44 protein-coding genes and 3 tRNA genes are annotated in these 54,800 nt (G+C 43.6%); 28 read left to right on the forward strand and 19 right to left on the reverse strand.

Going from position 1 to position 54,800, the window contains the following annotated elements; genetic code table 11:
- Nucleotides 1-842: glycoside hydrolase family 11 protein (locus BUB28_RS14820; RefSeq protein ID WP_175547866.1), on the reverse strand; the 842-nt coding region annotated here is incomplete at its 3' end.
- Nucleotides 843-1,689: 847 nt separating this feature from the next.
- Between BUB28_RS14820 and BUB28_RS14830 the strand changes: the two genes are divergently transcribed.
- Nucleotides 1,690-3,108: a GGDEF domain-containing protein gene (locus BUB28_RS14830; protein ID WP_072952313.1), complete on the forward strand. Its 1,419-nt coding sequence runs from the start codon at nucleotides 1,690-1,692 to the stop codon at nucleotides 3,106-3,108.
- Between the two features lie 108 nt (nucleotides 3,109-3,216).
- Nucleotides 3,217-3,441: a hypothetical protein gene (locus BUB28_RS14835; protein WP_072952314.1), complete on the forward strand. Its 225-nt coding sequence runs from the start codon at nucleotides 3,217-3,219 to the stop codon at nucleotides 3,439-3,441.
- A gap of 152 nt (nucleotides 3,442-3,593) precedes the next feature.
- Here BUB28_RS14835 and BUB28_RS14840 read toward each other — a convergent pair whose 3' ends face one another.
- The gene (locus BUB28_RS14840; RefSeq protein ID WP_072952315.1) at nucleotides 3,594-5,786 is read right to left on the reverse strand and encodes a hypothetical protein; all 2,193 of its coding nucleotides are present in this window, start codon (nucleotides 5,784-5,786) and stop codon (nucleotides 3,594-3,596) included.
- The gene (locus BUB28_RS14845; RefSeq protein WP_072952316.1) at nucleotides 5,773-6,327 is read right to left on the reverse strand and encodes an RNA polymerase sigma factor; all 555 of its coding nucleotides are present in this window, start codon (nucleotides 6,325-6,327) and stop codon (nucleotides 5,773-5,775) included. Before BUB28_RS14845 ends, BUB28_RS14840 begins: the two co-directional genes overlap by 14 nt.
- A 514-nt stretch (nucleotides 6,328-6,841) precedes the next feature.
- Here BUB28_RS14845 and BUB28_RS14850 point away from each other — a divergent pair.
- The 6 genes from BUB28_RS14850 (at nucleotide 6,842) to BUB28_RS17150 (ending at nucleotide 11,551) form a co-directional block, all read left to right on the forward strand.
- Nucleotides 6,842-8,446, forward strand: a complete 1,605-nt coding sequence (locus tag BUB28_RS14850; RefSeq protein ID WP_072952317.1) for a glycoside hydrolase family 11 protein — start codon at nucleotides 6,842-6,844, stop codon at nucleotides 8,444-8,446.
- 332 nt (nucleotides 8,447-8,778) lie between these two features.
- Nucleotides 8,779-9,576 (forward strand): alpha/beta hydrolase, encoded by a 798-nt coding sequence (locus BUB28_RS17465; RefSeq protein WP_278291443.1) that lies wholly within the window; start codon nucleotides 8,779-8,781, stop codon nucleotides 9,574-9,576.
- A gap of 380 nt (nucleotides 9,577-9,956) precedes the next feature.
- Nucleotides 9,957-10,742 carry a hypothetical protein gene (locus BUB28_RS14860; protein WP_207647116.1) on the forward strand — a complete coding sequence of 262 codons (786 nt, stop codon included), beginning with the start codon at nucleotides 9,957-9,959 and terminating at the stop codon, nucleotides 10,740-10,742.
- A gap of 29 nt (nucleotides 10,743-10,771) precedes the next feature.
- Nucleotides 10,772-10,897: a hypothetical protein gene (locus BUB28_RS17540; protein WP_278291425.1), complete on the forward strand. Its 126-nt coding sequence runs from the start codon at nucleotides 10,772-10,774 to the stop codon at nucleotides 10,895-10,897.
- Nucleotides 10,898-10,947: 50 nt separating this feature from the next.
- Nucleotides 10,948-11,391, forward strand: coding sequence for a hypothetical protein (locus tag BUB28_RS14865; RefSeq protein WP_072952320.1), 444 nt, complete (start codon nucleotides 10,948-10,950; stop codon nucleotides 11,389-11,391).
- 22 nt (nucleotides 11,392-11,413) lie between these two features.
- Entirely contained in the window at nucleotides 11,414-11,551 is a 138-nt protein-coding gene (locus BUB28_RS17150) for a hypothetical protein (RefSeq protein WP_175547867.1), read from the forward strand.
- 79 nt (nucleotides 11,552-11,630) lie between these two features.
- Here BUB28_RS17150 and BUB28_RS14870 read toward each other — a convergent pair whose 3' ends face one another.
- Entirely contained in the window at nucleotides 11,631-12,185 is a 555-nt protein-coding gene (locus tag BUB28_RS14870) for a hypothetical protein (RefSeq protein WP_072952321.1), read from the reverse strand.
- Between the two features lie 24 nt (nucleotides 12,186-12,209).
- Between BUB28_RS14870 and BUB28_RS16865 the strand changes: the two genes are divergently transcribed.
- Nucleotides 12,210-12,431 carry an SH3 domain-containing protein gene (locus BUB28_RS16865; RefSeq protein ID WP_139277571.1) on the forward strand — a complete coding sequence of 74 codons (222 nt, stop codon included), beginning with the start codon at nucleotides 12,210-12,212 and terminating at the stop codon, nucleotides 12,429-12,431.
- A gap of 71 nt (nucleotides 12,432-12,502) precedes the next feature.
- Here BUB28_RS16865 and BUB28_RS17155 read toward each other — a convergent pair whose 3' ends face one another.
- The 4 genes from BUB28_RS17155 to BUB28_RS14885 all read right to left on the reverse strand — a co-directional run bounded on the left by BUB28_RS17155 (nucleotide 12,503) and on the right by BUB28_RS14885 (nucleotide 17,844).
- The gene (locus BUB28_RS17155) at nucleotides 12,503-12,706 is read right to left on the reverse strand and encodes a dockerin type I domain-containing protein (protein WP_175547868.1); all 204 of its coding nucleotides are present in this window, start codon (nucleotides 12,704-12,706) and stop codon (nucleotides 12,503-12,505) included.
- 322 nt (nucleotides 12,707-13,028) lie between these two features.
- The gene (locus BUB28_RS14875; RefSeq protein ID WP_072952322.1) at nucleotides 13,029-15,359 is read right to left on the reverse strand and encodes a leucine-rich repeat protein; all 2,331 of its coding nucleotides are present in this window, start codon (nucleotides 15,357-15,359) and stop codon (nucleotides 13,029-13,031) included.
- Nucleotides 15,360-15,932: 573 nt separating this feature from the next.
- Nucleotides 15,933-16,008: transfer RNA gene (locus tag BUB28_RS14880), tRNA-Gln, on the reverse strand.
- A 201-nt stretch (nucleotides 16,009-16,209) separates the two neighbouring features.
- Nucleotides 16,210-17,844 carry a vWA domain-containing protein gene (locus BUB28_RS14885; protein ID WP_072952323.1) on the reverse strand — a complete coding sequence of 545 codons (1,635 nt, stop codon included), beginning with the start codon at nucleotides 17,842-17,844 and terminating at the stop codon, nucleotides 16,210-16,212.
- Nucleotides 17,845-18,255: 411 nt separating this feature from the next.
- On the opposite strand from BUB28_RS14885, the gene BUB28_RS14890 reads away from it, so the two are divergent.
- The 11 genes from BUB28_RS14890 to BUB28_RS14940 all read left to right on the forward strand — a co-directional run bounded on the left by BUB28_RS14890 (nucleotide 18,256) and on the right by BUB28_RS14940 (nucleotide 29,211).
- A complete protein-coding gene (locus BUB28_RS14890) occupies nucleotides 18,256-20,616 on the forward strand; it encodes an ATP-dependent helicase (protein ID WP_072952324.1) in 2,361 nt (786 codons plus the stop codon).
- 29 nt (nucleotides 20,617-20,645) lie between these two features.
- Entirely contained in the window at nucleotides 20,646-22,073 is a 1,428-nt protein-coding gene (pyk, locus tag BUB28_RS14895; protein WP_072952325.1) for a pyruvate kinase, read from the forward strand.
- Nucleotides 22,074-22,075: 2 nt separating this feature from the next.
- On the forward strand, nucleotides 22,076-22,957 hold the full coding sequence (locus tag BUB28_RS14900) for a hypothetical protein (RefSeq protein WP_072952326.1): 882 nt from the start codon (nucleotides 22,076-22,078) through the stop codon (nucleotides 22,955-22,957).
- Between the two features lie 211 nt (nucleotides 22,958-23,168).
- Nucleotides 23,169-23,942, forward strand: a complete 774-nt coding sequence (locus BUB28_RS17160) for a hypothetical protein (RefSeq protein WP_207647117.1) — start codon at nucleotides 23,169-23,171, stop codon at nucleotides 23,940-23,942.
- 386 nt (nucleotides 23,943-24,328) lie between these two features.
- Complete coding sequence (locus BUB28_RS17310; RefSeq protein ID WP_207647118.1) at nucleotides 24,329-24,985, forward strand: hypothetical protein; 657 nt, start codon at nucleotides 24,329-24,331, stop codon at nucleotides 24,983-24,985.
- The gene (locus BUB28_RS14915) at nucleotides 24,966-25,475 is read left to right on the forward strand and encodes a GNAT family N-acetyltransferase (protein WP_072952329.1); all 510 of its coding nucleotides are present in this window, start codon (nucleotides 24,966-24,968) and stop codon (nucleotides 25,473-25,475) included. Before BUB28_RS17310 ends, BUB28_RS14915 begins: the two co-directional genes overlap by 20 nt.
- Before the next feature lie 27 nt (nucleotides 25,476-25,502).
- Entirely contained in the window at nucleotides 25,503-25,805 is a 303-nt protein-coding gene (locus BUB28_RS14920) for a Dabb family protein (RefSeq protein ID WP_072952330.1), read from the forward strand.
- A gap of 62 nt (nucleotides 25,806-25,867) precedes the next feature.
- Nucleotides 25,868-26,611 carry an SDR family NAD(P)-dependent oxidoreductase gene (locus BUB28_RS14925; RefSeq protein WP_072952331.1) on the forward strand — a complete coding sequence of 248 codons (744 nt, stop codon included), beginning with the start codon at nucleotides 25,868-25,870 and terminating at the stop codon, nucleotides 26,609-26,611.
- A 71-nt stretch (nucleotides 26,612-26,682) separates the two neighbouring features.
- Nucleotides 26,683-27,024: a DUF6508 domain-containing protein gene (locus BUB28_RS14930; RefSeq protein ID WP_072952332.1), complete on the forward strand. Its 342-nt coding sequence runs from the start codon at nucleotides 26,683-26,685 to the stop codon at nucleotides 27,022-27,024.
- The gene (locus BUB28_RS14935; RefSeq protein ID WP_072952333.1) at nucleotides 27,021-27,947 is read left to right on the forward strand and encodes a DUF4268 domain-containing protein; all 927 of its coding nucleotides are present in this window, start codon (nucleotides 27,021-27,023) and stop codon (nucleotides 27,945-27,947) included. Before BUB28_RS14930 ends, BUB28_RS14935 begins: the two co-directional genes overlap by 4 nt.
- 10 nt (nucleotides 27,948-27,957) lie before the next feature.
- Entirely contained in the window at nucleotides 27,958-29,211 is a 1,254-nt protein-coding gene (locus BUB28_RS14940; protein ID WP_072952334.1) for a bifunctional folylpolyglutamate synthase/dihydrofolate synthase, read from the forward strand.
- Nucleotides 29,212-29,263: 52 nt separating this feature from the next.
- Here BUB28_RS14940 and BUB28_RS14945 read toward each other — a convergent pair whose 3' ends face one another.
- The 7 genes from BUB28_RS14945 to BUB28_RS14975 form a co-directional block, all read right to left on the reverse strand.
- Nucleotides 29,264-30,913 (reverse strand): ABC transporter substrate-binding protein, encoded by a 1,650-nt coding sequence (locus BUB28_RS14945; RefSeq protein WP_242940007.1) that lies wholly within the window; start codon nucleotides 30,911-30,913, stop codon nucleotides 29,264-29,266.
- A gap of 97 nt (nucleotides 30,914-31,010) precedes the next feature.
- Complete coding sequence (locus tag BUB28_RS14950; protein ID WP_072952335.1) at nucleotides 31,011-32,069, reverse strand: M15 family metallopeptidase; 1,059 nt, start codon at nucleotides 32,067-32,069, stop codon at nucleotides 31,011-31,013.
- Between the two features lie 276 nt (nucleotides 32,070-32,345).
- Nucleotides 32,346-33,137: a helix-turn-helix domain-containing protein gene (locus BUB28_RS14955; protein WP_072952336.1), complete on the reverse strand. Its 792-nt coding sequence runs from the start codon at nucleotides 33,135-33,137 to the stop codon at nucleotides 32,346-32,348.
- Between the two features lie 316 nt (nucleotides 33,138-33,453).
- Complete coding sequence (gene scfB / locus BUB28_RS14960; RefSeq protein WP_072952337.1) at nucleotides 33,454-34,821, reverse strand: thioether cross-link-forming SCIFF peptide maturase; 1,368 nt, start codon at nucleotides 34,819-34,821, stop codon at nucleotides 33,454-33,456.
- A 70-nt stretch (nucleotides 34,822-34,891) separates the two neighbouring features.
- Entirely contained in the window at nucleotides 34,892-35,029 is a 138-nt protein-coding gene (gene scfA / locus BUB28_RS14965) for a six-cysteine ranthipeptide SCIFF (RefSeq protein ID WP_019679123.1), read from the reverse strand.
- A 110-nt stretch (nucleotides 35,030-35,139) separates the two neighbouring features.
- Nucleotides 35,140-36,087 (reverse strand): dockerin type I domain-containing protein, encoded by a 948-nt coding sequence (locus BUB28_RS14970; protein ID WP_072952338.1) that lies wholly within the window; start codon nucleotides 36,085-36,087, stop codon nucleotides 35,140-35,142.
- 14 nt (nucleotides 36,088-36,101) lie between these two features.
- Nucleotides 36,102-38,027, reverse strand: coding sequence for an ABC-F family ATP-binding cassette domain-containing protein (locus BUB28_RS14975; RefSeq protein WP_072952339.1), 1,926 nt, complete (start codon nucleotides 38,025-38,027; stop codon nucleotides 36,102-36,104).
- 798 nt (nucleotides 38,028-38,825) lie between these two features.
- Between BUB28_RS14975 and BUB28_RS14980 the strand changes: the two genes are divergently transcribed.
- The 3 genes from BUB28_RS14980 to BUB28_RS14990 all read left to right on the forward strand — a co-directional run bounded on the left by BUB28_RS14980 (nucleotide 38,826) and on the right by BUB28_RS14990 (nucleotide 42,904).
- Nucleotides 38,826-41,066 (forward strand): substrate-binding domain-containing protein, encoded by a 2,241-nt coding sequence (locus BUB28_RS14980; RefSeq protein ID WP_072952340.1) that lies wholly within the window; start codon nucleotides 38,826-38,828, stop codon nucleotides 41,064-41,066.
- Nucleotides 41,056-41,403: a TerY-C metal binding domain-containing protein gene (locus tag BUB28_RS14985; protein WP_072952341.1), complete on the forward strand. Its 348-nt coding sequence runs from the start codon at nucleotides 41,056-41,058 to the stop codon at nucleotides 41,401-41,403. The genes BUB28_RS14980 and BUB28_RS14985 overlap by 11 nt, the downstream gene beginning before the upstream one ends.
- A gap of 394 nt (nucleotides 41,404-41,797) precedes the next feature.
- Nucleotides 41,798-42,904 (forward strand): cation diffusion facilitator family transporter, encoded by a 1,107-nt coding sequence (locus BUB28_RS14990; RefSeq protein WP_072952342.1) that lies wholly within the window; start codon nucleotides 41,798-41,800, stop codon nucleotides 42,902-42,904.
- 261 nt (nucleotides 42,905-43,165) lie between these two features.
- Here BUB28_RS14990 and BUB28_RS14995 read toward each other — a convergent pair whose 3' ends face one another.
- Entirely contained in the window at nucleotides 43,166-45,517 is a 2,352-nt protein-coding gene (locus tag BUB28_RS14995) for a glycoside hydrolase family 9 protein (protein ID WP_175547869.1), read from the reverse strand.
- 253 nt (nucleotides 45,518-45,770) lie between these two features.
- Between BUB28_RS14995 and BUB28_RS15000 the strand changes: the two genes are divergently transcribed.
- The 3 genes from BUB28_RS15000 (at nucleotide 45,771) to BUB28_RS15010 (ending at nucleotide 49,044) form a co-directional block, all read left to right on the forward strand.
- Nucleotides 45,771-47,231 carry a sugar transferase gene (locus BUB28_RS15000; RefSeq protein WP_175547870.1) on the forward strand — a complete coding sequence of 487 codons (1,461 nt, stop codon included), beginning with the start codon at nucleotides 45,771-45,773 and terminating at the stop codon, nucleotides 47,229-47,231.
- Between the two features lie 108 nt (nucleotides 47,232-47,339).
- Nucleotides 47,340-47,612 (forward strand): hypothetical protein, encoded by a 273-nt coding sequence (locus BUB28_RS15005; RefSeq protein WP_072952343.1) that lies wholly within the window; start codon nucleotides 47,340-47,342, stop codon nucleotides 47,610-47,612.
- A 436-nt stretch (nucleotides 47,613-48,048) separates the two neighbouring features.
- On the forward strand, nucleotides 48,049-49,044 hold the full coding sequence (locus BUB28_RS15010) for an alpha/beta fold hydrolase (protein WP_175547871.1): 996 nt from the start codon (nucleotides 48,049-48,051) through the stop codon (nucleotides 49,042-49,044).
- A gap of 602 nt (nucleotides 49,045-49,646) precedes the next feature.
- On the opposite strand, the gene BUB28_RS15015 is transcribed toward BUB28_RS15010, so the two are convergent.
- Nucleotides 49,647-49,722: transfer RNA gene (locus tag BUB28_RS15015), tRNA-Thr, on the reverse strand.
- A 186-nt stretch (nucleotides 49,723-49,908) separates the two neighbouring features.
- Between BUB28_RS15015 and BUB28_RS15020 the strand changes: the two genes are divergently transcribed.
- Nucleotides 49,909-49,993: transfer RNA gene (locus tag BUB28_RS15020), tRNA-Leu, on the forward strand.
- 147 nt (nucleotides 49,994-50,140) lie between these two features.
- Here the strand turns inward: BUB28_RS15020 and BUB28_RS15025 are convergent.
- A complete protein-coding gene (locus tag BUB28_RS15025) occupies nucleotides 50,141-51,055 on the reverse strand; it encodes a GNAT family N-acetyltransferase (protein WP_072952345.1) in 915 nt (304 codons plus the stop codon).
- 12 nt (nucleotides 51,056-51,067) lie between these two features.
- On the reverse strand, nucleotides 51,068-52,162 hold the full coding sequence (locus tag BUB28_RS15030; protein WP_072952346.1) for a DegT/DnrJ/EryC1/StrS family aminotransferase: 1,095 nt from the start codon (nucleotides 52,160-52,162) through the stop codon (nucleotides 51,068-51,070).
- A 752-nt stretch (nucleotides 52,163-52,914) separates the two neighbouring features.
- Between BUB28_RS15030 and BUB28_RS15035 the strand changes: the two genes are divergently transcribed.
- Nucleotides 52,915-54,800 (forward strand): glycoside hydrolase family 9 protein (locus tag BUB28_RS15035; protein ID WP_175547872.1); only part of this gene is annotated, 1,886 nt, incomplete at its 3' end.

Genomic DNA, 54,800 nt, shown 5'->3' on the forward strand with positions numbered 1-54,800 from the left:
TTGTTCCAGTCGTTGTTCTGCTGCTGACCGCCCCAATTGTTCCAGTCATTGTTCTGCTGCTGGTTGTTGTTATTCTGACCCCAGTCATTGCTCTGCTGCTGGCCGCCACCGCCGCCTGCACCTTCAGTAACTGTTACGCTCTTAACGTTAGCCTGACCGTTTGATCTGTAGCCTTCGATGTTAAGAGATACTTCATAAAGTGTACCTGACATATCGAGACCTGCTTTTTCCCATGCCTCGAAGTGCTTGGAAACGTCGATAGTACCCTTCATGTAGTTTGTCTGGTTATTTGCAGAACCGCTTGTAGTTCTGATGCTCCAATACTGTGGGAATGTAGCTGTACCATCGAGAGAAGGCTGATTGTAACGCATTGTCTTTGCAATTTCATATGTATTGCCGTTAAGAGTTACGTTACCCTTTCTCTCACCGTCATTTCCGGGTGGTCTCCAGTCGCCCCAACCTTCTACGATATAGTACTCCATGAGAGGATTTCTTGTCCATCCGTAAACGCACATATAAGAATTTCCTCTTGGTGTGTACTCAACATCGTATGTAAGAACGATATTTCCGAAAGCCTTGTAGTTCTTCTTCTGGCTGTCGTAATTCTTACCCATACGTGCAAGGAAGTTTTCAATATTGCTCCATGAGCAAGTAAATGAACCTGCACCGGGATTCATTGAAACCTGACCCTGACCGTTCTGATTCCACATTTCGTAGTCGTATCCGCCGATATTGCCTCTTGTCTGCTGGTCAGCAGCTGAAGCTACAGCAGGAATACTTGCTGCGATCATCATTGCAGATGCGCCTGCGCTTATGATCTTCTTGATCTTATTAAGCTTCATTCTTAATCACTCCTTTGTTTTTTTACAAAAATATAAGTAATTTCAGAATTAAGTAATTTCCCTTGATAGGTGCTTTCTTTATGTCATAATTATATATTCCCGGCAATACAATTTACAAGTCATTTTTTGCCCTTATAGTTCAAACTAATCAAAAATTGCTATTGGTGATGTATATTCTCAAGGCTAAAAACCGCCCGAAACAACGTATCTACTTACAATAGTTAACCAAAAGGAGCTGTTTTACAAGATGTAAAAAAATACTTAAAAAAAACAAAACACAATCAATTTTTTATCCGTTAACATAGAAATTTTACCATAACTATGTTCATCTGCCTTGATTTCAGTAGTATAATGCACCGTGCAGTTTACATAAAATTTTCCGCAAAGTATTATTTTTTTCATACGTTTCTTTTTTGGCTTCAGATGCTTCTCCTCATTTGCTGCGAAACACATTCGCATAATATACAAATCAGCAGTTAAAAATTCGTTAAAAACGTCAACTGTCATTTTGCACATTAAATCCATTTATGATAGTTATTTTTGAGTAGGTTTAAACATATTTTAGAATATGAGCTTTCAAAAAGCTGTTTTGAATGTGAAATATATACCTTTTTAATGCAGTTTCTTCAAGTTGACATTTTATTTTTAATGTGTTATAATAACAAATAACAAAAATACTATACATATAAATCGTTTTTTATATACTTTGCCATTAGATATATATAAATTACTATAGGGTCATAAATAATCGCAATTATTTGCCGGTCATAGCAATTATTGGTTAGACATAAATACCTGCTGCTCTTATAATATTATATAAGCTGTTGCAGCTTCAGGGGGGACATTTATGAATTCAGACTTTCATGCTTTTTCTGAACACATAAAAGCAATGGCGAGCGTTTTTTCCGTTGAGGTATTCCCCGACGGAAGCTACGGAAATATACGCCTTGTGACAGGAAATAATATTTTTTTCCAGACTACAAAGGACAATCAGTCAAAAATCGGCGACGAGGGGATATACAATACGGATTTCATCCCAAATCAGCCATATTACCATTATATCCCTAAGGATAAGAATTTCGAGGAATTCTGCTACAACAGCGCTATCCTCGGCAAGACGCTTCATACTTACATTCGTCCCGAAAGAATGCCTATCTGGATACATCTGACAGCTATACCGCTTCAGTCTGACAAACCAAATATCGGCTACTGCGCTTATGTGCAGAGCTTTTCGGAGATGCCGGATTACGAGCTGATGACCAATATCGCTCCCGATATCGCTTCAAATGTTCTCGAAATATGTATGAAGCTCCGCGGTGCAAACAACTTTACCGCAGCTATAAATGATATCATTTCTGATATCCGTAATATCTGCAACGCCGAACACTGCTGCATACTTTCTACGGATTTCAACCAGCGAAAATGCTCGGTGCTTTGTGAGGCTCTCAGTGAGAAAACCGAGCTTCCCCTTATGAAAAGCTTAATTGATGACGACTTTTTCGCTGTTGTCGATACATGGCACGAGACTATCGCAGGAAGTACCTGCGCTTTTGTAAAGGATAAGCAGGACTGGGAAAATCTAAGAAACAGAAATCCTGTATGGTACAAGTCAATAAAATCCTCGGGTATAGATAATATTATATTGTTCCCGTTGAGATACCGCAATCAGATACTCGGCTTCATATGGGCAACTAACTTTGACGTTGAAAACGCTTTGAAGATCAAGGAGACACTTGAGCTAACCACTTACTTCCTTTCCTCAGAGCTTGCCAGCCACCAGCTCTTCAATCGTCTGGAGGTGCTCAGCTCTCAGGACGTTCTTACGGGCGTTATGAACAGAAATGCTATGAACAACCGCATAGACAGCTTCATTGCAAACAATGCAAAGTCAGAGGAGTCCGTAGGCATAGTTTTTGCCGACCTCAACGGTCTTAAACATGTCAACGACAACGACGGACACTTCGCAGGCGATCTGCTGCTGAAAGACGCAGCCCTCAGCTTGCAGAAGCATTTTCCCGAGTATGAAATATACCGCGCAGGCGGTGACGAGTTCATGGTGCTTGCACTCGAACCCGATAAAGATACTTTTATAAAGAAGGTGGAACGCTTTAAATCCGATACCGCCGCCCCTGATACGGTCTGCTTTGCCACAGGCTGGAGCTACGGTACATTAGGAGCTATCAGAAAAGCCTTGCAGACTGCGGACAGCAATATGTACGCCGACAAGGAAGAATTCTATAAAAAACACCCCGAAAGAAAAAGATAAAAACGCATTTAATAAATTCAAAAACACTGTATTGATCGAAAACATTATCACAACCAGATCCAGAACTAAATCAATTTTTATAATTTTACATAATAAGGAGAAATGACAATGTGTATTGAAATGTTCGGAAATCTTCATTATCCATATGACCAGAAAACACCTGAAATAGTAGATTGGGGAATAGATGAAAAATCTGCAAGGGGAATGCAGAATTCTGCTGCGCCGGGGAATAAGGAACCGAAAAAACTGATCCGCGAGGACGAAAAACAGCTTCTTGCTGAGTGCCTTGTGACTTTAAAAAGAGTAGAGAGAATAATCCACGAATTATACTAATCATCACACCAACTAATACCATTTTCTTTTCCGATCAATACTACAGCTTTTGAAGATTTATTTATAATGGAAAACAGAAACACCCGACTTCTTGGCGAAAGTCGGGTGTTTCTTTTCATTCCCCATACGCAATAACGAAATAAGGGTGGATATCAATATTTGCCGTTAAGGAGTCCCCTCTGGATTTCAAGGGCATCTTCTACGGTAACGCCGCTGCCCGGCTTGTATACATCAGCATTAAGCCTTGCCGCAGGCGACATAGGGTATTTGTTAGGATTTGCCATTGACTGCATTATTGTAACTGCATCAGAAAGATCAACTCCGCTGTCACAGTTTGCATCGCCGCTGATAACAGCAGGTGCAGCCTGAGCCTCGGCTTCCTTAGCTTCCTTAGCTGCCTTGAGCTCGTTACGGTATTCCTTCATAAATCCGAGGTAATCCTCATGGTCTTCATAAGGAATAGGATTTTTTTCCGCTGTAATGTCGAAAGATGCATATACGCCTACCTGATATATGCTTACATCGCAGATATCACCGCATACACCGTTGTGGTTGAGATCAAGCTGGGTCTCAAAGAAATCCCATACATTTTCGGGAATGTATGACTCCTCTCTCGATACGCCGTGCTTATAGTCGTAAAGGTACATATCGGATATGAGTACGTCCTTATAATCAACGACGCCATCACCTGTTGCATCGGGTATCTCTATTTCCTTTGCTACAACAGCGTTACAGTAATCATTGAGGTACAGGTAAAGCTCGCTTTCATCAAGAGTCATCTTTTCATCTACGGGACAGAGATTATCATAGAAACCGCTGACCATTTCACCGAAATGCTGCTTGCCGGAACCAGGAAGTATACTCTTGTAATAATCATCGTCGAAGTATTTATCCTCGGGTTTGCCGTCTCTTTCGATCAGATACCGTATAGCATACATTTCCATGTCGTTGAGCTTCATTACATTTGTGAAGCAGTCATAATCCGCCTCGCATATTGCCCACTGCTCATCAGTGATATCTGTCACGAAATCAGGATCTCTCAGTGCAAGAAGTCCCTCGGGATCCGTATCTATCGGGAGAAGACTGTCTATCCATGCATGGTTCCTTTCAATTTTGTCCTTGTTCCATTTCTGATCCAAGAAGCATTTATAGATAAATATGTCGTCAAATGTAATATTGCCGTCGGCATTGATATCGAGGTTTATATCGCCGTTTTCCACGCAGCTGCATAAAATACCGTATGAACCTTTAAGATCGTTCATAAAGGTCCTGAGATAGCTGAGGAAAATATCAGAGAATTTAAACTCAGCATTTTCATAGCCTATGATAGTCTGCTCGTCTGCTCGTCTTACAAGGTCTTCAAACTCCTCGGGAGTATATGCGCCCTTGTCGAAGTTCTCGGAATTGAGCTCGTCATACGCCTCCTGATCGGCACTGCCGTATATAGGCTCGCCCTGCTCGTAGGAGATCAAATCAAAATCAGCATAGTATGACGGGTCAAGATGCTCCTTCCTTACCATGTTTTTATTAATGAAGTATTTCAGAGGAAGCTCACAGTCGCTGTGCTCTATCTTGCCGTTTCCGTCATAATCAGCATTTGCAAGGATATTTTCCTCCTCAGCCTGCGGAAGCTCATTCTTGTAATAATAAGCCAGAATATCATAGCAGTCCTTTATGGTGAATTTTCCGTCCATATCTATGTCGATATCAATATTTCCGTTATCGAATTCCGAAAAGATACTGAACTCATCATAGCTGATATTTCCGCTTATACTTTCATTTTCAGCTGCAACAGGCATTGCTGTGGCTGTATTTGCCATCATAACAAGTGAGGCAGCGAATGGCATTAGTTTTTTCATGTAAGTACTCCTTTCAGGATAATAAACAGAGGTCGTAACGATTGCTGCCGGATTTTCGGTCGTCTGAGCTTTGAGTGTTGTTATCGCAGCAGCTACACTATTGTTTTTTGTCGTGTGAACAGAGGTCGAGGCAGTCGTGATCACAGCACTGCCTGTTCCCGATGGTTTAACGGTTTCTGTAGAAATACCGCTCTTTGTACCTGTAACAGCTGTTGTTCCATTGACTTTTTTATTATCTGAGGAAGTCGTAGTTATAACGTTATTGCTATCTGATGCCGAGGTCGTTTCGCTTATTGTCACGATATTTTTGTCCGAGAAATCATTGTCGTCCATTCTGCGGCAGAAAACTGCGATCGCAGCCGCCGCGCACACAGACAATGCAGCCACAGCACTTCTTTTTAGTATCATGCTCCTTCGCCTGTCTCTGGCGATCATCTCATCGCGCCTTCTCAGCACGGTCTCAGTAACATCATCATAGTCCCGCATACGTTATCCCCTCCTTCTCCAGCTCTGACCTGAGAGCTTTTTTCGCCTGATACAACAGATTTGTTATCTGCCGATTGTTCTTATGCATTATGAGTGCAGTTTCGGAGTTTGAAAAGCCTTCGATATAGACAAGACATATGACCTGACGGTATTCGTATTTAAGCTTCTGTATAAGCTTGTGAACGATTATCTTGCGCTCCTCCGTCAGATAATTATCCTCTATATCAACGTTGTCGGAAATACCATAACATTCATCAACAGACACTGCCTTGACCTTTTTATTCTTCCTGAGATAGTCTATGGCAAGATTTCTTGCAATAGAGTAAAGCCATGTCCTGAAAGAGCTCTTTCCAGAATATTTAGGCTTTTTGTAGGCAAGCTTGAAGAAGGTCTCCTCCATAAGCTCCTCAGCTTCAAAAAGGTCGTTGGTGAAGCTGTTCAGAAAAACTGTAAGCCCGTCCTTGTATTCATGGACGAGTTCACCCATAGCCGAATCATCACCGGCAAGATAACGGTCGTAGCTACTTGAACCATTATCCATAAAACAAGGCTCCTTTCCGGAAATTTTTGCCTTCACTATATTAGACGGAATTTCTTTCCGATTATCTTAGTGAAAAATAAATTTATGCCCCCAAAATTTTTCAGCCGTCAGAATCACACTTGAAAAGTTATATCCATTTGCAGGAGCCCGAGGTCAGGCTCCCCTACTAATCACTAAATTATACCCCCTATTGCTTTAGAATTCAACAGCCTTATTGTAAACAATGGCACAATATGATTTTTTATGCTTTTTAATTATTTTTGGTAAAAATATGCGCTAAATTATATTTTAAGTTAAACGGTTAAAAACAGCTTAAACTACATTATTTAAACGAAAAACCGCAAAAAACGAAATTATATTTTCGCAATTAATGGTCAGTTATTATTTTAACAGCAATTTTTGGCTTGTATTACAGAATGTCGAAATACTATAATTATGTACAGATAGACATATGAGCTCGTATGAATTCTGAGGGATAACTTAATCTAAAAAAGACTCAGAAGGAGTGAGCGAAGTGAATTTAAAGAAACTCAAAAAGATCATCAGCGCTGGTGCGTCCACAATGATGATCGCAGCCGCTATCCCTGCTGTAGCTTCAGCTGCTGACCAGCAGACAAGAGGCAATATCGGCGGATACGACTACGAAATGTGGAACCAGAACGGTCAGGGTCAGGTTTCAATGAATCCGGGTGCAGGTTCTTTCACCTGTTCATGGAGCAACATTGAAAACTTCCTTGCACGTATGGGTAAGAATTACGACAGCCAGAAGAAAAACTACAAGGCTTTTGGCAACATCGTTCTTACTTATGATGTAGAATACACACCAAGAGGAAACTCTTATATGTGTGTATACGGCTGGACCAGAAACCCTCTCATGGAATATTATATCGTTGAAGGCTGGGGCGACTGGAGACCACCCGGAAATGACGGTGAGAGAAAGGGTAACGTAACTCTTAACGGCAATACATATGAAATTGCAAAGACAATGCGTTACAATCAGCCTTCTCTCGACGGTACAGCTACATTCCCACAGTACTGGAGTATCAGAACAACAAGCGGTTCAGCTAACAACCAGACAAACTACATGAAGGGCACTATCGACGTATCAAAGCACTTCGAAGCTTGGGAAAAAGCAGGTCTTGATATGTCAGGTACTCTCTACGAGGTATCCCTTAACATCGAAGGCTACAGATCAAACGGTCAGGCTAATGTTAAGAGCGTAACAGTTACTGAAGGTGCAGGCGGCGGCCAGCAGCAGAGCAGTGACTGGGGACAGAATAACAACCAGCAGCAGAACAATGACTGGAACCAGGGTGCTCAGAACAACGACTGGAACAACTGGGGACAGAATAACGACTGGGGCAACCAGAACGGCGGCTTCGATTTTGGAAATATGGGCGGCTTTGACTGGAACAACCAGGGCCAGCAGAACAACGATTGGAACAGCTGGGGTCAGAACAATGACTGGGGCAACCAGAACGGCGGCTTCGATTTCGGAAATATGGGCGGCTTTGACTGGAACAACCAGGGGCAGCAGAATAATGACTGGAACAGCTGGGGTCAGAATAACGACTGGAATAACCAGAACAACGGCGGTTGGGACTGGAACAATCAGAACAACAACACATGGAATGGCGTTGTAAACAACGATTGGAACCAGAACAACGATTGGAATAGTTGGGGCGGTCAGCAGCAGAATAATGACTGGAACAACTGGGGACAGAATAACGACTGGAACAACCAGAATAACTGGAACCAGAACAACGACTGGAATAACTGGAACAACAACCAGAATAACAATACATGGGACTGGAACAACCAGAACAACAACACCTGGAACGGCGTTGTAAACAACGCTGGAACAACCAGAACTGGGACTGGAATAATCAGAATCAGAATAACTGGAACCAGAACAATGACTGGAACAATTGGGGCGGTCAGCAGCAGAACAATGACTGGAACAATTGGGGCGGTCAGCAGCAGAATAATGACTGGAACAACTGGGGCGGTCAGCAGCAGAATAACGACTGGAACAACGGCGGCTTTGACTGGAACAACCAGAACAACGGCGGTTGGGACTGGAATAACCAGAACAACAACACATGGAACGGCGTTGTAAATAACGACTGGAACAACCAGCAGCAGAATAACGGCTGGGACTGGGGCAACCAGAACGGCGGTTTTGACTTTGGAAACATGGGCGGCTTCGATTGGAACAATCAGGGTCAGCAGAATGGCGGCTTTGACTGGAACAATCAGAACAACGGCGGTTTCGACTGGAACAACGGCGGCTTCGATTGGAACAATCAGGGTCAGCAGAACGGCGGTCAGCAGAATATCGACTGGAACGGTATGGCAGGCGGCTTCAACGACACAAACAGCAATATCGGCACAGACGCAGGCAACGGCGGCAACGCTACTTCAGGTCTGAACGCTAAGATCAGACAGGATATGCCTACTACTGTACCCGGCGGCGTTGAGAAGAGCGGTCAGTGCAAGGTCGAGAAGAAGACATACAACTGTAAGTTCACAGGCGGACAGAAGAGCTGTAACGTTATTCTTCCTCCTAACTACAGCCCAAGCAAGCAGTACCCTGTAATGTACGTTCTCCACGGCATCGGCGGTGACGAGAACTCAATGGTAAGCGGTATGGGCGTTCAGGAGCTTATGGCAGGTCTTGTATCTTCAGGCAAGGCTGAGGAAATGATCATCGTTCTCCCAAGCCAGTACACAAGCAAGAACGGCAACGGCGGCGGCGGTTTCGGAATCAATCAGGAGACCTGCGCTGCATACGACAACTTCCTCTATGATATCTCTGACAGCCTTATCCCTTATATCGAGGCTAACTACCCTGTAAAGACAGGCAGAGAAAACAGAGCTATCACAGGTTTCTCAATGGGAGGCAGAGAGGCTATCTATATCGGTCTCATGCGTCCTGACCTCTTCGGCTACGTAGGCGGTGCTTGCCCTGCTCCCGGTATCACACCAGGCAGCGATATGTTCATGACTCACCCCGGTTGTATGCAGGAGAGCGAGATGAAGTTCAGAAACGTTGGTCCTGAGCCGGCTGTATTCATGATCACAGGCGGTACTAACGACTCTGTTGTTGGTACATTCCCTAAGCAGTACAGCGATATACTCACAAGAAACGGCGTTGAGCACGTTTATCAGTCTATCCCCGGCGGCGGACACGGCGCAGATTCTGTTAAGCCTCATCTCTACACATTTATGAGATACGCATTCAAATAATAACAACTCAATAAAAATGTCCTTTCAAAAAATTCAGTTCAAAATAAAAAAACATGAAATAAAATACAAAGCAAAGGTTATTATATTTCCTAAGAAACTGCCGCTCATATCTGAGCGGCAGTTTTTACGTAAATATTAAAAAATTATTATGCAATTGTGAAAAAATCCCTTGACAACGGTAAATATATATGTTAAAATGTAAATACATTTTAAAATACAGGGGGCACTGACATGGCAACCAACAAGCACTTAGTTATTAAACAAAAAAATATATCGACTATCTGCACCCTGTCTGTAACTTCATATGTTAAAACAGCGTATTTCAAAGGGTAATTCTGTCCTGTGAAATGCGCTTTTTTATTAAAAAACAAGGAGGATTTATGATGAAAAAACAAGTTTTAAAAAAGACCATGGCAGCTGCTCTTGCACTCACACTGGTCGGAGGTGTATCCACAGCTATCGGCGGTAAGGATATATTCCCGCCTGCTATCGTAGCTAAGGCAGATGGCGAACCTGAGCCAGCTCCAATAGAGGGTGAAGAGGCAGTAGAAATCGCTAAGGGTTCATTCTTCAATAACCTGGATAATCTTTACTTCGGCGACGAAGCAGTTTATGTAAAGGATTATTCTAACGAAGCAGTTCCTGTTGCTGTAGAAGGACATAAGGGTGCAGCAAGTATAACTATATCTTCCGAACTTAACTGTGTCAAGCTTATAGACGAAGAAGATTATGAGTATGCTGAGTATATGTATATAGACCCAACATTCGCTGATACTAAGGAAGTATGCACAGACGCAAGCGAGGCTAACAGCTTCAGAATCCTTGGCAGCGGTACAGAAGCAGACCCATTCTATGCAGCTCCTGTAAAGAACGCTCCTCAGACTATCTCAGTTGACAGCAAGCAGACTGCAACAAAGGACGGCGTTAATTATACTCGTTTTGTATTTGTAAAGAAGCTCAGCGAGCTCGAAGGCAAGAACAAGGCTGTTTTCACAGCTACACTCGGTGAAGATGTAAAAACTGCTGAAACTTCTACATATTATACAAGTTTGATATCAAACGGCACTATCTACACTCCTTTCGATGAGGAGAGTGTATTTGTGATCGTTACTATCTCAAGCGCAAAGGATCTTACCGATCTTGAATGCACAGTCAACTTTGAATAATTGATTTTTGATTTATGGAGGAATTTACAATGGAAAAATATACAACTCCTGAACTGGAGATAATCAAATTTGACGCTGAGGACGTTATCACAACTTCTTTCGGTAACGGCGGCGAGTCCGGCGATATGGGCGGCAGCAGCGATATCACATTCTAATTAAAAGGGGCGGCAGATAAACTGCCGCCTTTTCACGGAAAGGACTAAATATGAAGCATAAATTCTCCGCCGTTGTTCTTGCCTGCCTTATGCTATGCGGCTGCAAGGAAAGCGGCAGCGGTAAATCGGATACTGCGGAAACGACTTCACAGACTGCGGCAACAACCGCAGAAGTCACTGAAAAAGCTACTGAAGCTGCTACAACAACGAATACAAAGTCGGAAAGCTCCGCCAAAACTACTACTGCGGCTAAGAGTACGGAGCCATCGGGAACTTCCAAGACCACGACCGAAAAGCAGTCCGAAAAGGTAACAACTACCGCAGCAGAGTCTGTTCTCGATTTTGATACGGAAGCAACAGAAGCTCCTGCAAACGAAAGCGACAAGACCGAACCTGCAACTACAAAGGCTGCCGCAGACAAGTCAAACGTCAAGAACGGCAATGAATTGCAGGACGACGGGCTGGAATGGTCTCCGCTTACTCCTATCAACTGAAAATAATTGAAATGGTGATACAATGAAACAGAAATACACTTCTCCCGAAATCGAAATAATAGGATTTGACACGGAAGATGTCATTACTACATCATTCGGAAACGGCGGCGGAGAAATGCCCGATGACGGACTGAACTGGTCCCCTCTTACGCCTATCTGACAAATGTGCGATATTTCAAAATAAAAATGCCGGAATCGTAATGATTCCGGCATTTTTTATTGCAAATCATACCAACTAATTAACTGAGGGAGAAAAAGCTTTTATAATTCGGATTGATGAATTTATAATAGTTATCTGTGTCTGCAAATTTTACTGCAACAGCTTGTGCGTTATCTGTATCAATTATCTTATAGACCTGCATATCCATATTTATTACGGAGTCACCGCTGTTTATCTCTACACTGACTGTTTGCAGCAGCTCGCCTATCTCATTCTCGGCAACAAGAGTATTATCCTTACTGTAGTCTATAACGATATAGTCATTTTCACTGTCTCCGCCCTCGGAGCCCTGCTGTCCGTTTATAGGAGATACGATTATCTCATTTTTCTTTTTGATGCTGAATGTGACTTCTGAATTTCTAAAAACATCTTCCATATCCACTGTCGGCGGTTCTGTTGGCTCAGGAGATTCTTTACCGTCTTCTGCTGTAGGCTGTTCTGTAGTCTCAGCCTGTGTAGTTTCAGGTACAGACTCGGTCACTGTTGTGACTGCCGCTGCGGTCGTATCCACGGTTTGTACGACCGACGAAACAGAAGTAACAGGCGCCACCTCTGTAGTTTCCTGTGTTATCACAAGCTCAGCTCCGTCGAATTTGTTATGCGGCTTAACGGATTTGAATACTGGACTTTATACAATTCACGCCCATATATTATTGTTGATTGTAAAGCACTCAATGTAAGAAGCGATCATAACACATCATCTTCGATCATAAATGTAGTATACCAAAATACTTCTCTCCTCATTACAAAGACCTATGACAACTGGGGATATGCTCCCGCAGTCGGCGGCTGGATAAGCCTCTCTTACGTCCGCGGATAATCCTTCGCACTTATATTGTCAATAAGCTCCGTTTTAGTTTTTATGCTCCCCTATCTCAAGGGGAGCTTTTTTTATATCCTGAAAAAACAAAGCTCCTGAAAATCAGACGGTTTGAAAACGTCCGCATTTGCAAGTGCCTGCTCAGCATCTTGCTTGATACCTTGTTTCTGGCAGAATTCCGCCCATGTTAACCCTTCATTATTATTAACATAACGACCTACAAGAACAGCATCGACAATCTCAACTTCCCCGTCACCATTTACATCTCCGCACAAATTCGGCTGTACGATGACAGGAGCAGTTGTTGTCGTTACAATTTTTTCAGCAGTTGCTGCCTGTGAAGTTGTCTTTTCAGGTTCCTCCCTGATCTCGATGGGAGCTTCTGAAGGCTGTTCCTGAACATCTTCATCTTCGATGTCATCGACGCTTCGATAATTCTTTCACACTACGCTTACAACAGCACATCTCACGATGGTGTTATGACGTTGGAAGACTATGTGAAGAAGAATTATACAAAATAAGCCCATATTAATGAAAAGCCGCCTGAGCGATAATATATCGTTCAGGCAGTTTTTATCATACTATATACCGATAATATCAGTTGTTTGAGATGAGTTCGCCGTCTCCGTTTACATTGTAGTAAATGCCGTCGATCTCAAAAGGAGTTGTCTGTAAAGTATCCTGATGGTATACCTTATTGCCGATCATGTACCAGTCGTTGTCAATATGGCCGTCATTGCGGGCATATGCGCTCTTGTTGTAATACTGGTTGATCCACTGGTTCTTTATGATCCTGCCCTCTGAATCTGTGTAGAATAACTGACCGTCAAGCTCAAAATCTCTTGCTATTACAGCGCTATCCTGATAATATACCTTATCACCGATCATGTAGTAGTTTTCGTCCATGTGACCGTCGCTGCATAAATATACATTTCTGTTGTAATATTCATTTACCCACTGAGATTTTCTTGGCACAAAATGATTGTCGTAGCAATACTTAGCACAGTCTTTTTCTGCCCAGTTATAGTCAGATTCGAGCTCTACGATACCATTCTTGATATCATTCTTCAGGCAATCAAAGCCTTTACCCAACAGATCAGAAGCATATGCATTTACTACTAAAACAGTATCATTATCCTTTGTTGAGAATATCATATCATCATGGCTTATATTGATCTTTTTGCCTCTTGAAGATTCATATGATTCGAATTCAGTATTGCAGGCAAGTCCATAATATTTCTGTGAAGGATTGCCTAAGAAGTTCTTATCCTTTATACTGTCAAGAAATGCCTGCTTGTTTGCATATTTTCTCGTACCGTTATCGTTAAGTTCATTCTCTCTGTCACCATCATCAGAAAGATCTACCTGATACCACTTACCGTTCTTCTCCGTACCGATGAATACGAGGTTAAGTGCATGAGCATGACCGCCGATATTATAATTCTTTATGCCAAGCTTATCAAGAACAAGTGATGTTGTAAATGAGAATCCCGCACACTCTGTTGTACCTGTAAGGAATGAAGCATTTGGAGAATAAATATTTCTTCTGCTGTAATCTCCTACATTGTAAGGTGTGTTTACATAAAATGAATTGCTTTTAAACTGATGTGCTCTTATTCCATAATTATCTTTATTATATTTTTCTCCGCCATAGATATCAAAATCATTGTAGTAGGTGGTTGAATAAACGTGACGTCCTAATGCATTTACAGCTGCACGCTGCTGCTCTTCATTCAATACGTCAACGTTTTCGCACTTGATCTCATTTCTTATAGCGGCAGCAATATCGTTGATCTGTGCCTCTGTAGCATCTATGATAAACTTTGTTGAGTTGAATACAGAAACGAACTTATTAATAAATTCTTTCTCATCAGCTGAAAGGTTTTCATAGCTGTTATTGTTTACCTTTTCTAAGTTTTCACAGTTCTCAAATGTATAATCTGCTATGAAATTCAATTTTGACTTATTATATAAGAATTCCTTGATATTACCATCGCCATAGAACAGGTATGTTGTTATTGCAACAGCATTATCATTCAGCTTGAATACGCCGTTTTGTATAGCTTTATTGCTATTTGTGATTCCGCAGGCAAACCAACGGTCGGAATTTTCCTTAAAGTAATTAACACCATCAATGTTCTCAACCTTAGATGAAAGACCTGAGTTATTGAAAGCATCTGCTGTAAATACTACATTATCGGGAAGAGAAATTTTGGTAAGTTTTTTACAGCCGTTGAATGCGTAACCGTCGATGCACATATAAGAGCTTGCAGCAGGCTTTCCGACTTTTTCGCTGTCAAAAGGATTGTTATACTTGTCTATCCACTGAGGAAGTTTGAAGCTCTCTATCTTTATATCAGTTAAGGATTTGCACTTGCTGAAAGCGTTTGGAGCAATCTCCATTACAGGCATTATCTTGCCGTCTACATATATCTCCGAAGGAACGATCAATGATTTTGCATCTGTCTTCTTGCAGTTTTTAATAATTGCATAGCACTCAGTGGTGTTATAGTCAAAATCATAATCACTCTGAAGTGTGTAAAGGAGCGAGCAGTAATCTGTTACACTTATGATAGTATCTTTATTGATATCAAGCTGATCGGCAGTAAAACCATTGTATTCACCATTTACGCTTCTTGTAGGGATAGCATCACCTTTGAATCCGCGCTCTGCATATATGCTGTTGATAGCTGTCTCGATAGCCTGAAAATCATCAAAATCAAAATAATTGTTTCTGTTTGTATCAATTGAATTCATGCTGTTCTTGACATTGCTCAGAAAGCGGTTATAAGTCGTTATAAAGGCACTATCATTGAGCCTGTGCTGATAAGCAGCATTTGTCTCAGCAGCAGCATACATTACAGGCATTGCAGATGCAAGTAAAGTTGCAGCAGAAATAAACGAAATTAATTTCTTACTCTTTTTCATATTTTATACCTTCTTCTTGTTTTTTTGGAAGCAGTTCCTTGTGAGCACTCCCAAAAAGACATCTCGAAGCTTATTTTTGAAAACGGACAAAATTTTTCAAAAATTTTTTTGCCGATCGGCGATTTCATCGAAATACAGGCTAAAATCCAAAGTCGCCCGGTACTATATTTTCTTATAAACAGTCAGTTTTCATTCCGAATCCGGAATAAAAAGCAATACTCGCCTAAAAATAAGCATTTCTCTTATCTGCTTTGAGATTATTGATTCTTTCTTCTCTTTTACAAGATACTGATATAATTTTACTATCCGCGCTGCGAATACAAGAGATTTATCTAAAAGAGGATCTTGCTTATCCATTAATCATATCACCGATTTCAATGAATAATACAGAAACGCCCCAAGAGCATTTATTCTTGATTTTTCATTATTCACTATTCATTATAAATTGAGCCCCGACGCTGATGCGTCGGGGCGTTTCTGTAAATATAGAGTGATATAAATCACTTAATGCGCGAAATAAAAATCGCGTTCCACAAGAAGTGAAACGCGAACTTGGATGCGCAACCCCTGCGCTGGTTGGGGTGGAAGGATTTGAACCCTCGAAATAACGGAGTCAGAGTCCGCTGCCTTACCACTTGGCGACACCCCAATAAGTGTACTGATTTATTCAGCTTTATTATTATACCACCCATTCAAGCATTTGTCAATAGGGAATTATATATTTTTATATTTTAACTTTATTTTATTAAAAGCATCAGCTCCCGAGCTTAAATGACCGAACTCGGGAGCTGTGCTTCGCATATAAATACATTCTTCTTTCTTTTGAACTACTCTCTATATAGACTCAGTTTCAGCGGTAAATCCTGTCCGCAATAAATACAAGTTTCGAAAGTTCCTCCGCTTTCTCATTTTCCTCCAACTCTCCGATCATCTTTATGATGTCTCCGAAACTTGAATCTCCTTTAAACTTTGAATTTTTAAGGAGCATTGCAAATTCTGCTGCCGCTGAAGCGAGCTTTATAGACTCGGAAGGTTTTTCGTTATATTTCTCCATTCCGAAAAGCTGGCTTTCGTAAACGTCCTTTTCTGTATCAACAGGCTTATAAGTAACCGAAAGCTTGCAGAGTTCTTTTCTGCCGTTATCCTCAGCAGGCTGCTCTGTATGCTCCGAACTGAATTCAAGAGGAACTCCTCTGTAGGTATCACCTGTTTCTGCAAGCTCTACCTCGTAAAGTGCAGTTACGCTGTGCCCTGCGCCCACCTCGCCTGCGTCCTTTGTAGTATCGTAGAAGTCCTCAGCGTTCATAAGTCTGTTATCGTAGCCGATGAGCCTGTAGCTCTTAACTCTTGAAGGATTGAACTCTACCTGTATCTTTACATCTTTGGCGATAGTATATAATGTGCCTGCCATTTCCTGAACAAGTACTCTGTATGCCTCATCTACAGAGTCGATGTAGCTGTAGTTGCCGTTTCCGTTATCTGCAACTGCCTCAAGTCTGTCGTCCTTGTAATTTCCCGTACCAAATCCCAATACCGAAAGATATATGCCATTATCTCTTTTTGATTTTATAAGCTTTACAAGCTCGTCCTCAGAGCTTGCGCCTATGTTCAGATCACCGTCTGTAGCGAGGATAACGCGGTTATTGCCACCCTCGATGAAATATTTCTCAGCAAGCTCGTAAGCCTTGTTGATGCCGCCCTCACCGTTTGTTCCGCCCGATGCAGTGATACCGTAAAGTGCTTCAAGGATATCGTCCTTGTTTTTGCCGCTTGCGCCCTTCAAGCGTACAGAAGCATCACCTGCATATGTAACGATAGAGATGCGGTCATTTTCTCCAAGCTGTTCAGCAAGTATAGAAAATGCATTCTGAACCAGCGGGAGCTTGTTATATGAACTCATCGAACCTGACGAGTCAATGAGGAAAACAAGATTTGAAGGTGGAGCCTCCTTCTGCTCAAGACGCTTGCCCTGTATGCCTATCATCATTATCTTGTTGGCAGAATTCCACGGGCAGTCCGCTAACTCAACATAGTCTCCGAAAATTCTTCCCTCCTCGGGGTCGGGATAATCATAATCGAAGTAATTTATGAATTCCTCTGCGCGTACAGCGTCCTCGGGAACTATATTGCCGTCCTCCAGCATACGTCTTACATTTGAATATGAAGCAGTATCCACATCTACCGAGAATGTTGAGAGAGGCTCGGCTTTAGGATCCTTGAAGCCTGCTTCGATAAAGCCCTTGTAATCCTCATCGGGCGAAACGTTCTCCGCAGGCTTCCATGTTTCACATTCTGCTGCGTCATTTGTTTCCTCACAATAATTTCCCGAATCAGGAGTTACTATGACATTATTATTGTTGTGACCGCTGTTTGGAACATAATCCGCACGCATTTCTCCTTTTTCATCTCCGCAGCTGCACATTGCTGTCATCATCACTGCACAGGCAGCAGCTAATGCTGTAGTTCTTAATAGCTTGGTACTCATATAAGTTCCTCCTTTAATGTCCTTTCGGACAAATTTTATTTCGTAATACGGTTCTGCCGTATCTTTTCTATGCTTTAATTATAGCCCAATAATACGTCATTTACAACAACAGAAAAATGCCATTTTAAAAACGATTTGAAGTATATTCCCTTAATATAAAGTTTCATTTCCTTACAATTTATTGAAAATATTACAGCTTTCTTGCATTTGTACAGAGCCTGTACCGCCTTTTTCACACTGTACTATAAGAAAAGCAAAAATCTTTCTCCGCGAATGTTGCTTTATGGTAAATAATGTGATATAATAAAGGTATCATTTTTTGAGATCATGGGACTTGAACCCTATTATTTTAATAGTATAGAGGGATATGCTATTAAAACAGATAAATCAGCGTATAATGGAGATCTTTTTATGGACATTAATTCTTACAATTCAGCAAAACAAAATGCACTGAAAAAGTACTTCAGTCGTATGAACGATATGCAGCAGGAGGCGGTATTCACCGTCAACGGTCCTGTCCTCGTGCTTGCAGGCGCAGGAAGCGGCAAGACAACTGTTATCGTTAATCGTATTGCTAATATGATAAATTTCGGAAACGCATACTTTGATACCAAACGCCAGGGCGGCGACAGTGATATTGCTTTCCTGAAGGACTATGCAGAGGGAAAGACTGATGATTTCGACACTCTCAGGGATATCGTTGCAGTTGACCCCATACGCCCCTGGAATATCCTTGCCATAACCTTTACAAATAAGGCAGCAGGCGAGCTGAAGGAAAGACTTTCCGCAATGCTGGGTGAGGACGCTCTCAATATCAATGCGTCTACCTTCCATTCTGCCTGCGTAAGGATACTCAGAAGCGAGATAGAAGCCCTCGGCTACAGCAGAGACTTCACTATATATGACTCTGACGACAGCCAGAGAATGATAAAGAACGTTATGGCTGAGCTTGATGTTTCCGAGAAGCAGCTTGCTCCTAAGGCTGTCCTCAGCGAGATAAGCTTTGCAAAGGACAAGATGATATCTCCTGCGGATATGCTCAGCGATGCAGGTCAGGACTACCGCAAGAAGATGATAGCCAAGCTCTACGCTATATATCAGGAGCGCATGAGAAGCGCAAACGCTCTCGACTTTGACGATATACTCGTGCGCACAGTCGAGCTTTTCGAGCAGTTCCCTGAAGTGCTTGAAAAGTACAGGAACCGCTATAAGTACATAATGGTGGACGAGTATCAGGACACCAACCATGTACAGTTCAGACTTGTTTCTCTCCTTTCGGACGAACACAAAAACCTCTGCGTCGTAGGTGATGACGACCAGAGCATATACAAGTTCCGCGGAGCCAATATCGAGAATATCCTCGGATTTGAGGAGCAGTTCACAGGCGCAAAGGTAATACGCCTTGAGCAGAATTACCGCTCTACACAGACCATACTCGATGCGGCTAACTCAGTTATCAGCAACAACACCAGCCGTAAGCCCAAGACTCTCTGGACATCTGGCGAAAAGGGCGACAAGGTATACTGGTACAAGGCTGTTGACGAAACAGACGAGGCAAAATTCGTTGCGGATACAATACTTGAAAGATACAAGGAAACAGGAAGATATTCCGACAATGCTGTACTCTACCGCATGAATGCTCAGTCGAACTCTATCGAGCGTATGCTTGTAAAGTGCGGTATCCCCTACCGCGTTTACGGCGGTATGCGATTCTACGACCGCAAGGAAATAAAGGACGTTACTTCTTACCTCAGCTTTATCAACAACCATAATGATATGCTCCGTTTCAGACGTATCATAAACGAGCCAAAGCGCGGTATCGGCGACTCTACCCTTGCTATCATCGAGGATATCAGCCGTGACCTTAAAATATCTCCGTTCGAGGTAATGAAGAACTGCGAGGAGTACGCTCCCCTTTCAAAGAAGACAACAGCTCTGAAAAGCGCATATACACTTTTTGAATTCCTTACCGAGAAGTCCGAGGAGCTCCCGCTTGATGAATTCCTTGACCTTCTCCTTGACAAGACAGGCTATCTTGACAGCCTGAAGGCTCTTGAAAATGCAGATGTAAAAATAGAGAACGTACAGGAACTCCGCACATCTATGGTGCAGTACATGGAACAGGCAGAGGAGCCTTCTCTCGGCGGCTTCCTCGAGGAAGTAGCCCTCTATACAGAAGCTGACCGCGACGACGGCAGCGATGACAAGGTAACTCTTATGACCGTTCATTCCGCAAAGGGTCTTGAATACGAAAACGTATTCGTGGTAGGTCTTGACGACGGAATCTTCCCAAGCGCACGCTCCTTTGACAGCGAGGACGACATGGAGGAGGAAAGACGTCTTGCTTACGTGGCTATAACCCGTGCAAAGAAGCGTCTTTACCTTGCAAACGCAAGACAGCGTATGCTCTTCGGTCAGACTCAGCACAACATCACTTCACGCTTTATGAAGGAGATAGGCAGCGAGCTTGTAGAAAAGCACGACAATGCAGCCGCAATGAAGCAGCAGCTCACAAATGAAGATAATGCCGTTACCGAGGTACGTTCGGCTACTCTCCAGCAGCAGCTCGCAAGGAACAAAAAGAGCGCAGGCTCAGCTCCAAAGGAAGCTGTTACATATACCGCAGGCGAAAAGGTATCCCACAGCATATTCGGCGAAGGCGTTATAGTCTCCGTAAAGCCTATGGCTAACGATTCCATGCTGGAGATAGCCTTCGACAAGGTAGGCACAAAGAAATTAATGGCTAACTACGCAAAGCTTAAAAAGCTTTGATAAATCTCTTTTATATAAGGTGATCTAATATGAGAAAGACAAAGATAGTATGTACTATAGGTCCTGCAACCGACGACGAGAATATCATGCGCGAGCTTATGCTTGCAGGCATGAACGTTGCACGTTTCAACTTCTCTCACGGCGACTATGAGACACACGAAAAGCGTTTCCGCGTTATCGAAAGACTTCGCAAGGAGCTCGACCTGCCTATCGCTACTCTGCTGGACACAAAAGGTCCTGAGATACGTCTTGGCAAATTCGTTGACGACAAGCCTGTTGAGATACACGACGGCGATACCTACACCCTCACCACCGAGGACGTTCTCTGCACTGATAAAATAGGCAGCATAAGCTTCAAGAAGCTCCCCCGTGATGTGAGCATGGGTACAAGGATACTCATAAACGACGGTGTTATCGAGCTTCTCGCCGAAAAGGTCACCACTACAGAAATAGTATGCCGCGTTGTTCATGGCGGTACTCTTTCCAATAACAAGGGCATAAATGTCCCAGGAGTAAAGCTTTCCATGCCTTACCTCAGCGAAAGAGATATGGACGACCTTGAATTCGGCTCGAAAATGGGCTTCGACTTCATTGCCGCAAGCTTCGTGCGCACTGCCGCAGATATCAACTACCTCAGAAAATTCACACAGAGCCTCGGCTGGTTCGATGTAAGGATAATCGCCAAGATCGAAAATACAGACGGTGTTGAGAATATCGACGAGATACTTGAAGCCGCTGACGGCATCATGGTAGCCCGCGGAGATATGGGCGTAGAGATACCCTTCGAGCAGATACCTGCTATACAGAAATCCCTTATCAAAAAGGGCTACAACGCAGGCAAGCAGGTCATCACAGCTACACAGATGCTGGAGTCCATGATAACAAATCCCCGTCCTACCCGAGCTGAGATAACCGACGTTGCAAACGCTCTCTACGACGGTACAAGTGCTATCATGCTCTCGGGCGAGACTGCCGCAGGCGCTTACCCTGTTGAAGCCGTAAAGACTATGGCTCTCATTGCCGAGACCACCGAGAACAATATCAACTATAAAGCTCGTTTCTCTTCACGCCGTGCCGACCAGAACGGTACCGTGGCTGAGGCTATCGCTCATGCTACCGTTACAACTGCACACGACCTGAACGCAAGAGCTATAATCACTGTATCTCTCGGCGGACAGACTGCACGACTTATATCAAAGTATCGTCCGAGCTGTCCTATAATAAGCTGTACCATGAGTGAAGTGGTATGCCGACAGATGAATATGAGCTGGGGCGTTATCCCCTTCATTATAGACGAAAAGACCAATACCGACGACCTCTTTGCCGCAGCTGTTGAAGCTGCCGAGTCCCACAGACTTGTTGAGGACGGCGACCTTGTGGCTATCACCGCAGGCGTACCTCTCGGCGTATCGGGTACTACCAACCTTATGAAGGTTGAGAAGATCGGCGGTAAATAATAATGATTACTAAAGTACGAATCAGGATATTTGAAATAATTACAGCTGTCATATTTATACTATTTAGTATAATTGACATCTATGCTATTATAAACTATATAAAATATTATTTTGGTGATTTTTCAGATCTGCCAAGCGAATATACTCGCTATTACTACACGATCATTTTAGAGTGTACAGCAGGATTTGTGATAGGAATCATCATTCTTTTCAGGAATAAAATGAATATATTGCTGAAAGCAGTATACTTTATACCTGCTTTATTGGTTATCTACAAATCAGGAGGCATAAACTTCCTGAAAAGCTGGGATCTACTCGGAATATACCCTAATAAATTATATCTGTTCTCATATTTTGGCTATACGATACTATTGACAATAACTATTATTGTTTCTTTTTTAACTATAAATAATTCTATCAAATGGCAATCCCGTGATAGTCTGCTGAAATATACTTATATCATGGCAGGTCTATACATCCTTTTATCATTCGCTATAAAAGATATTCATTTCATTTGTTTTGCTTATCTGTTTATCCCCTGCTTCATGCAGAAAGAGATCAGCTATAAAAGCATTCTTGGACTTGTCGGAGAAATAGCATATATACTTTCGCTCATTATCCCACTTATTTTTTTGTTTTTTGATATCAAACAAAAACGTGACACAAGGATCATTTCTTATGGACCTTTTTCACTTGATGGCTTTATATATAGCTATAAGCATGATACACTCTCAAACGTAATGAAATATTTATCAATGTTTCTTCTTGCACTTTCACCTCTGATGGTACTTGACAGACAATGTGCAATTGAAAAACAGGCTGCTTATGAGCTTGATAAGGATCCCGACGACTTTCATATCAGGATAAATGATGATGAAGAATAAAAACAGGCGGTAAAACACTATGACTGTAGAAAAACGCAATCATATATTTGAAATAATATTCGGACTGCTGCTGATTATTATCCCGATAAAAGAGGTATATGATATATTAAGCGTATACTCTCATGGTATCAGTATTCTTGCCCGATTCCAATATCTGAAATATCTCATAACGCCTATATTGTGTTTCTTTTTCCCTATAGTTTGCGGCTTTATGATAATATTCAGAAAATATGATTCACTTTGTATGAAAATACTGTTTGCGGCAACAGGTTTTGGCGCAGTTCTCAATTCTACAGGAGGATTTATCTTCAGAGGGTATTTTGGCATCAGCCTCTATTCCATTTTTACGTATTTTTCCTCAACTACAGAGAAATTCATGTTCATATCACTGACTATCGCTATGGCAGCAGGTATCGTTATAGCTCTTATGACCATGAACCGAAAAATAGTATGGAAATCACGTCATCAGCTGCTTACATACACCTTCCTGTTGATATTTGTCTGTATAATCAGCGGCATTTTATCAGGGCGCTTTGAGATAAACCCTATTATCATCTTTATACTCCCCTGCCTTATACATTCATGCTCGGAAAAGTCGGATATGAGAGGAATTATCGGTAATATAGCCCTTCTCGCCACAGTAGCACTTCCCGAGATCTCACGATCTCTTGAAAGGAAACGAATAGACCTCAAATACTCAGCATATCACAAAGATGCGGATTTTCTGAAAGCTCTGACAGATATTGAAAAAAATTATGCGATGTTTTCAGAAGTGATAAAGTGGCTCCTGCTTGTAATGATACTGCTTATCCCGCTTATTATATTTGAGAAAAAGATCGGAAATGAAACAGAGGAGTCCGAACAAAGTTCAAGTACTGTAATGCTGTCCGAAAGCGATGAAGAAACTGACGATGAGGACGAGTATGATGAAGACGAGTATGATGAGGAAGACTTCGACGATGATGAAGACGAAGAAGAAAAATAAAAGGAGCGGCATAAATAATAATGTCTAAAATAACAGTAGAAAAGCGCAACCGTATATTTGAAATTATAGCAGGTTTTATATTTGCTTATCTTTCTATAGATGCATTCATAAAATATTTTAAAACTTACGTATTGGTATATAATGAATTCTCATGGGATTATGTAAAAGAACTGTTAAGCTTTGAAAATTCATGGATATTAGTATTAACATTTATCAGTATGCTCTTCCCTGCTGTTATAGGCTTAATGATTATAATAAGGAAATACAATAGGCTCTGGCTGAAAATCCCTTTTGTTATAACTGCTGCCGCTGGTGTGATATCTTCAAGTGGTACCATTATAGTTTTGGGATATTTCATAGACGATTTTTCTTATTTGCGCAAGTATTTGGAAACAAACGTAATACAATGCTGTGTTCTGGCAACTATTCTCGAGTTGATATGTATTGCTGTTGCATACCTTACTATCAACAGGAAGATCGTATGGAAATCAAGAAAAAGTCTGCTCATATACACCTTCATTGCTGTTGGTGTCAGTCTTTTTCTACAAACTGTTACCAAATACGCTTCAGTTTCTGTAATTGCTATCCTGCTCCCAAGCTTTATGCAGGGCTACACAGAGAAAAGCAGCAAAAAGGGCATACTTGGCGAAACCGCTATACTTATCACTCCCCTGTCACCATATTTCTTCAAATTTCTGCTAAATAAGATAGCCGACCCTGCAAAAGAGAATATGTATAATTTCTTCTTTGGTACAGATCCTGCAATAGACCTCAGAGGAGAAAACTATTACAGGTGCGTTGCATTTATAACGATCATTGTTACTCTGCTTATGCCGCTCATGCTCTTTGAAAGAAAAATGGAGGTGGAGCATGAGGAAAATGCAGAGAACGGCGGCATCATCAAAAAGCTTGACTCCGTACTTTTCAAGAACAACGACGAGTCTGATGAAGACGGGGATGATGAGTTCGAGTATGACGATTATGAATATGAGGACGAAGAATATACATACGAGGACGAGAAAGATGATAACTCTGACGACTGAGCGTCTTATACTCCGCCCTCTGACTCTTGATGATGCAGAAGCCGCCTTTGAGTGGACGAGCGATGAAAGAGTTACGAAATATATGATATACTCCACTCACCGTAGTATCGAGACCACAAAGGAATGGCTCAGGACTGTGAAATCAACAGATACAGCCTTCGAGTTCGGCTTTGTGCGCAGAAGCGACAACAAGCTCATAGGCTCGGGCGGCATAAGGCTCCACGATGACGGCTATTGGGAGTTCGGCTACAATTTCCGCTATGACTGCTGGGGCATGGGCTACGCAACAGAAGCTTCAAAGGCTATGATAGACCATGTGCGCAAGCAGTTCGGTGATGTACAGCTAAAGGCTGAATGTGCCGCTGAAAATGCCGCGTCTGCACACGTTATCGAAAAGTGCGAACTTGTGTTCAAGGAGTACGGCGAGTACAAGAGCTATGACGGCTTAAAGACATTCAAATCCAAAAAATTTGTGCTTCAGAAGCACTGATAACTTCTATGAAAGGAAGAAAATACAATGATAAAACACATCGTTATGTTCAAATTAAAGGAAGCTGACGGCAGAAGCGAGTACGAAAACGCTGTTGAAGCACAGAAGCGTTTCGACAACGTCATCGCCAATGTGAAGGAGCTCAGAAAGGGCGAGGTTGTCATCAACTCAAAGGAAGCTCCCGAGAGCAACTACACTATCTCTCTCCTCTGCGACTTTGACAGCATCGCTGACCTGAACGCATATCAGGTACACCCTGCTCACCTTGAATTCGGCAAATTCATCGGCAGCGTAAAGACCGACAGGGCATGCATCGACTACGAATACTGATAACTTTTCTCACGTCCATAGGGCGTGAGAATTGTATATATATGTAAACGGAGGTAGAAAACATGGTAAACGTAAAAGGCAGATGGGCACTTATAACAGGTGCCAGCAGAGGTCTCGGATATCTTGCAGCTATATATATGGCTAAGCTTGGCTGTAACCTCGTACTTCACAGCAGGACTGAAGAGCACTGTAAGAAAGTCCTCGATGAAGTAAAAGCACTTGGCGTTGACGCTTACATTGTGACAGCAGAGTTATCGGACATGGATCAGGTAGAGGCAATGTGCAGAAAAATAGACGAAAAAGGCACAAAGCTGGACATAATTCTCAATAATGCAGGTCTTCAGATAGCATACAGAACTGAATACCTTACCACCCCCGCTTCAGACTATGACATAAGCTTCAGGATCAATACCACAGCACCTATGATGATATGCTACCACTTCCTTCCTCAGATGAAGGAAAGAGGCTTCGGACGTATCGTAAATACCACAAGCGGTATCGACCTCGAACCCGAGCAGGCAGGCTATTCCGCAGCAAAAGCTGCTCTCAACAAGGTAACACGCGACCTCGGCAAGAACTATGAGGGCACAGATGTTACTCTCAGCCTTACAGACCCGGGCTGGTGCAGAACAGACCTCGGCGGTCCAAAAGCACCTAACTCTCCCGAAAGCGCACTTCCCGGAATACTTGTGGGAGCTTTTGTGGACGACAAGAAGAACGGACGCATATTCTCAGCTCAGGAATTCACAGGCATGAGCCTTGAGAACGCCGTTGCCAAGGCTGAAAAGCAGGCAGGCGTATATTGATTAAGAATGTAGGGGCGCACAGTGTGCGCCCGTGCAATATCTATGACTTTTGACATAAGGGGGGATATGATATGACAAATGATGAGAAAATCAAAAAGATTCAAGCTCTTATAGATTCAAAAACTCCGAGGTTAGAACATTATTGTAAGCTTTTTGATGAAATGGACGACAATGTATATAACTATACAGAATATGTCGAGCAAAATGTGGATAAAGAAATAAAAAGACTTCCAAATGCTGATTATCATATGTGTTGTTGTCTGATGACATTGATTTTTAGAGAAGACCATTTTATAAATGGTAAGTTTAGAGAAAGATATGATTCGGGCATGGTAACTGATGTATTGGAGCGAATGATATTATTATTAAAAGGTAAAGATAATAAGTGCTCAGCATTAAAGGAGAAAAAATGAAAATAAGCAGATTACAAGAAGTTGATATCAGAAAATTATGGAAACATGAGCAGTATGATTTCTCGGCTTGGCTCGCCGAAGATGAAAACATTGAACTGCTAAATGAAAAACTGGGCTTGACTCTTGTTGATATAAACACAGAAGCGTATGTGGGAGCATACAGGTGTGATATCGTGGCGGTTGACGAAACGACAGGCATTAAAGTTATTATCGAAAATCAGCTTGAAAACTCAAACCACGACCACTTGGGGAAAATCATTACTTATGCTTCTGGCTTAGACGCTAAAGTCATTGTTTGGATAGTAAAAGAGGCAAGGGACGAACACAGAAGTGCTATTGAATGGCTGAATAATAACACAGTTCAAGATATCAATTTCTTTTTGATAGAGCTTCATGCGTACCAAATTGGTGATTCCGACTATGCGCCCATGTTTCAGATAGTTGAACAGCCAAATGATTTTATCAAGGAATCAAAGAGCCAGAAATCAACTGATACACTGAATAAAAGCCAGTCTGAAAGGCTTGAATTCTGGACTCAGTTCAACGATCATGTGATTGCCCGAGGAAAACCATTTAACATCCATAAGGCAGGTTCTGCTCATTGGTATGATGTGTCTGTTGGCACAAGCGGAGTTAAAATAAGTATTGCGCTGATAAACAAAGATTCGTATATAAGCGTGGAATTATATATTTTTGATAACAAAGCTTTATTTGACAAACTGTTTGAAGAACGTAAGGAAATTGAAAATCAACTTGGCTTTGAAATGGAATGGTTAAGGCTGGAAAAATCAAAGGCGAGCAGAATTCTTTATAAAATCAAAGGCTTGAATTTCGACGATCACAGCAACTATGATGCGCTTATCGAAGAAGCCATTGATAAAGCGGTAAAAATGCGCGAAGTTTTCAAAAAAAGGCTGAAATAAAGGAGACACCATGAACATCGAAGAATGTATGAGCTTCATAAATTCCTACACCAAATCAGGCGGAAGGATAACCGATCTGTCCCGCGCAAGCGATCTTATGGAGCGTATAGGAGATCCGCAGAAGCGGCTTAAATTCGTACACATAGCAGGCACCAACGGCAAGGGCTCCACCCTTGAATATATCGCAAACGCCTTACAGTTTTCGGGCTATAAAACAGGTAAATTCACCTCGCCATTTATCCTGAGATACAACGACAGGATACGCATAAACGATGACGAGATAGATGAGGAGTCGCTCTGTGATATCGCGCAGTTCGTAAAAGAGCGAGTTGGCGATATGGCTTACTCACAGTTTGAGATAACAATGGCTATAGCTCTGCTATGGTATGAACGAGAGAAATGCGATATCGTAGTCCTTGAAACGGGCATAGGCGGACTTCTTGACTGTACAAATGTTATCCCGCCGCCGCTTCTTTCGGTCATCACCTCCATATCTCTCGACCATACCGCACTTCTTGGCGAGACAGTTGAGGAAATAGCAGTCCACAAGGCTGGAATTATAAAAAGCGGCTCTGCTGTGATACTTTCCGAGGACAATCCTGACAGTGTACGCGAAATAGTACGCAATACAGCCGAAAAGGTCGGTGCGGAGCTTATCCCCTGCGAGCCCTGTCCTCCCGACGCTGACGGCGGACTCTTTTCTCCTTTCCTTTACCGCGGAATAAAGCTCACACCTGCAATGGCTGGCATACACCAGAAATACAACGCCCAGACTGCCATAACTGCCTGCATATATCTCAGGAGCAAGGGCTTTGAGGTAAGCGACAGATCAATAATAAAGTCTGTGGAAACGACGCAGGTACGTGCCCGTGTGCAGTATATAGACGGTGAGCCACCTGTTATCGTGGACGGCGGACATAATCCGTCAGGCGTTGCAATGCTTTCTCTGATGCTCATGTACCTCAGCACACGCGGAAAAAAGATATACACTGTCATGGGCATGGTTAACTCCAAGGACTATATCGAGTGTGTGAAGAAAATATCCTCGCTTTCCGACAAGCTCTTTGCAGTTGACGGCTTTGCGCCAAACGCAGTACCGTCCGAGACTATCGCTGACATAGCAAGCTTTCGCACTGAAGCAGAAGCAGGTACACTTGAGGAGTGCGCAGAAAAGGCAAAAGCTCTTGCACTTGAAAATAACGGAATTGCTGTTATATGCGGCTCTCTTTATCTTGCAAGCCAGTACCTCAATGAGAACAAATAAAATCCAAACAAAAACCCGTGAAAAGTCATTGCCGACCTTTCACGGGTTATTTTTAACTGTAATTCTTTGCTATCCTGTAATCTATTGAGCCTGTGAACGGATCATAGATGATGTCCTCGTTATCCTCTTTTGCCACCAGATAGGAGCTCTTATAGAACAGCGGCACAAAACCGAATCTTTCCAGCAGAGCTTTTTCATAGGCTGTATAGTTGTTTACAAGCTCTGTTACAGAGGAGCTTTTCAGCACATTTTCCGTGTTGAAGCCCTCACCTGCCGCTTTTTTGAGGCACTCCTCGTTCCTGAACTTATCCAGCACAGCAAGACCGCTGTTGAAGTCACCCTTGACAGGGTAAAGGGCGATGCTGTAGTTGCCGCTCTCTATCCTCTCATTGAATTCCTTCGATGTAAGGTCCTCGATGCCTATATAAATGCCGAGACTGTCCTGCCAGTGCTGAGACAGCACATGAAGATAACGTGAGTCAACAGTGCTGGAATCCACGATTATCTTTACACTTTCCACCGATTTTACCTTCAGTTCCTCCTTCGCTCTGGCAAGTGCATCAGCCGCCGCCCTGGTGTCGTATATATCGAACTGCTTTTCCGATGAAAGCTCGCGGTAGCTTCTTCCCACTATGTCAACAGCAGGCGGAATTATGCCGTAAGCCGGCTGTATATCGCTGCTTGTCTCACCTTTAAGGGCTTCTCTGTCAGCAGCAAGAGCAACAGCCCTGCGTAGATTTTCGTTTGAATAAAGCTTATCTGCGGGATTGAAGACAAGTCCGAGAGTAATAGCCTTATATCCTGATATATTGTACTTTTTCGGGTTATAGCCTCCCACCTTCAAAGACGAGAAGCACTCCGCAGTATCGTCCTTGAAGCACTGCTTAACGGCTGACTCGTTTTTTTCGATCGAGAAGCTTACGAAGGAAGGATAAATGTCATAGACCTCGTTCTCGTTCACTTCATTTTTACGCATATAAAGTATATTTGCACTTCCGTAAGGATCAAAGTACCACTGACGGACATAGAACGGACCGTTTGACATTACCGACCTGTCGTCCAGACCGTAGCGTCCCTTTGTGGAGAGGAAAAACTCCTCATTGCAGGGATATGCCGCAGGTGTAGCAAGAAGGCTGAGGAACTCTGCACAGGGATATTCAAGGGATATCTCCAGTGTATAATCGTCCTTTGCCACAACGCCCAGAGCTTCCATAGAATGAGCATTATCGCGGGCAAGCCTGCTGTCCTTCAGGCACATGAATTCGTTTGCAAAAGGCGAATGCATATCGGGATCGAGTATTCTTCTGAGGGCGAAAACATAGTCCTTTGCAGTAACAGGAAAATACTCGTCATCGTCTATGATATCGTCGTTGTTCTCGTCAAAGAACCAGTAATTGTCCTCGCGCAGGTGGAAGGTATAAACGCAGCCGTCTGCTGAAACGCTGTAATCCTTGGCATTACAGCAGGATATACCGCCCTTTTCGTCCTTCATCACAAGTCCGCTGTAGAGGTTTTTAATGACAGTAGCGGAGGAAGGGTCTGTAGCGTACTGAGGGTCAAGGCTCTTTGGGTTATACGGCAAAGCCGCCCTGTACATATGTCCCGAGCCGTCGCCCTTTTTATTGCCGCTGCCGCAGCCCGAAAGGCTTGCAGCGCAGATCACCGCACAAGCTGCGATGCTCAATATCTTTCTCTTTCTCACATTTATCTCCATTCTTTTCAAATTCGGAATTCCTAATTCCGAATTATAATTGTCCAACAACCAAAATAGTCCCCCAGAGTCGGGGGACATTTTAGCTTTAATTCATGCTTACTGTTACGATAAATCCGTCAACATTATTGCCCGAAACAGTATATGTCTTGTTTGCGGGTACAGGAACATCAGTATTTCCTGTTGGATTAGCAGGAGCATAGTATATCTGATAAAGCTTATTTCCCACAGTTACCTCAATAGGCTCCTGGTTATTATGTGATTTAAGCTCACCTATATACTCCTCAAGGGAATAATTATTCTGCTTCATATATACGGCATGAGGAGCACCTACATATCTGTATGTATAGTCTCTTGCACGCTCGCCTGTTGAGCCTTCCTTGCCCTCAGGGAAACGCACTACAAAGCCGTAATCAGCGGCATTCTCATATATCCAGCTGTAAACGCCTGTAGGCGAATAGTAGCCCGATGTAGAGTCCTTTGGAACTATAGCCATATCAAAGCTTCTGCCCGTATGGTAATCGGAAAAGCCGCCCTGGAACTGTGAATTGCCGTTGTAATACTTGTCGTTCTGCTCCTCGCTTGTACGATAGCCGCCGATAACATAGATATCGGAATTATTCTCAGCCTCGTAGAAAGCCTGCATCATAGCCTTGACCTGGTCAAGAGCCTCTGAATCGAGCTTTGTGACCATATCACTTACGTGGAAGGCTACACCGTCAATGCTGTCATAGATCGACACCAGCTCGATATCGTCCTCAGGGAACTTATACTCGTGGTCTGAATTTACAAGGATAAGATTACCTCTGTTGATATCAGCTGCATTATGTACCTCTGTTGTGTACTGTGACTCTGACGGCTTCTGTCCGTCAGGAGTACCTGCTATGAGAGAACTTGTCTCATTACTTGTAATAAGACTGTCAATAATAGAAGACTGCTGCGTATTGTCAGCATTTGTTGTTTTCTGAGTTGTTGCTGCGGAGTTGGGTTTCTTTTCCTTATCCGAACAGCTCTTACAGCATGATGCAAGCACCACCACAAGAACAACAAGAACAAGGATCACCGCAACGAGTCTGTCGTATCTCACCTTATAGCGTTTTGATACTTTCTCTCTTTTGCGGTTTCTTCGCTTATCTCCGTTAGTCATAAAACGAAATCGCTCCTTAAAGAATATTCGGTTAAATCCCGACAGCCGCTAAGCCCTGTGAGGGTGAGCTGCGCACTGCCTGTCCATTGACCGCATACAGATGCGGTATTCTCCAAAAAATGCTCCCCAAATGATTTTCACGCAAAAATTGCTCATACTCAGTATTATATCACAAATCTTTGTACTTGTAAAGTGTTTTTTTGATTTTTTGCACTAAACGGCTATATAAATTCCCACATAATTCAATGCCGGGTATACAAAATACACAAACACGCCCTATTCTTCTGAATTTTCCTTTCTTCTTCTGTACTCAGTCGGAGTACAGCCCTTATGTTTTTTGAACTGCCGCATGAAGTACGACTCACTGTCATAGCCGCAGGTCTCGGATATAGCCGTAACGGACATAGCCGTATTTTTCAGCAGCTCGGCTGCTCTTACGAGCCTGCTCTCGATAACGTCCTGACGGAAGGTAACTCCGAAAGCCATAAGGTAGATCCGATGGAAATATGAGCGGCTTATCTGCATATCCTCGCATATCTCCTCCACCGACCACATATTCATAGGGTCATCATATATAAGGTCGCGGTACTTTTTAAGCTCGCTGTACCGCGGTATACTTTCCTCGGGCGAGGGCTCGGGAGCATCGGCGACATCGCTTAGCGCAATAAAGATCAAACGCATTGAAAGCTCCATGAATTCGCTGAAATGCTTTCCTCTGTGCATTGACTGGGACTTCATGGCTCTCAGAGTTCCCACTATAGCAAAATTGTCCTCCAGCTCTATGGGAGTATCCTGCGGCAGGTTCATAGAAGCGATGTACTGCCTGTCAGCAGCCGAGGTCCTGAAGCTTACTATGTCATAGCGCATAGGCTTGCCTTTTATAGGGCGGAACGTGGATTTATAGCCGCTTGTGAGCAGAGCTGCACAGCAGCCCGAGGTATGCAGAGCCTTTCCACCGTCCATATACATAACAGGCGACCTGAAAAAGAGCAGAACAGGGTCTGCCCCAAGTTCACCGCCGAAAGCAGATTCACGCCTGCAATTCAGCTGTATACGGTTAATTTTCATAGCTCCGCCCCCTTATATTATTATATAATTATTATAGCATATTCTGCAATATAAATCAATATTTTTAGAAGTAAGAGCTAAGAGCTAAGAACTAAGAATGTAGAGACTGCCTTTGGCAGTCCGCCAGTCTCAAACTCCCATAAATGACATATTGTAAGGGCTTACAGCTCTGCACATTCAAATTCGTCCGCGCAGCTGACACCTCAATTATGCATTATGAATTATGCATTTATGGGACGTCGAGGACGCCGTCCCCTACAAGCTAACGGCTAAAAACTAAGGGCGGATAATATCCGCCCCTACTATAAAACAACTATCACTCAGCCGTATCAGCCATCTTAACAGCCTTCATCATAATAGCGCACTCAAGGCGCTTCTTTTCCAGCTGACATGAGATCTTATGAGCGGTTCTGATATCGCCCATATACTGATAATTATTAGCATTACAGCCGCCGCTGCAATAGAACTTAGCCCAGCACTCGCGGCAGTCGGGCTTTGAGTAAACATGAGCCTTTGCGAAATCAGCTTTCATCTCCTGATTAAAGGTACCCTCGTCGATATTGCCCATTTTGTACTCGTCGATACCTACGAACTGATGACATGGGAAGATATCACCGTCAGGAGTTATAGCAACGTAGTCATTGCCGCAGCCGCAGCCTCTCAGGCGCTTGATAGCACATGGACCCTGATCCAGATCAAGCATGAAGTGGAAGAAATTGAACTTCTTTCCGTTCTTCTCATTTTCAAGGAGCTTCTGCGCAAGCTTTTCATACTCAGCAAATACAGCAGGAAGGTCCTTTTCTGTAAGTGCGTATATATCATCGTCGCCCACAACAGGCTCAACGGATATCTGGTCGAAGCCTGCTTCATAGAGTGCAAATACATCATTTGAGAAGTCAAGGTTCTTGTTTGTAAAAGTACCTCTTACATAGTACTCCTTATCGCCTCTGCCTGCAACAAGCTTCTGGTACTTGGGGAGTATCATATCATAGCAGCCCTGACCGTTAGGCAGTACGCGGAAATAATCGTTTACTTCCTTACGTCCGTCAATGGAAAGAACAACGTTAGACATCTCGCGGTTGATGAACTCTATCTTTTCATCGTCAAGAAGGAGACCGTTTGTAGTGATAGTGAAGCGGAACTTCTTGTTATATTCCTTTTCACGGCTTCTTGCGTACTCTACTACCTTCTTTACAACGCCGAAGTTCATAAGGGGCTCGCCGCCGAAGAAATCCAGCTCAAGGTTAGGACGATCGCCCGAATTTTCGAGAAGGAAGTCTATAGCGTGCTTACCTGTCTCAAATGACATAAGCTTTCTGCCCTTGCCGAAATCGCCTGTAGACGCAAAGCAGTACTTACATCTGAGCTGGCAGTCGTGAGCGATATTAAGGCACATAGCCTTTACAGGAGAAGCAACGGAATACTGCGCATACTTCTCATAATCGTCCTCGGAAAAGAGTATCTTGTCGTTATAAAGCTCCACTATCTCGTCATAGCAGTCGCGGATATCCTGCTCGTCATAGGACTTTGCAAGCTTGTCCACGACCTTCTGAGGACATTCTGCGTCAAATGGCGGCTCTACATTATCAAGGAGATCATATGTAAGCTCGTCCACAAGGTGAACGCCGCCGCTGTTTACATCGAGAACTATATTCAAGCCGTTAAGCTTATACTTATGTATCATTTATTTACCCTCTATTCAAAAAATATGAGGCAGCATTTGCATACTGCCTCGACCGATCGTAGCGTTCAGCTTATCTCTCGCACTTCTGGTTAGCAACTGTGCATGAAGTCTTGCAAGCAGACTGGCATGAAGCCTGACATTTACCGCAGCCGCCCTTCTGAGCTGACTCCTTGAGATTAGCCTTATTGATAGTCTTAATGTGTTTCATTTTTAAACCTCCATAGGATCATGCGGTATGAGCCGCAAAATACTTTATAATATTATATCATAAATCAATTGCCATTGCAATAGTTATTTCATAAAATTCATATTTTTATTTTATTCCTCACCTATAAGGCTATCGAATACAAAGTTGTATATATCAGCGTAGGTAGCGTCGGTATAATGCAATCCGTCAATAGTTCTGAAGCCGTACCATTTAAGGTAAGAGCAGCTGTCAAGGAACTGTATCCTGCTGTCGAGACCGTCCCTCATTGCATTATTGAAAGCATCTATCCTGCTGTTAAGGTTTGAATAATTACCGTCACAAGGATTTATTGACATTACAATAACAGTATTATTATCAAGGAATTCATCAGGCATACTATTGTAAAGTCTCAGGTACGCATTACTGTCGATGTCATTTACACCAAGGTTGATTATTACCGTCTTATCGCGTATCTGATAAATACTTTCCGCATTGTTCTTAAAGAAGTTTATGGTAGCACCTATCTTGCCCAGATAGTCGATAGCAATGCTTCTTGCCATGCCGACTGTACGTGAGTCGCCGACCCAGAACCATTCCTCATACTCGCTGTCTATCCTCTGAGGGACATATTCGGCAGCAGGTGCAGGAGCAGCAGGTGCAGGTGCATTTTCGGCAGGAGCTCCTTCTCCTGCGTCAGCAGGCTGCTCGGCAGGCTTTTCCTCCTCGTTTTTCTGCTTGAAGCCGTTCTTTTCGAGGAAGTCGGTCATTATGGCAGTCTCATCGCTTACAGATGCCCACGCATAGTAGGAAAGTATAAGCGAAGCATCAACTGCGTCTACCTGACTGTCGCCGTTAAGATCGGCAGCTGATTCCTGATAGGTGAATAATGGGCTTTCCTTGCCCGATGAAGTACACGCATATGCAGCAAGTGCAGAACAAGCGTCTGCTGAGTCTACTATACCATCGCAGTTTATATCTCCGATAAGGTACAGACCTGCTTCACCAAATGCGGTGATCCCCACAGATGAAGCGGCAAGCGCAGCCGTAGCGGCTATGCTCATAAGCGTTTTCATTTTCATAATAATACTCCTTTTTACTGGTCAAGCTCGATCAGAAGCTCGAAATCCTCGTCGATCCTCTGCTTGAGCTCTTCGATCTCGGCACATTTACGATTCATAAGCTCGTAATCGGTATAGACCTCCTCCTTGCCGATCTCCTCGGTGAGAGCGTCTATCTGTGCCTGTAGGTCGTCGATTTCCTTTTCAAGGCGTTTCATTTCGTTTTTTCTCGCAGCGTCGGCACTTCTCTGCTGCTTGCTGCGATAATTCTTTGCAGACTTCTCCTTAGCCGCTTCCGCAGCCTTCTGCTGTTTTTCAGCTTCTACAGCCTTTCTCTCGGCAGCCTGCTCATCTCTGAGAACGTCGAGATACTTTTCAAAGCCATAGTTATGAAGCCTGTATTTTCCGTCGGTAAGCTCGATAAGTCTGTCAGCGATCTTGCTCAGGAGATATCGGTCATGGCTGACAAATATGACCGTTCCCGTATATTCAGCCAACGCCTCCTCGATAGCCTCCTTTGAACTGAGATCAAGGTGGTTGGTAGGCTCGTCAAGAATAAGAACGTTGCCGTGCTCCTGCATCATAATAGCGAAGCAGAGCTTTGCACGTTCGCCGCCGCTTATTACTCCTGTTTCCTTGAATACATTTTCTCCCACAAGTCTTACCTGTGCAAGGAGACTGCGCACTTCAAGGTCTGACAGCAGCGGATAGCGGCTGTGGAGCTCCTCCATTACCGTGAGCTCTTTATTTAAATTGGTACTTTCCTGCTCGAAATAGGATATCTTTATATTGCTGTTCCAGCGGACAACGCCCTTATGCGGGAGCTGTTCCTGAATGATACGCAGAAGAGTTGATTTTCCGATACCGTTATCACCGATGATACCCACCTTTTCGCCCCTGCGGACTTCAAAATCTATGGTATCAACGAGAGTTTTTCTTCTGCTGCCCTCACCTACCGAAATGTCGATGCCCTTGACCTTTAATACGTCAATAGGGGGCTCAACAGCGTAGGTAAAGCGTATTTTCGCGTGCTTTGTATCATGCACGGGACGCTCTATGCGTTCCATTTTTTCAAGCTGTTTTCTGCGGCTCTGCGCCATTTTTGTAGTAGAAGCGCGGACGAGGTTCTTTGCAACATAGTCCTCAAGCTGAGCTATCTGCTTCTGCTGCATCTCGTATTCCTTTTCGCGCCTTGCATCGCTTTCCTCGCGCTGGCGCACAAAAGCGGTATAATTGCCCCTGTATCGGGTAAGAGTACCTCTTTCTATCTCGCATATCGAGGTACACAGCCTGTCGAGGAAGTATCTGTCATGCGAAACTATGAGCACTGCACCCTTGTAGGAGCGGAGATAATCCTCAAGCCACATGATAGTCTTGAAGTCAAGGTGGTTTGTAGGCTCGTCGAGAATGAGCAGGTTAGGCTCTTCAAGGAGAAGCCTTGCGATGCACAGACGGGTCTTTTCGCCGCCGCTGAAGCCTGAAACTGTACGCTCCAGCTCATCGCCCGAAAATCCCATACCATTGAGCACCATGCGTATCTTCACATCGGTATTGTAGCCGTCGTTCGCCTCTATCCATGAGGAGAGCTGCTGGTACTCATCTGCGGCGGAATTATCGCCCATTTCTATTTCAAGCTCTATTTCGCGGAGTCTGTCGATAGCACGATGAACAGGCTCAAAGACGCTTCGCATCTCCTCAATGACGGTATTCTCGGTATTGAGACCGCCCATCTGTTCAAGGTATCCCACAGTTGTCTTTGCAGCCATAGACACGATACCGTCCTTTTCGGTAAAGCGGTCAGGCTCAACGGAACCTGTGAGTATCTTCAGCAGCGTAGACTTTCCGCAGCCGTTGTTTCCAACAAGACCTATCTTGGCGTTTTCGTCGATAGTCAGGGAAACATTGCACAGCACCTGATTGCCGTTATAGAATTTATTTATATTTGTTAGGCTTGCAAGCATATCGAATTTCCTTTGTTTTCTGCCAGTGTGCACAAATGAAATCAGCTGATTTTGTGCAGACTGCAACTAATACCTACATCATACCACATTTACAGTCAAAAAGTCAATTGGCACGGTAAATATAATTGCAGGGCGATTTTTGTGCTATTTTATACATTCTACATTAAAAAAAGCCTATTTTCCGCACTTTTTGCCATTACAGTGAAAAAAGTCTCCGCAAGGAGACTTTCTTCTGAGGGAATATTTAGAATTATTGATCAGAGAGGGTACTCTGAAAAATTGTCCTGCACAAATAGCTCCGTGAGCTAAATCCGCGCGAGCTGTACAAAAGGCTGCCTACTGCCCGATGTCAGAACTGCGCTGATCCCCTGAAAGGCATAATTCGGAAGATAACCCCTTATCATCCGTAACGCTGTATTATGCCTACATTTATATTATACACATTTTCCTTCCAATTGCAATGAAAAATACTATCTTTTTAAGGAGATTTTTTGAAATTGTAACAATTAATATATAAAATCATCTTGCATTTGTCACTTTTATATGATACAATAGTACATATAGCAGTGAGCAGAAAGTAGTAGGGGCGCACAGTGTGCGCCGGCCAGCCGTTTTTTAATTCAGAATTCAGAATTCGGAATTAGATGTGCTGTAAGTGAAGTACAATTAACGATTTTGAAAAAAGCGAGCGAGTGTAACAAGCGTCAACGCAACAAGGGTGCGCAGGCTCTGCGCTGTAGGGGCGGCGTTCCGCCGCTTGAGCTAATGGCTAAGAGCTAAAACGATCGGAGGGATATAATGAGCAGACGAATACTTATCGGCGTTGTCATAGCCGATTGTCATATAGCGTTCCAAAGCGAGATACTGCGCGGTATCATAACTCAGTCATTCAAAAGCAACTGTGATGTGGCTGTTATCTCTCCGCTCCATAATTTTTCACTTTCCTCCGTACACAAGGACGCTGAAAAAACTATCTTCGACCTGCTTATGTCGAAAAAAATAGACGGTATCATCTACGACAGAAATTCTCTGCAAAGCGAGGATATCTGCCGATATATAGATGATCTCTGCAAGCGTACAGAAAAGCCTGTAATGCTTCTTGATTACAACGATCACAAAAGCTTCGAGACTACCTCGGTCGATGACCGCGACGCTTTTGAAACTATAACAGACCACCTTATAAATGTACACGGCTACAGGAAGATATACTGCCTTACAGGTCCGAAAAACACCTTCAGCGGCGAGGAAAGGCTTGCAGGCTATAAGACTTCAATGAAACGCCACGGCATACACATTGAAAAAAGCTGGTGCGAATACGGCGACTTCTGGACAGAAGCTCCCAAAAGATACGCAAAACGCATATTCAGCGGCGAGCTTGAACGCCCCGAAGCAATAGTCTGCGGCAACGACGTTATGGCTATCACTCTTTCAAAGCTGTTCATCGACGCAGGTATAAGAGTCCCCGAGGATATCGCCATAACAGGCTATGATGCGTCTATAGAGGGATATCAGGCAAGTCCTTCCATTACAAGCTACAGCCGCCCAAACTTCCAGCTTGGAGCTGAGGCTGTGCGCAGACTTTACCGTATAATCACAGGAAAGATATGCGGCAAAGTCCCAAATGAAAACGGCGAACTCCGTATCGGAGAAAGCTGCGGCTGTACCGAAAACCCGAGTCTCAGGCACAGCATACTGCGAAATATCAGCATAAACGCCCGTTTCGAGTCCGAACTGCTCTACGGCGATATGCTTTTCGATATCACAAATGCGGATAATATCTCAACTTTTGCCGACAGGCTGGATAATTACACCTACTTCCTGCATAAAATGAGAAGGATGCGCATCTGCCTTACGCAGAGCTACGTTGACGCTACCGTTGATAAAAATGCAGAGGAGCTTGGCTTCACTATCGGCGACAATATGAAGGTAGTCCTTGCGAAATCCGCAATATGGCGCGAGGCTGAGACCAATCTCATATTCAGCTCGTCGGAGATACTCCCCGACTATAACGAAGACAGAAGCTATCCGTCGGCGTTTTTCATCTCGCCCCTGCATTATAATAACAACTTCTTCGGGTACTGCGCAGTTTCCTACGGAAAAGAGGCTCGTTCCTTCAGCTCGCTGTATATGAAGTGGATAAACTATGTCAATGTAGCCCTTGAACAGGTGCGTATCAAGGCTATTATGAACCGCACTATCCTCAATACCAGCAAGGCTCTGCTTTATGACCACCTTACAGGACTGCTCAACAGAAGCGGAATAGAACAGGAATTCGGCAAGAAGTTCCCCTCGGGAACAGAGAGCAGCTTAGTGGAATGTATAATTTTCGAGCTCCACGGACTGAAAAAAGCCTATTACCAGAGCGGCGAGGAGAAATCCAACAGCATAATGGCGGCTTTCGCAAAAAAGCTCCGCTCCTGTATACACAGCAAGGAGCTATGCGGCGCATGGGCTTCTCAGACTCTTTGTGTGATAAGTCCCGACAGCGGACGCGCTGAGGCTATATATCACGAGCTCTGCGGCAAAATAAAGGAAACTCAGTTCAGCACAGGCGAGGAAAACTGCAATATCGACTTCTCCGTAGGCGTGTGCGGATTTGAGCTCGCCGACGGCTCTGACCTTTCGGACGCAATGTACAAGGCTACCATGAACAGGGTATTCTCCTACACCATATCCGAGCCCACTTCAAATCCGCAGTTTGAAAAGCTTTGTCTCCTGCGCAACAGGATAATGAAAAATCCCGAGCTGCCCTGGAATATCAGCGAGATAGCCGAAAGCCTGTATCTCAGCAAAAGCTATCTGCAAAAGATCTACAAATCCTATTTCGGAAAGAGCATAATCGAGGAAATGATACAATTCCGCATAGACAGTGCAAAAACTCTGCTGTCTCAGACGGATATGACCGTTACGGAAATATCCCGCGAGTGCGGCTATTCATCGTATAATTACTTTGTACGGCAGTTCAGAATGTGCGAGGGTCACTCGCCTTCGGAATACCGCGAAGAACAAAAAAGAAAGGCTGAGGAAAATGAAAGCTGAAGTCATACTAATGAAATGCCCCGAAGCTCGCCGTATCTACGGCGTAAGAGTTGAGGAATGGGAAGGCGACTGGTTCAGAACATGGGCTTTCCCTATCGACGAAAAAAGAGCTGCTCACGAGGGCTTTGACAAGGTAAAAATAAAGGGCAATCTCTCCCCCGCCGACGAATTCAACGGCTGTCCATACTGCAAGAGCATAAAGTTTGTACAGTGCGACAGATGCGGCAAGCTCAGCTGCTGGAACAACGAAGAGCGCATAACCTGCGGCTGGTGCGGACGCTCGGGAAATGTAGTTGCTACCGAGGATCAGATAAACGTAAAGGGCGGCGGATATTGAGCCGCTGTTCAGCCGTTAGCCTTTAGCCGTTATGAAGCGGCTTTGCCGCTCAGCAGGGCGCACAGTGTGCGCCCGTCACTTGCTTATGGAACACCGAGGGCGTTGCTCCCTACGGACTATGGGCTAACAGCTATGGGCTTGCGGGCTGCCAAAGGCAGCCCCTACATGGATAATGCGTTATCTGCGTGTTCGGCAGAACTGACGGGATGCCGAGGGCGGCGTCCCCTACACATTCAGATTTGTCCGCGAATCGGACACAATAATTCCGAATTCCGCATTCCTAATTACGAATTAAAAAGGGCGGATAATATCCGCCCCTACAGGCTAAGGGCTAACGGCTGGCGGACGCGCAATGCGCGTCCTTACACTATTCACTAAACTGGGGGAATAATTATTGGAAAGAGATAAAGTTATTGTCAGAACAAGTATCATCGGTATATTTGCCAATGTGTTCCTTGCATCATTCAAAGCTATAGTAGGAGTGCTGAGCTCTTCGATCGCTATAGTCCTTGATGCTGTAAACAACCTGAGCGACGTAATGTCCTCGTTAATAACTATCATAGGTACTAAACTTGCAAAAAAACGTCCCGATAAGAACCACCCCTACGGCTACGGACGAATTGAAAATCTCAGCACGACTCTTATTGCGGTCATCGTATTGTATGCAGGCGTTACAGCTCTTGTAGAGTCCATAAAGAAGATCGTACATCCTGCTGTTCCCGATTATTCGGCGGCTGCACTTATAATCGTAGCCTCTGCGGTAGTTGTAAAGATACTTCTCGGCACATACGTGAAAAAAACGGGCATAAAGGTTAAATCCGACTCCCTTATAGCTTCGGGAAGCGACGCTCTGCTGGACTCTGTTATCTCTGCATCTACACTTCTTGCGGCGTTCATCTATATACTTTTTGATATACGCACGGAAGCTTGGCTTGGTGCGGTAATTGCCCTTGTTATCATAAAATCAGGTCTGGGTATGCTTGGCGACAGCCTTTCAAATATCATCGGAAAGCGCATCAGCAGTGACCTTTCAAAGGAGATAAAGCAGACAGTCTGTTCATTCCCCGAGGTGCAGGGAGCATACGACCTTGTGCTCCACAACTACGGTCCCGATTCTCTTATAGGCTCTGTGCATATAGAAGTCCCCGACACTCTCACCGTTGCGGAGCTCGACAAACTGGAGCACCGCATAACAGAAAAGGTACTGACAGAGCACAGGGTAATTCTCGCAGGCATAAGCGTTTACGCCGCCAATACCGAAAATGACAGGGCTGCGCAGATGTACTCTGAGATACGCAGGATAGTAATGTCCCACGAGTACCTGTTACAGATACACGGCTTTTACCTTGACGAGGAACACAAGACTATTCATTTCGATATCATCATCGACTTTGCAGCTCCCGATATCAATGAGATATATCAGCATATCCTCAACGAGATACAGGAGCTGTACCCCGATCACAACGTGAGCATAACCCTCGATACCGATGTCAGTGATTGAGTCGTTAGCTTGTAGGAGCGAACATCGTTCGCCCGAAATTAACGCTGAAACTAATGGGCGCCCAATGGCCGCTCCTACAGTGTGTCATTCACAGTTGCTTCGAGACTGGTGGGAGCCCGAGGGCGGGCTCCCCTACAGTATGTCATTCGTACATATATGGTCTCCCCTACATTTTAATCCATCGGCTAAGCCGATACCATTAATTACGAATTCAGAATTTATAATTATGCATTAAAAAGGGCGCACTATGTGCGCCCTTACTTAGTTCTGTGAAATGAGGAGCTTTCTAAGCTCTACCTCGTCATATACGTCTACATCTCCGTCACCGTTGAAGTCGAACTGAACGGCAGCCTCCTCACTGCTGAAGGCTTCAAGTCCGAGCAGCATTCTGCGGAGCCTTACAAGCTGAGCTACCTTATACACCTTTGCAGGCTTTGTTCCGTCAGGCTCTGTACCGCCTATAAGCTTTCCGTCAGCATATACGCAAACGTTCTCACAGCGTTTTGCGAACTCCACGCCGCTTACGATATTATCGTAGTCCTCGCCCTCCTCGGTAAGGTCTATCATGCCCTTCTTGCTCCAGTCGTTGGAGGAGTCCCACTTCTCACCGAAATAGTTTCCGATAATAAGCTGATACTTCTTGTTGGAGTTGGCAATAGCATAATCAGGCCACGATATTTCGATATAGTAGATATCGTCCTTGTACTGCTTCGGCTGTGAAAGCACCGCAGCCTTGCCTGTGACCTCGGTCTCTACCTGGTCGTAGGTCTTTTGCAGCACGAAGCTTCCCGGGATAGTCTTGTTCTCGAATTCCTCTATGCTGAAATAGTAACGGATAGAGATATCGTCATGGGGCTCAAGGGAGTCCGTATTTACGAAGAATGTTAGCTTTGTAACGCCTGCGCCTGTCTTTTCGGGAGCGTCCGAGCAATAGCCTGCTGCCCAGAAATCATCGCCCGAAAACAGCTGCGTATCGTCTGTCTTTTCGGCAGGAGGGAAATTCTCCTCGGGCTTCATGTTCTTGTCGCCCTTGTAGAGGTAAAGTCCTGCCGCAGCACCTACGATAGCCGCATTATAGTCGATAGTTACCTCGTTATATACCCAGTCCTTAGTGACATCATTATGCTCATCGTTTTCATCGGGACCACCTGCAAGAGCACCGTAAAGGACGTGCTTGTGCTCGGCAGGGTCATCAGCCATTGTAAGTCCCGAAGCCGCACGGTGATGCGGGAATTTTACGGAATTCTCGCCGTAGCCTACTACATAGCTTCTGCCGAGAGGGTTATCGCCGATAATGTATTCCATTTGTCCGAGCGCCCACTGTGAGAAGGTATAATCGGGATTTTTCGTATTATACTTGTCCTTGCCCTTGTTGTACTTGTCGTACACCAGAGCTGTGAACTGCACTGCTGTATTGTATCTTGCGCTGCCCCATGTATCAAGGTGGAAGTAGCCCGCAGGAGTCAGTTTCTTGGTCATTACCGTATTTATAGCCTTTGCTTCCATTTCCCAGAAGTCAAGGACTTCATACTGTCCCCTGCCGATAGCAACACGGGTCTCCTCACATACCTCGGGATAGATGTCCTGTATGCGTCCGAAGATAAGTCCTACGCCGTTCCACATATCGTTCCAGCAGAGAACATATCCGGGAGGTGCATAGTAGTCTATGTACTTCTCGCAGGCTTCAAGGTAGTCATGGTCACGGGTTATGAGATAGAGCCAGCCTGCCGCAAAGCAGAAGTCGTCCTCCCACTTGCTTGAAGTATAGAAGCTTGCAGGACCGTCCTTGCCCTGTCCCACATTTTTCTCGTTCTTGTTGGCAAAGTCGAACAGTGCCTTTGCATAGTCAAGGCATTTCTCAGCATATTCGGGGTCGGTGTCCTTGAAGTTGTAGTAGTTTATTGCAAGAGCAGCCGCACTTTCCGAAACGTCGTCAGTTGTGGGGAGCTCTGATGTGGCAAAGAAAGCAGGTCTGCCCATAGCGTCTATCTCAGGGGACTGCCAATAGCTATGGTCGACAGCTCCGTCGCCTACCTGATAGCAGAAGGCAATAACATCGCCGTTCTTGTCACGGAAGGTACTGCGCATGAAGTAGTCACAGAAATAGCGGCATATTGTCTCTGCGTGCTCTGCCTGTCCTGTTTCTTCGTAAGCTTCACGGAACTCATAATAGCCCCATGATACCACAGAAGCCGCATAAGCCTCGGGAAGTCCGAATTTTACATGGTCGCCTGCATCGTGGAAGCCGCCTGATACGTCGATAAATCCGTCACCGTCTGGGTCGAGGATATCCTTGTACTTCTCCATGAAGGACGCAGACATATTAGTTCCCGTATGGTCGTCGTCAATGGGGTGCATAGGTACTTTCGAGTCGTAAACATGACAGTCTCCGCGCCATGAAAGGCGGTTGTTCTCGGAAACTCCCGTACCGCACATATTAGCGTCATAGAAATAAAGCGTGTACTGCAAAAGCTTTGCCCAGTTGTTTTCGGTCTCTGCATAGTCCACAACATCGGGAGTTGTCGCCGCTACAGCTCTGCCGCCTGCTCCCGAAGCCGTCAGTGCCATAACAGCCGCAGATGCAAGAGCAGATACCCTTTTCATTATCTTCATAAGCTCATTCCTTTCTATGGTTTAGCCGTTAATCCTTAGCCGTTAGCTCTAAGTTCTTAGCTCTTAGCTCTTAGCTCTTAGCTCTTATAAAGATATTTTATCTCATATCGCTCCCAATGTCAACGCATAACTTGCGAATTTTCCTCACTATTACAATAGTATGATGCTCAGCCTTGACACATCCGCGGTTATGGTTTATAATTATTATAACAAATGTCCTGTTCATGGACATAAAAAATCACGGAGGTGCTTCGTGGGTAATAAAGGTCTAAAGGAAGGGCTGAAGCACGGCGATTTCATCATTCTTGATATGATATGCCTGCAATTCTGCTTTACTATAAGCTACTGGATGCATATCAACTTTGCTAACCCGTACCGTACCGATGACTACCAGTATCAGGCTGTTATCCTTACAACGTGCCAGCTCCTTGTTATAGTTTTTTCAAACAATTACAGAGGCATACTCAGGCGAGGGCAGCTTGAAGAGCTGTTCTCCATTGTAAAATACATATCGGGGATAATCCTTATCTCACTGGTATACCTCTTTGCTGTAAAACACTCCATTACCGCTTCACGACTCCAGTTCGGTCTTACCTCAGTGACCTTTACTTTAGTTGATTATCTCGTCAGACAGCTCAACAAGGTCAGGGTATTCAATTCCAGCAAATATAAGGAAAACCGCAGGTCGATAGTCCTCATAACGTCGGGAAGCATAGCAAAAAAGACGCTCTCTGCTCTTATAAGCGAGCAGGAGCACCGCAACTACTTCATTTCGGGAGTAGTCGTCACTGACAAAGAATGTTCTGACGGCGAAAAAGAAAACGATGTCCCATTTTACTCCCTCAATGACGATACTATCGCAAAGCTTACTCACGGGTGGGTGGACGAAGTATTCCTGCTCCAAACGGAAAATATGGAGCTCCCCTCAAAGCTTATGGAAAGCCTTTTCCGTATGGGTATAACAGTCAATTACTCAATAACCTCTATATCCGACGGCAGGTGGCCTATAACGGAAATGAAGAACTTAGGTCCGTACAGAGTGCTTTCAAGCAGTGTATCCCCTGCCTCCGCAGGTGAAATGGCTCTGAAGCGTCTTGCGGATATCATCGGCGGTCTCGTAGGCTGTATCATTACAATGATAGTCTTTGTATTCCTTGCTCCTATAATTTATATCAAGTCTCCTGGTCCTATTTTCTTCTCGCAGAACAGAGTAGGTCAGAATGGAAAACCTTTCCGTATGTATAAGTTCAGAAGTATGTACATGGACGCGGAAAAGCGCAAACAGGAGCTTATGGCTAAAAACAAGATAGGCAGCGATATGATGTTCAAAATGGACGATGACCCCCGTATTATCGGCAGTGAAAAAAAGGATAAGCACGGCAGACCAAAGGGTATCGGAAACTTTATCCGCAAATACTCAATTGATGAGCTGCCTCAGTTCTATAACATACTCAAGGGCAATATGAGCCTTGTGGGTACTCGTCCCCCTACTATGGACGAATGGGAAAAGTATGATTTAGGTCACAGGATAAGAATGAGCATTAAGCCCGGACTTACGGGACTATGGCAGGTCAGCGGCAGAAGCGGCATAACCGACTTTGAAGAGGTTGTACGCCTTGACCGCGAATATATCGAAAACTGGAATCTGCTCCTCGATATAAAGATAATACTGAAAACTATAGTCGTAGTGTTCAAGGGCAGCGGTGCTTCTTAATCTAATCATCATAAAAAAGCCCGAAACGGTATATTCTGCTTTCGTTTCTTGACTATTGACTTGATTTATAATATTATACTTTAAAAACTAAAAAACAGGAGATTATCTATGGACTATGATATAATAATAGCTGTATTATTAATAATTATTTCAGTCTATTTTTTGGTTAAGCGTATAATAAATGATTATAAAAAATCGCAAAATAAGAGAAAAAGGTTTTTTTATTATAAAGAAGAAGGTCATTTGGCGAGAATGTATGAAAACAGAGTAGTTTATGGAGGTTTGACAACCTTAATTGTAGGTTGCATAATATATATTTATTATAGATTAAGCGGAAAACTAGAAAATATTTTTCCTTACATGATTAAATATTATTTTTAATGAATATCAAAGAGTAATGGTGTATGATGCCATATGTAATAAATCCATTACACTTTATATATCACGCCATTGAAACAGAAAGTTTTACCGTGGTCTATAAATATATAAAACACAACATCAATTTGTTCTTCTATGCAAAAAAGAGCTTGCTATAAGAAAGATACTCATATAGAAGTTTTAAGCCATAGTATTTCTGATTTACAGTCAGTAGTACTATGGCGTTTTTATTGACAATGCAGCAATTCTATGCTATAATTGTTACGAATATAAATCGGAATTTGCAGGAGAAAAGTACGACGAACTGAAAGAAATCCTAACGATTGTTTTTCGCATAAATATTGAGGATAAAGCGATGAAATCTGAAAAATCAAAAAGAGTAAAAAAAGTTTTTTTGATAATTGCCTGCATTTTTATTATATTTCTTGCAGTTACATTTTTGATAAATAAACTACTGTTATCAAAAGAAAAGCAGATGCTGACCGAAGCAGGGTATTATAATCCTGTTTCGGTCGGAGACTATTCGCTGAATGTATATGATTTTGGCAATAAAGAAGGTACGCATACATTTGTGGGAATATCGGGCAGAGGCGTGTTTGATTACAGCGTTAGAATGGATCGTCTCATGGGCGGTTTTGCCGATGATAACAGAATTGTAGTCGTTGACCGACCCGGCTACGGACTTAGCGACGATACAAAGGAACCACTGACCGTAGAGAGCATCGTGGACGATTATCGTACAGCGCTCATAAATGCTGGAATCGAAGCGCCGTATATACTGCTCCCGCATTCAATAGGGAGCGCTTATGCAACATATTGGGTAAGCAAATATCCCGAAGAGATAGAGGGTGTGGTTTTTCTTGACGGTACGCCGCTTAACGGAAAATCCGATCTTTCGGAAGGCAATGTCATTGAGAACAGAGCCGCTATAGCTGCAACGCAGATGGGGCTGATCAGACTTGCGAAGTCATTGCTGTTAAAGATCGAGATCCCCGGCATGAATTATACGGATGAACAGCGAAAGTATTCCGAAGCATTGAATCTGCATAATAGATTTAATCATGCTTCTTCCTATGAAGAGGAACATTCAAACGAGATTTGTGATACCGCATATCATGAGATGAAGCCTAATGATGTGCCGAAAGTCTATATCAGCTCATCGTTTGCATTTCGCACCCAGGAAGAGATCGATGAAATGCTGGAGTGGGATAAGCATGAATGTGAATTTAAGGGAATGAAGCAGCCGAGGTTTACAGCTGATGTGAATTATATAAAGAATTATTTCGATACCGAATTTCAGCCGTATATTGATAAACTGGGAAACTGCGAGCTGGTGCTGCTGCCGGGAATACACTGCATTTATGACCAGCGTCCCGATGATGTGGCAGAGATCATCAGCGATTTTCTGGACAGAATAGAGGAACAAACGGAATAGAAAATCGGAATTTGCTTTAACAGATAAATTCTGATTTATCTTAGCAACCGTATAAAATATAATGCCCCTAAGTGCTTAAACACTTGGGGGCAAAACTTCTATATGGGTATCCGTCTTAATGGCAGGCTCTTTTGGTTTTGTATAAAAAAACGTTGAATCATCGAAATAACAATATGATGGCTGTTTGGGGTTTCACTTTAACACAAGCATCAAATAAACAGCTAAATATAGCCGCCAAACAAGTGAACAATCTACAAACAGCGAAACATTGGCAAATAGTCACTTGCTTCAATTTGGCTATTTATAGGCGTTTACAAGCTGTTTGCTATTTGGTGTATTCATCGTAAGAAGTTTCTTTAGTTCGTTACAGTGTAAATAGAGTGTTCTGATTTACAAACATAATATCACAACCAGCACTACGACAGATTTATGACACTTTTGCTTTTAGTAAAATAAAAAAGCGTTTCCTCAAAAAGAAGAAACGCCTGTTTCACGCCGTTTAGCGTGTGTATGTGTTACAAAATTGATACCACTTCATGCGCGGAAAAAAATTCGCGTCCCAATTATACTGAGACGCGAACTTGCCTGCGGGGGCTCCCCGCTGGAGCTGATGATCGGACTTGAACCGACGACCTACGCCTTACCAAGGCGTTGCGCTACCGACTGTGCCACATCAGCATCAACAGATAATATTATACAGCAACTGCGAAAAAAAGTCAAGAGGAACATATTTTATTTTTTATATTAACAAATCTATTCCTGCCTGTTTTTCGTGCAAAAAAATTTTTTTGGATTTTTTTAAAAAAAGGGTTGACAAAACTTTTTTTATCTGGTATAATATTAAAGCAGTCGAGAGACAGCAATGCGAGTGTGCTGGAATAGGCAGACAGGCACGTTTGAGGGGCGTGTGTCGAAGGACGTATGGGTTCAAGTCCCATTACTCGCACCAAGGAAGCGTTTACCAATGGTAAGCGCTTCTTTTTTATGCAAAATCATAAGCCGCCGAGGCTCCTGCTCCTATGAGTAGCGAGCCTCTTTTTTGTCTAAGCTTATGGATCTATATAGTCAAACACGGTCTCTCGAATTATTATAATTCTCATTTCTTTATAAATTTCAAGAATTCATCGTAATCTCTGATATAATCTTCGACCGTATAGAAATCAGAAGCCGCAACACACAGTACAGAATCCTTTTGCAGCCACAGCATCTCTCTCCAGGTCGGCTGATCTATAATTACACCGATAGACGGGTCGAACAGCTCTATTTCTTCACGACCGTTTGTATTTTCAAGGATCAATTGTATCCTTCCATAGGGACAGAACAACAGTTGTTTTAACTCTTTATGAGCATGAAAACCTCTTCTAACTCCTTCAGGCACTTTTGAGATATAGTATATTCGCTTGATATCAAACGGGATATCGTGTGTAGTCTCAAAGAAGGAAAGCTCTCCTGCATTCACCGTAGGAATTGTCTTAATATGTATCACCTTACAGCCTGCAACTGCATCTCGGGTCGTAAAATCATCGCCTTTAAGAACCGAATACCATTTCAGGTTATCCATGCCCGAATATCTGACCAATACGTGTGCGGGAATATCAAGAGCCTCGTGGAAGTTGTGCTTATCATAAAATCTTACAGCACGCTCATTAGCTCTCGATACACACCAATAAACGCTTTCAAGACCATATTCATCAAATGCCTTTTCTATTATGGTTTCCATGCCGTACCATGCGTATCCTTTGCGCATGGCTTCAGCTCTGACTGTAATAGCAAATTCAGCCGTTTCATTTTCGATATATTTAAGGCTGACTGTTCCCATGTACTCATCTGTATCCGAAACAATTGCAAGATGTATGTTGCGCTTATCTTCCCAGCTTGCTCTGATAAAATCCTCACAGTCAGACAGAGTCTTTGAAGCGAAATCCGCTTTAAGATTTTCAACCACACGCTTATCGTGCATCCATTCAAGCATCAACGGAGCATCTCTCAATTCAAGTCTTCTTAATAACATAGCATTCTCCTTTTAAAACTCATTTATAGCAGAGATCACATACCTGATCTCTTCATCTTTCATACCATAATACATAGGGATACTCAATTCGGTAGCACTGATCTCCTCAGCAATGGGGAGTGCCCCCTGCGGAATGTTCAAATCTCTATAGCACTCCTGCAAATGCATCGGGATAGGATAATGCTTATTCGTACCGATGCCTTTTTCATTCAGATGCTTTTCAAGAGCATCTCTCTCAGCACATCTTATGCCATAGATATGCCAAACAGGAACACATTCTCCCTTTACTACAGGAGTAATGACCTTAGGATTGCTGATTCCTTCTGAATACAGCTTTGCGATCCGCCTTCTCTCTTCGTTCATTCTATCAAGATGAGAGAGTTTAGCTAAAAGGAACGCAGCCTGCATTTCGTCAAGTCGGCTGTTATTTCCTTTATATATGTGGTGATACTTATAATCGGAACCGTAATTGCCAAGAGCATGGATCTTATCTGCAATTTCCCTATTGTTGGTGACAGCAGCTCCCGCATCGCCCAGCGCTCCAAGATTTTTTCCGGGATAGAAGCTGAAGCCTGCGGCATCACCGAATGAGCCTACTCTCCTGCCCTTATATGTAGCACCGTGAGCCTGTGCGCAGTCCTCAACCACATATAGATCGTGTTTCCCTGCTATGCTCATAATAGCGTCCATATCACAAGCCTGTCCATAAAGATGCACGGGCATTATTGCTTTGGTTTTATCGGTAACAGCCGCCTCGATCAGTACAGGGTCGATCAGGAATGTATTGATATCGGGTTCGACAAATACAGGTGTTGCTCCCACATATGTGACCGCAAGGGCTGTTGCGATATATGTGTTCGAGGGAACGATGACCTCATCTCCTGCTCCAACACCGAGCGCTTTCAGCGCAAGCATTAGCGCATCAAGACCATTGCCGCAGCCTACACAGTATTTCGAGTCGCAATACTCGGCAAAAGCCTGCTCAAACGCTTCATCTTCTTTGCCTTCAATATACCATGAACGAGCAAAAACACGTTCAAAGGCATCTCTGATGTCATTATTCAATTCCTTCTCCATAGGAAGGAAAGATACAAACGGGATCTTCATATTTTTCTCCTTTATAAATCCAATGGACTGTTATCAGTTTTTAACTTTTATACCCTTCCATATGCTTTAATGCAAAAATGCTTTTATCAGTTTCAGACGAAATCCCTGTTCTCAGACCGCTGCTGCCGCAGTATCATGTTCATTGCGTATATTAACAGTTTCTAATTACATTCCGTATTTTTAACTACAAAAACTGACATTTTCAAACGAAATCTTGTGTTAATTATACCATTAATATAGCAATATGTCAATGAATAGCACTACAACTTGTACAAACCGTATAAGCAGGCACATTTTAAAGCACCTGATTTATATATTTTTCAAAACCGCTTTTAAACCGCAAACAAACCTTAACATACACAGTTTTCACAAGTCCACATTTGTTATTTTTCCTTTTGTTCCAAGCCTGATATCAAAGCCGCCCCTCTTTCAGCAGCCGTGCTCCGAACTATCCGACACAATAGTACATCACACATAAGGCATTGAGTTTGACAAGTTACCAGCCGAAGTTTCGGCAGGAGTGAAATTTGTACCTTGCTATTTTCTCATCTTTTCAGCACAATAGTTATAGTTATTGCGCACAATTTTGATAAAACTTTTTGTGCATTACGACAAAAATGTAAATAAACCGCCCGTTTTTACTGTATTGTAGCCTTTCTGTTACTATTTTGTTACCAAATTTCATTTCAAACCCTGTATAATCATAGTCGAACATGTTATAGGCATAGAATTTATGAAAGAAGTGTGATAACATGATATCATCAAAAAAGTTAAAATCAGCCATAATCAGCAGTGCAACTGCTATTGCAGCATTTGTTTCACCTATCGCAGCAGTAACTCCCTCTCTCTCAGCAAATGCAGCAGACGGCGACAATTACGCAAAACTCCTTCAGTATTCCCTCTATTTCTATGACGCAAATATGTGCGGCAATAATTCCGATTGCGCTCTCTCATGGAGAGGCAACTGCCACACAAACGACGAAGTACCGGGTGGTTTCCACGACGCAGGCGACCACGTAATGTTCGGTCAGCCACAGGGCTACACAGCAGCTACTCTCGGCTGGGCTTACTACGAGTTCAAGGACGCTTTTGACGCAACAGGTCAGACCGCTCACCTCAAGGTCATCACAGACAAGTTTGCTAAGTTCTTCCGCGACGCTACAGTCCTCAACGGCAACACCGTTTCAAAGGTGCTTATCGAAAAGGGCGAAGGCGGCGTTGACCACTCCTACTGGGGAGCTCCTGAAAATCAGGGCGACAGAGGACGTATGCTCTGGTCTACAGGCGGTGCAGCAAACGTAACTGCCGAATACGCAGCAGCTCTTGCAGCTAACTATGTAAACTTCGGCAACACAGAGGATCTTAAATACGCTAAGGCTCTTTATGATTTCTCAAAGAAAAATCCTGCAACTTATTCATGCGAATTCTACAGCAGCGGTGAAAGCGGCTCCAAGGACGAGCTCGCATGGGCAGCAGCATGGCTTTACCTTGCTACAAAGGACAACCAGTACCTTAACGACCTCAACGACTGCCCCGAAGCATGGTGGGTAATGAACTGGGAAAACGTAGCTCCCGGAGCTGCTATCCTCAAGGCTGAGATCACAGGCAACTGGAGCGGCGTTCACGACCTGGGCAGCGGCGACGGCTATAAGTTCTATGATAAGTGGGGCAGCGCAAGACACAACGCTACAGCACAGATGTGCTCGCTTATCGCTTCCAAGTACAACAAGGCAGACTCCGCATGGGCTAAGGGTCAGATGCAGTACCTTACAGGCGACAAGGCTTTTGCAAACGGACAGTCATACTGTCTCGTTGTAGGCTTCAAGTCTAATTCCTCAAAGAACCCGCATCACAGAGCTTCTTCTCCCGATGCAGACGCAAGCGAGAGAAATGACAGCGTACAGAACAAAAATCTTCTTGTAGGCGCTCTCTGCGGCGGTCCTACAGACGCTAACGGTACATACAGAGATATTCGTTCCGACTATGTGGGCAACGAGGTAGCTTGCGACTATAATGCAGGCTTCGTAGGCGCAGCAGCAGGTCTTTACCACTTCTACAAGACAGGCTCTACAGAGTCAACTATCCCGGGTGTAACAAAGGTCTACGGCGGCGGCAGCGGCAATAACAGCCAGCAGCAGAACAATGACTGGAACCAGCAGAATAACGATCAGAACCAGAACAACGACTGGAATAACCAGAATAACGACCAGAACCAGCAGAACAACTGGAACGATCAGAATAATAACCAGAACCAGCAGAACAATAACTGGAACAACTGGAATGATCAGAACCAGAACAACACATGGGACTGGAACAATCAGAACAACAATACATGGAACGGCGTTGTAAATAACGAATGGAACAATAATAACTGGGACTGGAATAATCAGAATCAGAACCAGAACAACTGGAACGATCAGAACAACAACCAGAACCAGAACAACAACGACTGGAATAACCAGAACAACAACCAGAACCAGCAGAATAACGACTGGAACAACCAGAATCAGAATAATACATGGGATTGGAACAATCAGAACAACAACACATGGAATGGTGTTGTAAATAATGATTGGAACAATAATAACTGGGACTGGAATAATCAGAACCAGAATAACAACTGGAACGACCAGAACAA

This window comes from Ruminococcus flavefaciens (assembly GCF_900143025.1).
GTDB lineage: Bacteria > Bacillota > Clostridia > Oscillospirales > Ruminococcaceae > Ruminococcus > Ruminococcus flavefaciens_I.

Bases quoted from the DNA above. Each gene is read 5' to 3' on its own strand.
- scfB (WP_072952337.1), bottom strand. From the start codon at position 34,821: ATGATACATAAGTATAAGCTTAACGGCTTGAATATAGTTCTCGATGTA.
- BUB28_RS14865 (WP_072952320.1), top strand. From the start codon at position 10,948: ATGAAGCATAAATTCTCCGCCGTTGTTCTTGCCTGCCTTATGCTATGC.
- BUB28_RS14925 (WP_072952331.1), top strand. From the start codon at position 25,868: ATGGTAAACGTAAAAGGCAGATGGGCACTTATAACAGGTGCCAGCAGA.
- BUB28_RS14900 (WP_072952326.1), top strand. From the start codon at position 22,076: ATGATTACTAAAGTACGAATCAGGATATTTGAAATAATTACAGCTGTC.
- BUB28_RS14955 (WP_072952336.1), bottom strand. From the start codon at position 33,137: ATGAAAATTAACCGTATACAGCTGAATTGCAGGCGTGAATCTGCTTTC.
- BUB28_RS15005 (WP_072952343.1), top strand. From the start codon at position 47,340: ATGGACTATGATATAATAATAGCTGTATTATTAATAATTATTTCAGTC.
- BUB28_RS14985 (WP_072952341.1), top strand. From the start codon at position 41,056: ATGAAAGCTGAAGTCATACTAATGAAATGCCCCGAAGCTCGCCGTATC.
- BUB28_RS17465 (WP_278291443.1), top strand. From the start codon at position 8,779: ATGCCTACTACTGTACCCGGCGGCGTTGAGAAGAGCGGTCAGTGCAAG.
- BUB28_RS14885 (WP_072952323.1), bottom strand. From the start codon at position 17,844: ATGAGTACCAAGCTATTAAGAACTACAGCATTAGCTGCTGCCTGTGCA.
- BUB28_RS14830 (WP_072952313.1), top strand. From the start codon at position 1,690: ATGAATTCAGACTTTCATGCTTTTTCTGAACACATAAAAGCAATGGCG.
- BUB28_RS16865 (WP_139277571.1), top strand. From the start codon at position 12,210: ATGCGGCTTAACGGATTTGAATACTGGACTTTATACAATTCACGCCCA.
- BUB28_RS14915 (WP_072952329.1), top strand. From the start codon at position 24,966: ATGATAACTCTGACGACTGAGCGTCTTATACTCCGCCCTCTGACTCTT.
- pyk (WP_072952325.1), top strand. From the start codon at position 20,646: ATGAGAAAGACAAAGATAGTATGTACTATAGGTCCTGCAACCGACGAC.
- BUB28_RS17160 (WP_207647117.1), top strand. From the start codon at position 23,169: ATGATAATATTCAGAAAATATGATTCACTTTGTATGAAAATACTGTTT.
- BUB28_RS17540 (WP_278291425.1), top strand. From the start codon at position 10,772: ATGGAAAAATATACAACTCCTGAACTGGAGATAATCAAATTTGACGCT.
- BUB28_RS14920 (WP_072952330.1), top strand. From the start codon at position 25,503: ATGATAAAACACATCGTTATGTTCAAATTAAAGGAAGCTGACGGCAGA.
- BUB28_RS14875 (WP_072952322.1), bottom strand. From the start codon at position 15,359: ATGAAAAAGAGTAAGAAATTAATTTCGTTTATTTCTGCTGCAACTTTA.
- BUB28_RS14950 (WP_072952335.1), bottom strand. From the start codon at position 32,069: ATGACTAACGGAGATAAGCGAAGAAACCGCAAAAGAGAGAAAGTATCA.
- BUB28_RS14995 (WP_175547869.1), bottom strand. From the start codon at position 45,517: ATGAAGATAATGAAAAGGGTATCTGCTCTTGCATCTGCGGCTGTTATG.
- BUB28_RS14935 (WP_072952333.1), top strand. From the start codon at position 27,021: ATGAAAATAAGCAGATTACAAGAAGTTGATATCAGAAAATTATGGAAA.
- BUB28_RS14845 (WP_072952316.1), bottom strand. From the start codon at position 6,327: ATGGATAATGGTTCAAGTAGCTACGACCGTTATCTTGCCGGTGATGAT.
- BUB28_RS14930 (WP_072952332.1), top strand. From the start codon at position 26,683: ATGACAAATGATGAGAAAATCAAAAAGATTCAAGCTCTTATAGATTCA.
- BUB28_RS14970 (WP_072952338.1), bottom strand. From the start codon at position 36,087: ATGAAAATGAAAACGCTTATGAGCATAGCCGCTACGGCTGCGCTTGCC.
- BUB28_RS14980 (WP_072952340.1), top strand. From the start codon at position 38,826: ATGAGCAGACGAATACTTATCGGCGTTGTCATAGCCGATTGTCATATA.
- scfA (WP_019679123.1), bottom strand. From the start codon at position 35,029: ATGAAACACATTAAGACTATCAATAAGGCTAATCTCAAGGAGTCAGCT.
- BUB28_RS15030 (WP_072952346.1), bottom strand. From the start codon at position 52,162: ATGAAGATCCCGTTTGTATCTTTCCTTCCTATGGAGAAGGAATTGAAT.
- BUB28_RS14890 (WP_072952324.1), top strand. From the start codon at position 18,256: ATGGACATTAATTCTTACAATTCAGCAAAACAAAATGCACTGAAAAAG.
- BUB28_RS14835 (WP_072952314.1), top strand. From the start codon at position 3,217: ATGTGTATTGAAATGTTCGGAAATCTTCATTATCCATATGACCAGAAA.
- BUB28_RS15025 (WP_072952345.1), bottom strand. From the start codon at position 51,055: ATGTTATTAAGAAGACTTGAATTGAGAGATGCTCCGTTGATGCTTGAA.
- BUB28_RS14940 (WP_072952334.1), top strand. From the start codon at position 27,958: ATGAACATCGAAGAATGTATGAGCTTCATAAATTCCTACACCAAATCA.
- BUB28_RS14860 (WP_207647116.1), top strand. From the start codon at position 9,957: ATGATGAAAAAACAAGTTTTAAAAAAGACCATGGCAGCTGCTCTTGCA.
- BUB28_RS14975 (WP_072952339.1), bottom strand. From the start codon at position 38,027: ATGCTTGCAAGCCTAACAAATATAAATAAATTCTATAACGGCAATCAG.
- BUB28_RS17150 (WP_175547867.1), top strand. From the start codon at position 11,414: ATGAAACAGAAATACACTTCTCCCGAAATCGAAATAATAGGATTTGAC.
- BUB28_RS14840 (WP_072952315.1), bottom strand. From the start codon at position 5,786: ATGCGGGACTATGATGATGTTACTGAGACCGTGCTGAGAAGGCGCGAT.